This is a genomic window from Novosphingobium fuchskuhlense (genome assembly GCF_001519075.1).
GTDB lineage: Bacteria > Pseudomonadota > Alphaproteobacteria > Sphingomonadales > Sphingomonadaceae > Novosphingobium > Novosphingobium fuchskuhlense.
The window spans coordinates 227,620-277,494 of record NZ_KQ954245.1 but is presented as its reverse complement, the minus strand read 5'-3'; the positions used below and the strand labels follow the sequence as shown (position 1 = coordinate 277,494).

At 62.7% G+C, this 49,875-nt stretch carries 80 protein-coding genes, 1 tRNA gene and 1 pseudogene (1 of these 82 only partly in view); 50 read left to right on the top strand and 32 right to left on the bottom strand.

Annotation, left to right across the window (positions count from 1 at the left end):
- Positions 1 to 26 precede the first annotated feature (26 nt).
- Together AQZ52_RS18550 and AQZ52_RS11165 are read left to right on the top strand one after the other, a co-directional pair.
- Positions 27 to 170: a hypothetical protein gene (locus tag AQZ52_RS18550; protein WP_156424912.1), complete on the top strand. Its 144-nt coding sequence runs from the start codon at positions 27 to 29 to the stop codon at positions 168 to 170.
- Positions 167 to 388, top strand: a complete 222-nt coding sequence (locus AQZ52_RS11165) for a PspC domain-containing protein (protein ID WP_067910536.1) — start codon at positions 167 to 169, stop codon at positions 386 to 388. Before AQZ52_RS18550 ends, AQZ52_RS11165 begins: the two co-directional genes overlap by 4 nt.
- A 61-nt stretch (positions 389 to 449) precedes the next feature.
- Here AQZ52_RS11165 and AQZ52_RS11160 read toward each other — a convergent pair whose 3' ends face one another.
- Positions 450 to 848, bottom strand: a complete 399-nt coding sequence (locus tag AQZ52_RS11160) for a DUF1761 domain-containing protein (protein ID WP_067910533.1) — start codon at positions 846 to 848, stop codon at positions 450 to 452.
- On the bottom strand, positions 848 to 1,636 hold the full coding sequence (locus AQZ52_RS11155) for a queuosine precursor transporter (RefSeq protein ID WP_067910530.1): 789 nt from the start codon (positions 1,634 to 1,636) through the stop codon (positions 848 to 850). The genes AQZ52_RS11160 and AQZ52_RS11155 overlap by 1 nt, the downstream gene beginning before the upstream one ends.
- 63 nt (positions 1,637 to 1,699) lie before the next feature.
- Between AQZ52_RS11155 and AQZ52_RS11150 the strand changes: the two genes are divergently transcribed.
- A tRNA-Arg gene (locus AQZ52_RS11150) sits at positions 1,700 to 1,776 on the top strand.
- Between the two features lie 14 nt (positions 1,777 to 1,790).
- On the opposite strand, the gene AQZ52_RS11145 is transcribed toward AQZ52_RS11150, so the two are convergent.
- From AQZ52_RS11145 to AQZ52_RS11065, 19 genes are all read right to left on the bottom strand, one after another.
- Entirely contained in the window at positions 1,791 to 2,861 is a 1,071-nt protein-coding gene (locus tag AQZ52_RS11145; RefSeq protein WP_169793741.1) for a tyrosine-type recombinase/integrase, read from the bottom strand.
- Positions 2,858 to 3,031, bottom strand: coding sequence for a hypothetical protein (locus tag AQZ52_RS18545; RefSeq protein ID WP_156424911.1), 174 nt, complete (start codon positions 3,029 to 3,031; stop codon positions 2,858 to 2,860). Before AQZ52_RS18545 ends, AQZ52_RS11145 begins: the two co-directional genes overlap by 4 nt.
- Before the next feature lie 73 nt (positions 3,032 to 3,104).
- Positions 3,105 to 3,566, bottom strand: a complete 462-nt coding sequence (locus tag AQZ52_RS11140) for a hypothetical protein (RefSeq protein WP_067910524.1) — start codon at positions 3,564 to 3,566, stop codon at positions 3,105 to 3,107.
- The gene (locus AQZ52_RS11135) at positions 3,563 to 3,790 is read right to left on the bottom strand and encodes a hypothetical protein (RefSeq protein WP_067910521.1); all 228 of its coding nucleotides are present in this window, start codon (positions 3,788 to 3,790) and stop codon (positions 3,563 to 3,565) included. Before AQZ52_RS11135 ends, AQZ52_RS11140 begins: the two co-directional genes overlap by 4 nt.
- Complete coding sequence (locus tag AQZ52_RS11130; protein ID WP_067910518.1) at positions 3,787 to 4,395, bottom strand: DUF1643 domain-containing protein; 609 nt, start codon at positions 4,393 to 4,395, stop codon at positions 3,787 to 3,789. The genes AQZ52_RS11135 and AQZ52_RS11130 overlap by 4 nt, the downstream gene beginning before the upstream one ends.
- Positions 4,392 to 5,093, bottom strand: a complete 702-nt coding sequence (locus AQZ52_RS11125) for a DUF5131 family protein (RefSeq protein WP_067910515.1) — start codon at positions 5,091 to 5,093, stop codon at positions 4,392 to 4,394. The genes AQZ52_RS11130 and AQZ52_RS11125 overlap by 4 nt, the downstream gene beginning before the upstream one ends.
- Positions 5,090 to 6,307, bottom strand: a complete 1,218-nt coding sequence (locus AQZ52_RS11120) for a phosphoadenosine phosphosulfate reductase domain-containing protein (RefSeq protein ID WP_082697801.1) — start codon at positions 6,305 to 6,307, stop codon at positions 5,090 to 5,092. The genes AQZ52_RS11125 and AQZ52_RS11120 overlap by 4 nt, the downstream gene beginning before the upstream one ends.
- Positions 6,304 to 7,659, bottom strand: coding sequence for a DUF4942 domain-containing protein (locus tag AQZ52_RS11115; protein ID WP_067910511.1), 1,356 nt, complete (start codon positions 7,657 to 7,659; stop codon positions 6,304 to 6,306). The genes AQZ52_RS11120 and AQZ52_RS11115 overlap by 4 nt, the downstream gene beginning before the upstream one ends.
- Positions 7,660 to 7,716: 57 nt before the next feature.
- A complete protein-coding gene (locus AQZ52_RS11110) occupies positions 7,717 to 7,899 on the bottom strand; it encodes a hypothetical protein (RefSeq protein WP_067910508.1) in 183 nt (60 codons plus the stop codon).
- A 1-nt stretch (position 7,900) separates the two neighbouring features.
- On the bottom strand, positions 7,901 to 8,095 hold the full coding sequence (locus AQZ52_RS11105; protein WP_067910505.1) for a hypothetical protein: 195 nt from the start codon (positions 8,093 to 8,095) through the stop codon (positions 7,901 to 7,903).
- Positions 8,092 to 8,535 (bottom strand): hypothetical protein, encoded by a 444-nt coding sequence (locus AQZ52_RS11100; RefSeq protein WP_067910501.1) that lies wholly within the window; start codon positions 8,533 to 8,535, stop codon positions 8,092 to 8,094. The genes AQZ52_RS11105 and AQZ52_RS11100 overlap by 4 nt, the downstream gene beginning before the upstream one ends.
- A gap of 11 nt (positions 8,536 to 8,546) precedes the next feature.
- The gene (ssb, locus tag AQZ52_RS11095; RefSeq protein WP_276203280.1) at positions 8,547 to 9,044 is read right to left on the bottom strand and encodes a single-stranded DNA-binding protein; all 498 of its coding nucleotides are present in this window, start codon (positions 9,042 to 9,044) and stop codon (positions 8,547 to 8,549) included.
- On the bottom strand, positions 9,044 to 10,021 hold the full coding sequence (locus AQZ52_RS11090) for a hypothetical protein (protein ID WP_067910495.1): 978 nt from the start codon (positions 10,019 to 10,021) through the stop codon (positions 9,044 to 9,046). Before AQZ52_RS11090 ends, ssb begins: the two co-directional genes overlap by 1 nt.
- An 11-nt stretch (positions 10,022 to 10,032) precedes the next feature.
- Positions 10,033 to 10,794 carry an ERF family protein gene (locus AQZ52_RS11085; RefSeq protein ID WP_067910492.1) on the bottom strand — a complete coding sequence of 254 codons (762 nt, stop codon included), beginning with the start codon at positions 10,792 to 10,794 and terminating at the stop codon, positions 10,033 to 10,035.
- A gap of 1 nt (position 10,795) precedes the next feature.
- Positions 10,796 to 10,951 carry a hypothetical protein gene (locus AQZ52_RS18540; protein ID WP_156424910.1) on the bottom strand — a complete coding sequence of 52 codons (156 nt, stop codon included), beginning with the start codon at positions 10,949 to 10,951 and terminating at the stop codon, positions 10,796 to 10,798.
- 113 nt (positions 10,952 to 11,064) lie between these two features.
- Positions 11,065 to 11,511 (bottom strand): hypothetical protein, encoded by a 447-nt coding sequence (locus tag AQZ52_RS11080; protein ID WP_067910487.1) that lies wholly within the window; start codon positions 11,509 to 11,511, stop codon positions 11,065 to 11,067.
- Positions 11,511 to 11,714 carry a hypothetical protein gene (locus AQZ52_RS11075; RefSeq protein ID WP_067910484.1) on the bottom strand — a complete coding sequence of 68 codons (204 nt, stop codon included), beginning with the start codon at positions 11,712 to 11,714 and terminating at the stop codon, positions 11,511 to 11,513. Before AQZ52_RS11075 ends, AQZ52_RS11080 begins: the two co-directional genes overlap by 1 nt.
- Positions 11,711 to 11,947, bottom strand: coding sequence for a hypothetical protein (locus tag AQZ52_RS11070; RefSeq protein ID WP_067910481.1), 237 nt, complete (start codon positions 11,945 to 11,947; stop codon positions 11,711 to 11,713). The genes AQZ52_RS11075 and AQZ52_RS11070 overlap by 4 nt, the downstream gene beginning before the upstream one ends.
- Positions 11,944 to 12,264: a hypothetical protein gene (locus AQZ52_RS11065; protein ID WP_067910478.1), complete on the bottom strand. Its 321-nt coding sequence runs from the start codon at positions 12,262 to 12,264 to the stop codon at positions 11,944 to 11,946. The genes AQZ52_RS11070 and AQZ52_RS11065 overlap by 4 nt, the downstream gene beginning before the upstream one ends.
- A 173-nt stretch (positions 12,265 to 12,437) precedes the next feature.
- Here AQZ52_RS11065 and AQZ52_RS11060 point away from each other — a divergent pair, with 173 nt between their 5' ends.
- Positions 12,438 to 12,836: a hypothetical protein gene (locus AQZ52_RS11060; RefSeq protein WP_156424909.1), complete on the top strand. Its 399-nt coding sequence runs from the start codon at positions 12,438 to 12,440 to the stop codon at positions 12,834 to 12,836.
- 10 nt (positions 12,837 to 12,846) lie between these two features.
- Here the strand turns inward: AQZ52_RS11060 and AQZ52_RS11055 are convergent, their stop codons facing one another.
- Complete coding sequence (locus tag AQZ52_RS11055) at positions 12,847 to 13,134, bottom strand: hypothetical protein (RefSeq protein ID WP_067910473.1); 288 nt, start codon at positions 13,132 to 13,134, stop codon at positions 12,847 to 12,849.
- A 3-nt stretch (positions 13,135 to 13,137) separates the two neighbouring features.
- Entirely contained in the window at positions 13,138 to 13,830 is a 693-nt protein-coding gene (locus AQZ52_RS11050) for an XRE family transcriptional regulator (RefSeq protein WP_169793740.1), read from the bottom strand.
- On the opposite strand from AQZ52_RS11050, the gene AQZ52_RS18755 reads away from it, so the two are divergent.
- From AQZ52_RS18755 to AQZ52_RS10835, 46 genes are all read left to right on the top strand, one after another.
- Positions 13,829 to 14,032 (top strand): carph-isopro domain-containing protein, encoded by a 204-nt coding sequence (locus AQZ52_RS18755; protein ID WP_067910465.1) that lies wholly within the window; start codon positions 13,829 to 13,831, stop codon positions 14,030 to 14,032. The genes AQZ52_RS11050 and AQZ52_RS18755 overlap by 2 nt on opposite strands.
- Before the next feature lie 34 nt (positions 14,033 to 14,066).
- A complete protein-coding gene (locus tag AQZ52_RS18535) occupies positions 14,067 to 14,234 on the top strand; it encodes a hypothetical protein (RefSeq protein ID WP_156424908.1) in 168 nt (55 codons plus the stop codon).
- A gap of 487 nt (positions 14,235 to 14,721) precedes the next feature.
- Positions 14,722 to 15,159, top strand: coding sequence for a helix-turn-helix domain-containing protein (locus AQZ52_RS11040; protein ID WP_067910462.1), 438 nt, complete (start codon positions 14,722 to 14,724; stop codon positions 15,157 to 15,159).
- Complete coding sequence (locus AQZ52_RS11035; protein ID WP_067910459.1) at positions 15,156 to 15,809, top strand: helix-turn-helix domain-containing protein; 654 nt, start codon at positions 15,156 to 15,158, stop codon at positions 15,807 to 15,809. Before AQZ52_RS11040 ends, AQZ52_RS11035 begins: the two co-directional genes overlap by 4 nt.
- Positions 15,806 to 16,060, top strand: a complete 255-nt coding sequence (locus AQZ52_RS11030; RefSeq protein WP_067910455.1) for a hypothetical protein — start codon at positions 15,806 to 15,808, stop codon at positions 16,058 to 16,060. Before AQZ52_RS11035 ends, AQZ52_RS11030 begins: the two co-directional genes overlap by 4 nt.
- 182 nt (positions 16,061 to 16,242) lie before the next feature.
- Positions 16,243 to 16,698 (top strand): hypothetical protein, encoded by a 456-nt coding sequence (locus AQZ52_RS11025; RefSeq protein WP_205626469.1) that lies wholly within the window; start codon positions 16,243 to 16,245, stop codon positions 16,696 to 16,698.
- Complete coding sequence (locus tag AQZ52_RS18530) at positions 16,695 to 16,856, top strand: hypothetical protein (RefSeq protein ID WP_156424907.1); 162 nt, start codon at positions 16,695 to 16,697, stop codon at positions 16,854 to 16,856. Before AQZ52_RS11025 ends, AQZ52_RS18530 begins: the two co-directional genes overlap by 4 nt.
- A complete protein-coding gene (locus tag AQZ52_RS11020) occupies positions 16,849 to 17,361 on the top strand; it encodes a hypothetical protein (protein ID WP_067910449.1) in 513 nt (170 codons plus the stop codon). The genes AQZ52_RS18530 and AQZ52_RS11020 overlap by 8 nt, the downstream gene beginning before the upstream one ends.
- A gap of 11 nt (positions 17,362 to 17,372) precedes the next feature.
- Positions 17,373 to 18,284, top strand: coding sequence for a DUF2303 family protein (locus AQZ52_RS11015; RefSeq protein ID WP_067910446.1), 912 nt, complete (start codon positions 17,373 to 17,375; stop codon positions 18,282 to 18,284).
- A 153-nt stretch (positions 18,285 to 18,437) separates the two neighbouring features.
- Entirely contained in the window at positions 18,438 to 18,626 is a 189-nt protein-coding gene (locus tag AQZ52_RS19100; protein WP_240481594.1) for a hypothetical protein, read from the top strand.
- On the top strand, positions 18,623 to 19,294 hold the full coding sequence (locus AQZ52_RS18525) for a hypothetical protein (protein ID WP_156424906.1): 672 nt from the start codon (positions 18,623 to 18,625) through the stop codon (positions 19,292 to 19,294). The genes AQZ52_RS19100 and AQZ52_RS18525 overlap by 4 nt, the downstream gene beginning before the upstream one ends.
- Before the next feature lie 49 nt (positions 19,295 to 19,343).
- The gene (locus AQZ52_RS11000) at positions 19,344 to 19,652 is read left to right on the top strand and encodes a hypothetical protein (RefSeq protein ID WP_169793739.1); all 309 of its coding nucleotides are present in this window, start codon (positions 19,344 to 19,346) and stop codon (positions 19,650 to 19,652) included.
- The gene (locus AQZ52_RS18520) at positions 19,649 to 19,789 is read left to right on the top strand and encodes a hypothetical protein (protein WP_156424905.1); all 141 of its coding nucleotides are present in this window, start codon (positions 19,649 to 19,651) and stop codon (positions 19,787 to 19,789) included. Before AQZ52_RS11000 ends, AQZ52_RS18520 begins: the two co-directional genes overlap by 4 nt.
- Complete coding sequence (locus AQZ52_RS10995; RefSeq protein WP_067910436.1) at positions 19,786 to 20,673, top strand: hypothetical protein; 888 nt, start codon at positions 19,786 to 19,788, stop codon at positions 20,671 to 20,673. The genes AQZ52_RS18520 and AQZ52_RS10995 overlap by 4 nt, the downstream gene beginning before the upstream one ends.
- A 10-nt stretch (positions 20,674 to 20,683) precedes the next feature.
- On the top strand, positions 20,684 to 21,085 hold the full coding sequence (locus AQZ52_RS10990; protein WP_082697992.1) for a terminase small subunit: 402 nt from the start codon (positions 20,684 to 20,686) through the stop codon (positions 21,083 to 21,085).
- Positions 21,086 to 21,091: 6 nt separating this feature from the next.
- Positions 21,092 to 22,615 (top strand): PBSX family phage terminase large subunit, encoded by a 1,524-nt coding sequence (locus tag AQZ52_RS10985; protein WP_082697797.1) that lies wholly within the window; start codon positions 21,092 to 21,094, stop codon positions 22,613 to 22,615.
- Between the two features lie 193 nt (positions 22,616 to 22,808).
- Positions 22,809 to 23,054 (top strand): hypothetical protein, encoded by a 246-nt coding sequence (locus AQZ52_RS10980; RefSeq protein WP_067910430.1) that lies wholly within the window; start codon positions 22,809 to 22,811, stop codon positions 23,052 to 23,054.
- A complete protein-coding gene (locus AQZ52_RS10975; protein ID WP_067910426.1) occupies positions 23,054 to 24,571 on the top strand; it encodes a DUF1073 domain-containing protein in 1,518 nt (505 codons plus the stop codon). The genes AQZ52_RS10980 and AQZ52_RS10975 overlap by 1 nt, the downstream gene beginning before the upstream one ends.
- A gap of 3 nt (positions 24,572 to 24,574) precedes the next feature.
- On the top strand, positions 24,575 to 25,354 hold the full coding sequence (locus tag AQZ52_RS10970) for a phage head morphogenesis protein (RefSeq protein WP_067910423.1): 780 nt from the start codon (positions 24,575 to 24,577) through the stop codon (positions 25,352 to 25,354).
- Between the two features lie 42 nt (positions 25,355 to 25,396).
- Positions 25,397 to 28,048, top strand: coding sequence for a hypothetical protein (locus AQZ52_RS10965; protein ID WP_067910420.1), 2,652 nt, complete (start codon positions 25,397 to 25,399; stop codon positions 28,046 to 28,048).
- A gap of 12 nt (positions 28,049 to 28,060) precedes the next feature.
- A complete protein-coding gene (locus AQZ52_RS10960; RefSeq protein WP_067910417.1) occupies positions 28,061 to 28,780 on the top strand; it encodes a hypothetical protein in 720 nt (239 codons plus the stop codon).
- Entirely contained in the window at positions 28,780 to 30,054 is a 1,275-nt protein-coding gene (locus tag AQZ52_RS10955) for a DUF2213 domain-containing protein (RefSeq protein WP_067910414.1), read from the top strand. Before AQZ52_RS10960 ends, AQZ52_RS10955 begins: the two co-directional genes overlap by 1 nt.
- Positions 30,055 to 30,056: 2 nt before the next feature.
- On the top strand, positions 30,057 to 30,749 hold the full coding sequence (locus AQZ52_RS10950; RefSeq protein ID WP_067910411.1) for a structural cement protein Gp24: 693 nt from the start codon (positions 30,057 to 30,059) through the stop codon (positions 30,747 to 30,749).
- Position 30,750: 1 nt separating this feature from the next.
- Positions 30,751 to 31,785, top strand: a complete 1,035-nt coding sequence (locus tag AQZ52_RS10945) for a hypothetical protein (protein ID WP_067910408.1) — start codon at positions 30,751 to 30,753, stop codon at positions 31,783 to 31,785.
- 3 nt (positions 31,786 to 31,788) lie between these two features.
- On the top strand, positions 31,789 to 32,130 hold the full coding sequence (locus AQZ52_RS10940; protein WP_067910405.1) for a hypothetical protein: 342 nt from the start codon (positions 31,789 to 31,791) through the stop codon (positions 32,128 to 32,130).
- A gap of 1 nt (position 32,131) precedes the next feature.
- Positions 32,132 to 32,551, top strand: a complete 420-nt coding sequence (locus AQZ52_RS10935) for a DUF4054 domain-containing protein (protein WP_067910402.1) — start codon at positions 32,132 to 32,134, stop codon at positions 32,549 to 32,551.
- Positions 32,539 to 33,060 carry a hypothetical protein gene (locus AQZ52_RS10930; protein ID WP_067910399.1) on the top strand — a complete coding sequence of 174 codons (522 nt, stop codon included), beginning with the start codon at positions 32,539 to 32,541 and terminating at the stop codon, positions 33,058 to 33,060. Before AQZ52_RS10935 ends, AQZ52_RS10930 begins: the two co-directional genes overlap by 13 nt.
- Positions 33,057 to 33,473, top strand: a complete 417-nt coding sequence (locus tag AQZ52_RS10925; RefSeq protein WP_067910396.1) for a hypothetical protein — start codon at positions 33,057 to 33,059, stop codon at positions 33,471 to 33,473. Before AQZ52_RS10930 ends, AQZ52_RS10925 begins: the two co-directional genes overlap by 4 nt.
- Positions 33,470 to 34,000, top strand: a complete 531-nt coding sequence (locus tag AQZ52_RS10920; RefSeq protein WP_067910394.1) for a phage neck terminator protein — start codon at positions 33,470 to 33,472, stop codon at positions 33,998 to 34,000. The genes AQZ52_RS10925 and AQZ52_RS10920 overlap by 4 nt, the downstream gene beginning before the upstream one ends.
- A complete protein-coding gene (locus tag AQZ52_RS10915) occupies positions 33,990 to 35,480 on the top strand; it encodes a DUF3383 domain-containing protein (protein ID WP_067910391.1) in 1,491 nt (496 codons plus the stop codon). The genes AQZ52_RS10920 and AQZ52_RS10915 overlap by 11 nt, the downstream gene beginning before the upstream one ends.
- Positions 35,481 to 35,492: 12 nt before the next feature.
- Complete coding sequence (locus AQZ52_RS10910) at positions 35,493 to 35,933, top strand: phage tail fiber protein (RefSeq protein WP_067910387.1); 441 nt, start codon at positions 35,493 to 35,495, stop codon at positions 35,931 to 35,933.
- A 29-nt stretch (positions 35,934 to 35,962) separates the two neighbouring features.
- Positions 35,963 to 36,454, top strand: a complete 492-nt coding sequence (locus AQZ52_RS10905) for a hypothetical protein (RefSeq protein ID WP_205626468.1) — start codon at positions 35,963 to 35,965, stop codon at positions 36,452 to 36,454.
- A gap of 429 nt (positions 36,455 to 36,883) precedes the next feature.
- Entirely contained in the window at positions 36,884 to 38,323 is a 1,440-nt protein-coding gene (locus AQZ52_RS10900) for a phage tail tip lysozyme (RefSeq protein WP_067910381.1), read from the top strand.
- Between the two features lie 191 nt (positions 38,324 to 38,514).
- The gene (locus tag AQZ52_RS10895; RefSeq protein ID WP_169793738.1) at positions 38,515 to 39,270 is read left to right on the top strand and encodes a phage baseplate plug family protein; all 756 of its coding nucleotides are present in this window, start codon (positions 38,515 to 38,517) and stop codon (positions 39,268 to 39,270) included.
- Positions 39,267 to 40,121 carry a baseplate hub protein gene (locus AQZ52_RS10890; protein WP_067910375.1) on the top strand — a complete coding sequence of 285 codons (855 nt, stop codon included), beginning with the start codon at positions 39,267 to 39,269 and terminating at the stop codon, positions 40,119 to 40,121. Before AQZ52_RS10895 ends, AQZ52_RS10890 begins: the two co-directional genes overlap by 4 nt.
- On the top strand, positions 40,118 to 40,765 hold the full coding sequence (locus AQZ52_RS10885; protein ID WP_067910372.1) for a hypothetical protein: 648 nt from the start codon (positions 40,118 to 40,120) through the stop codon (positions 40,763 to 40,765). Before AQZ52_RS10890 ends, AQZ52_RS10885 begins: the two co-directional genes overlap by 4 nt.
- Before the next feature lie 66 nt (positions 40,766 to 40,831).
- Positions 40,832 to 41,131, top strand: a complete 300-nt coding sequence (locus AQZ52_RS10880; protein ID WP_205626467.1) for a hypothetical protein — start codon at positions 40,832 to 40,834, stop codon at positions 41,129 to 41,131.
- Positions 41,128 to 42,309, top strand: coding sequence for a baseplate J/gp47 family protein (locus AQZ52_RS10875; protein ID WP_067910366.1), 1,182 nt, complete (start codon positions 41,128 to 41,130; stop codon positions 42,307 to 42,309). Before AQZ52_RS10880 ends, AQZ52_RS10875 begins: the two co-directional genes overlap by 4 nt.
- Complete coding sequence (locus tag AQZ52_RS10870; RefSeq protein WP_205626466.1) at positions 42,306 to 42,935, top strand: baseplate wedge 1 family protein; 630 nt, start codon at positions 42,306 to 42,308, stop codon at positions 42,933 to 42,935. Before AQZ52_RS10875 ends, AQZ52_RS10870 begins: the two co-directional genes overlap by 4 nt.
- A 1-nt stretch (position 42,936) precedes the next feature.
- Entirely contained in the window at positions 42,937 to 43,647 is a 711-nt protein-coding gene (locus AQZ52_RS10865; RefSeq protein ID WP_067910363.1) for a hypothetical protein, read from the top strand.
- On the top strand, positions 43,644 to 43,874 hold the full coding sequence (locus AQZ52_RS10860) for a hypothetical protein (RefSeq protein ID WP_067910361.1): 231 nt from the start codon (positions 43,644 to 43,646) through the stop codon (positions 43,872 to 43,874). Before AQZ52_RS10865 ends, AQZ52_RS10860 begins: the two co-directional genes overlap by 4 nt.
- A complete protein-coding gene (locus AQZ52_RS10855; protein WP_067910358.1) occupies positions 43,871 to 44,134 on the top strand; it encodes a hypothetical protein in 264 nt (87 codons plus the stop codon). Before AQZ52_RS10860 ends, AQZ52_RS10855 begins: the two co-directional genes overlap by 4 nt.
- Complete coding sequence (locus AQZ52_RS10850) at positions 44,124 to 44,768, top strand: lysozyme (protein ID WP_067910355.1); 645 nt, start codon at positions 44,124 to 44,126, stop codon at positions 44,766 to 44,768. Before AQZ52_RS10855 ends, AQZ52_RS10850 begins: the two co-directional genes overlap by 11 nt.
- A gap of 1 nt (position 44,769) precedes the next feature.
- Positions 44,770 to 45,249, top strand: coding sequence for a hypothetical protein (locus AQZ52_RS10845; protein ID WP_067910353.1), 480 nt, complete (start codon positions 44,770 to 44,772; stop codon positions 45,247 to 45,249).
- A complete protein-coding gene (locus tag AQZ52_RS10840) occupies positions 45,246 to 45,719 on the top strand; it encodes a hypothetical protein (RefSeq protein WP_067910350.1) in 474 nt (157 codons plus the stop codon). Before AQZ52_RS10845 ends, AQZ52_RS10840 begins: the two co-directional genes overlap by 4 nt.
- Positions 45,719 to 46,003 carry a hypothetical protein gene (locus AQZ52_RS10835; protein WP_067910346.1) on the top strand — a complete coding sequence of 95 codons (285 nt, stop codon included), beginning with the start codon at positions 45,719 to 45,721 and terminating at the stop codon, positions 46,001 to 46,003. Before AQZ52_RS10840 ends, AQZ52_RS10835 begins: the two co-directional genes overlap by 1 nt.
- Positions 46,004 to 46,105: 102 nt before the next feature.
- Here the strand turns inward: AQZ52_RS10835 and AQZ52_RS10830 are convergent, their stop codons facing one another.
- The 9 genes and pseudogenes from AQZ52_RS10830 to AQZ52_RS10795 form a co-directional block, all read right to left on the bottom strand.
- On the bottom strand, positions 46,106 to 46,591 hold the full coding sequence (locus AQZ52_RS10830) for a hypothetical protein (RefSeq protein WP_067910343.1): 486 nt from the start codon (positions 46,589 to 46,591) through the stop codon (positions 46,106 to 46,108).
- The gene (locus AQZ52_RS10825; RefSeq protein ID WP_067910340.1) at positions 46,588 to 46,869 is read right to left on the bottom strand and encodes a hypothetical protein; all 282 of its coding nucleotides are present in this window, start codon (positions 46,867 to 46,869) and stop codon (positions 46,588 to 46,590) included. Before AQZ52_RS10825 ends, AQZ52_RS10830 begins: the two co-directional genes overlap by 4 nt.
- The gene (locus AQZ52_RS10820; RefSeq protein ID WP_156424904.1) at positions 46,856 to 47,251 is read right to left on the bottom strand and encodes a hypothetical protein; all 396 of its coding nucleotides are present in this window, start codon (positions 47,249 to 47,251) and stop codon (positions 46,856 to 46,858) included. Before AQZ52_RS10820 ends, AQZ52_RS10825 begins: the two co-directional genes overlap by 14 nt.
- 357 nt (positions 47,252 to 47,608) lie before the next feature.
- Positions 47,609 to 47,788 (bottom strand): annotated as a pseudogene (locus AQZ52_RS19095) (hypothetical protein); the annotation flags it as partial.
- A gap of 490 nt (positions 47,789 to 48,278) precedes the next feature.
- Positions 48,279 to 48,524 (bottom strand): hypothetical protein, encoded by a 246-nt coding sequence (locus AQZ52_RS18510; RefSeq protein WP_156424903.1) that lies wholly within the window; start codon positions 48,522 to 48,524, stop codon positions 48,279 to 48,281.
- An 11-nt stretch (positions 48,525 to 48,535) separates the two neighbouring features.
- Entirely contained in the window at positions 48,536 to 48,730 is a 195-nt protein-coding gene (locus AQZ52_RS10810; RefSeq protein ID WP_067910331.1) for a hypothetical protein, read from the bottom strand.
- The gene (locus AQZ52_RS10805; protein ID WP_067910329.1) at positions 48,720 to 49,022 is read right to left on the bottom strand and encodes a hypothetical protein; all 303 of its coding nucleotides are present in this window, start codon (positions 49,020 to 49,022) and stop codon (positions 48,720 to 48,722) included. The genes AQZ52_RS10810 and AQZ52_RS10805 overlap by 11 nt, the downstream gene beginning before the upstream one ends.
- 271 nt (positions 49,023 to 49,293) lie before the next feature.
- Positions 49,294 to 49,797 carry a hypothetical protein gene (locus AQZ52_RS10800; protein ID WP_067910326.1) on the bottom strand — a complete coding sequence of 168 codons (504 nt, stop codon included), beginning with the start codon at positions 49,795 to 49,797 and terminating at the stop codon, positions 49,294 to 49,296.
- Positions 49,794 to 49,875: the 3' portion of a hypothetical protein gene (locus AQZ52_RS10795; protein ID WP_156424901.1), read on the bottom strand. The gene runs 461 nt beyond the window's last position; the window shows 82 of its 543 coding nt (coding positions 462-543); the start codon falls outside the window, past its right edge; the stop codon is at positions 49,794 to 49,796. Before AQZ52_RS10795 ends, AQZ52_RS10800 begins: the two co-directional genes overlap by 4 nt.

Sequence of the window (49,875 nt, the reverse complement as noted above, 5' to 3'; positions counted from 1 at the left end):
TTCGAACTCAGGAAAGGACTTCAGACATGACCACCATCCGCTCCTTCACCGCTCCCATCTTCAGCGCGGCCGCTGCCTTCGCTCTCACCCTCGCCCTGGTCGGCGGTACCGTGAACGCCCCGGCGCAAAGCCCGCTCCACACCGCCACCGTCACGGAGTACGCCGCATGAGCGACCTGCGCTTCGAGGACCACGGGGTCCACTCGCCCGCCACGCGCGGTTTCCGTCTCAACAAGCAGCGCGGCAAGATCATGGGCGTCAGCGCCGGGATCGCCGACTATTTCGGCCTCGATGTGACGCTGGTGCGCGTCGCCTGGGTCATCGGCACACTGGTCGGCTTCGGCTCGCTGATCCTGATCTACCTCGCCATCGGCCTGATCGCCGATTGAGCGGCACTCGCCTCTCCCGCACCGGGCCCTTCCCGCTCAATCGGGGAGGGCCATGGTCGCCTCACACCGGCGGCGGCACCAGCCCGATAAGACGCAGCACCACCGCCTGCGTTAGCATCACCAGCAGCCAATAGCCGCAATCGACCGTTACCGCCCGCCACGCCAGCGCGCGCATGCGGTACGAGGCGGCAAGGCTCGGCAGTACGAAGCCGAGCCAGATCACCACGGCGCTGCCGATTGTCATCGTCCACACGCTGCCCTTGGGTGGCGCAAGGATCAAAGCCCCGGCAAGAATGGCACAGAGCCAAGCCTCGGCGAGGAACGCGAAGGCAAGGCTGCCGATCCAGCCCCGCCCGCTGATTTGCCGGCGGTCTGCCGCGATCTGCCAGATCGTCCCCAGCACCAGCCCCGCCAGCGTCGCCGCCAGAATGGCCCCGCCATTGAGGACAATGTAGATCATCAGGCGTCCTCAGTGCTCGCGAAGGGCGAGAAGTCGATGTCAGTGTCGAACACGTCGACGCCTTCCTGCCGCTTCAGGAAGCCCACCACGGCGTAAGTCACCGGCGTCAGCACGATCTCCCAGATCACCTTGAGCGCCCAGTTGGTCCACATCACGTGGATAACATCCGTGGTTGCCCAGGTGCCGAGGAAGGCGATCGGATAGAACAGCGCGCTGTCCACCGCCTGCCCGAAGATGGTCGAGCCCCAGGTGCGGGTGAACAGGTATTTGCCGCCAGTCCACACCTTCATCCGCGCCAGCACGAAGGAATTGACGAACTCCCCGGCCCAGAATGCCGTGACCGAGGCGATCACGATGCGCCAGGTGCTGCCGAACACCGAATCATAGGTCGTCTGGCACACCGCCCCGGCCGAAGTTTTCGCCACGATCTCGGCAAAGCGCGGGTCCCCGCTCGAGGCGCAGCCCCAGCCCGCCGAGGGCGGCATCGCCACCACCACGAAGCTCATGAACGCCATGAACAGCAGCGCAAAGAAGCCCACCCACACGCAGCGCCGCGCATGGGCATAACCGTAGACTTCGGTCAGCACATCGCCCAGCACATAGGAAACCGGGAAAAACAGGATGCCTGCGCCGAACGTGTAGCCCCCGACCGTCGTGAGCTTGGCTGCCCCGATCAGGTTCGACAGCAGCAGGATGGCGACGAACGCCGCCATCAGATAGTCGAAATAGCGGAAGTGCCGGCGCGCGCCGGCGCTGCCTTCGATGCGGGGGATATGGTGCGCGTTCATGGTGCGTGTTGCTAACGTGATTTGCACGAGGCGCAAAGCGGCCTTATGAGGCACGCCAGCTGCGCGCCCTTAGCTCAGCTGGATAGAGCACCAGCCTTCTAAGCCGGTGGCCGCAGGTTCGAATCCTGCAGGGCGCGCCACAACCTCAAAATTATCAAGCATTTTCGGTACCTTGCGGAAGGTGCGCCAAATCAGAATTTGACAGGTTAGCCAAACTCATGACTTTCATCGCGCGCTTGGCGATCAGAACTTGCTCGGCCTCGCGCGTGTAGCGCGCAACTTCGCTGTCGGTGACGTGGCCGGTTATTGCCTTGATCTCCTGATTTGTGAGGCCCGCTTCTGCCATTCGCCGAGAAGCTGCTTTTCGCAGACCGTGCATGGAATAGCCGACCAGCCCGGCTGCCCTGCACTGCTTGGCGAACCACATGCCGAACGACTTTGTGCTGAACGGCGCGCCCTTCGCACTCGTGACGAATGCGAGGTGACCGGTCTTGGTCGCCAGTATGCTTTCGATCAGGCGCGGGTGCATCGGGATCACCAGTTCCTTATCCGTCTTGAGCTGCCGCACGCGGATCGATCCGCCCGCGACATGCTGCGGCCCCATCACGCGCACATCACTGCGGCGCTGGGCAGTGTAGAGCGCAAGGTCGAAAGCGAGCCTCTGGACCGTCCCTACGGCCCAATGCTCCTCGAATTGGGCAATCTGCTCCTCCTGCCATGTAGCGAAGCCCTTTGACCGGATGCGCAGCCCTGCAACGCTCTTGGCCGGGTTATCGGTGCGCCAGCCCATCTCAATGGCGAATCGGAACAACTGGCCTAGCCGCTTGCGCAGATTGTTCGCCGCGCTCGGGGTTGCTGCCATCTTGTTGATGAGGTTCGCCACATGACGCGCAGTCATAGTGTTGGCGCTGCGCTCACCGTACTTGGCGCGAAACCGCTCGAGTTCGCCGCGATAGGTGTAGCGAGTCGTTTCCTTGATCTGCGCCCATTCCTTCGAGCGGTAGAACCGGGCGATCAGATCATCAAAGCTCCCCGGCACGATCTTGCTGGCGCCGACCTCAATGCGGCCATGATCAAGCCACTGGTGGTAGGTTTCGGTGAACTCGGCTGTTCCTGGTGCATGTTGGACCTGCAACGTGGGCCAGCCTGTCCGGCGCAAGCGAATGCGTTGCTTGCCGTGGCGATCACGATAGGCGCTCGCATAACGGGGTAGCGTGACGTTCACTCTAGGTCTGCCCATTCGCCCGATTCCATAGCCGCGATTGGCTGGCCGGGGATGATCACGATTTTACCGGTGTGGTCTATCTCAATCCGCGCGATCGGGATGCCAGCGCGGACCACGCCCGAAGCCGCGCGCTTGATGTCAGCTTCACGAAAGCGGACGCGCGCAGTCATAGTGAAGCGACCAGCTTCTTGAGCTTGGTGGGCGGCGGGTAGCTGGGGCGCGTCTGGCGCTGGCGGGCAGTGCTCATTCCGGCCCCGCCAGCAGTCCAGCGACGGTCGGCCTGCCCGTCTGGTATTCGAGAGCAATCGGCTCAGCGATGCGGTCATAGACCGTCTGCCCGCCGTGCAGCACGACGTTGGCAAGGAACGCCTGTTCCATCGTCTCGATGCCACTTTCGACGCTTTCCAGCTTGGCCTTGATCACCAGCAACAGCGCGCGCGCCTTCGACCGCTTGACCTGATCGAGCTTGTCCAGGCGTTGCGTCAGGGTGAGCGCCTGATGCCTGCCATTGTGCGTCGGAATCGTGTCCAGCTTCGGCCACGGCAGCCGGAACCGGATCATCCTGTCGGCGAGCGTGAACTGGATCGCGTAGAAAGCCTCGTCGTCCATCTGGCCGATCTGGCTGGCGCCGGCGCGCTTCACCAGCGTGACTATCTCGGAGATCGACCGCTCGACTGAGACGGCGGTGTTCTCGGCGTAGCTCATCCCCACAACTCCTCGCGCACCAGCGCAAATTCAGCCTCGTCAACGTTCTGGCAGATCAGGACGCCGCTGTTGAACAGCAGTGCGGCCGCAACCGCTGCGCCGGGCGACCGCATGTCCGCGAAGTGCTCGCCGTCGCGCAGGACTTCCTTGCCGGAGGCCACGTATTCGGGGGCGCGCTTGATCGCCGTGCCGCCGCCGGGGGGAGTGACGCGCTCGCAGGTCATGCCGGCAATCCCTCAAACGCAATCGGCTGACTGTCTGCGGCCAGGTATAGCGGGTGCCGGGGGTGACCATTCTTGGTCAGGCCGAGCGCCATCACGGGCGCGCCGCGTTGATTGCTGGTGTCGATCCAGCCCAGAATGGTCTGATCCTGCCCCAGATGCCCGCCGTGGGCTCCCCAAGCGCAAATGATCATGCCCGCACTATCGAGCGCCTTTGCCACCGCCCGCTGGTTCCGAACGCCTACAGGATCGTCCTGGTGCCCAAGGGCGAGTAGCTCGTGCGGGTCTGTTGCGCGGTAGGCGAACAAGTTGACCACCTCGAGCCGATCAAACCCAAGGCGCTGGGCGAAACCGACGCAGCGCCGGACCGTTGGATCATCGGTGTGGCCGTCGGCCGTCGACGGATTGAGCATGACGAACACGCAAGCGAGCGGCTCACCAAGCTGCTCACCGGCGCCATCAACGACCGGCAGGCCAAGATCGTCGGTCCACATGTCCCACATTGCAGGTGCGGGATGGTTGCGCCATTCTCGCCAGAGCCTATAGCGATAGCGTTCGCACGAGCTGATGTCCGCACCTGCGGCGAGATAGGTTGGTGCGGCGCTCATGCAGGCATACCATTGTGTTCGACGCCATCGAGCAGGCGGCCGGCTGCTTTCTTGCCGACACGGCACATGGCCTGATCGCCGATCCAACCGCCATCATGTGAATGCCGCCAAACACTGGCCGAGGCGTCGAAGATGATCGTCTCGGCCTTGCAATTGATCGAGCATAATTCGCTGGGCTGCCACTCGCCGTTCTGCTTGTGGAAGTATTCGACACCGAATGCCGCGCACCAGTCACGGGTGTTCCGGAACCAGTCCGGATGAGCAGGCCGCGCCTTCGGGCCACTCTCGCCGCCGCCGATGATCTGGTCGACGAACCCCCAGCCCGACCAATCGACCGGGCCAAGCGCAGGCTCGTAGCTGACGAAATGCACCGCCGCCGGGGTGTTGCGGAAGTCGGCCACGCGCTCGTCCGCACGCTGCTGATCCTCGACAGAGACGCCAACCCAAATTCCGGGTGGCGGGTTCTCAGGGCCGTAGTCGTCCAGTGTGGCGCGGGCATCGTCGCTGTGCCGGTCAAGCGGATCGACCTGCCAGATATTGCTTTGCAGATGGTGCGTGCCGGGATGGTTGGCTGCATGCATCCGCAGCGCCTGCTCATCGTGATTGATCGCGATATCGACCATGCGGCCGAGCGCCTGCTCGATCCCGGTACTGGCGCCACCGCCGCCGGCAAAGTTGTCGATGATGAGGCCGGTCATGAACCTACGAGCTCCCTGAAAAGGATCGGCTGGCTGGTGCCGTCGCCGTAAACAGCATCAAGCCAGAGATCGGCGCGTGGCTCGTCTCCATCCCACTTGTCAGGGAACGTGCGCGCGGCGATCAGTTCGCGGATGCGTGCCTCCTCCTCGGCGTTGATGAGATCGACGCGGGCGCGGCGCTGGATATCGAGAATGCGCTCCAGCGCCTCGCTACGGGCCTCCAAGGTGAGCGGCCCCATGCGCTGCGGGTTCTTGGCAATTGAGCCGTCCTTCAGCCGTTCCACTCCGCTCTTGCGGAGGCGTTGGCGCGGCTTGCGCATCCAGCGATAGAGCGGCTTCAGTTCGGTGAGCGGTGCCAGATGCGCCCAGTGCGGCATGGCGACCACGGTTTCGAGCGCGGTATCCTTCGACGCGAGCGGACAGCCAATGCAGCCGGTGCGGGCGTTGATCTCCTCGGCATCGTCGCCACCGTAGGCATCGGCAAGGATCTGTGTCGGCCAGCCCCCGAATTCGGGCATAGGCGCGAAGACCTTCAGCCAATCCCAGATCCAGCACACGCGCCAGTGCAGCAGCGGGGCGAGCGTGGCGATGCGGCCCTTGATCCCCTTCGCCTCGGGCAGCACCTGCTGATACCAGCCCTGACCGCACTCGGCCCCGTCCTTCGAGCACGACATGGCAATTCGGCCATCGCGGATCGCGCTTTCGCCCTGGCGCACCCCAGTGAGCATGAGGGCGGTGCCGGGCAGTTCGGCCATGGCCTCGGCCAGTGCGGCCGCCATCGGCTCGACCTTGATCTGCCGGGTGCACCAGCGCAGCGTGTTGTTGTTCGGCGGTGGCACGCCGCGCCCGAGAATGTAGACCATGAAGCGCTTGTCGAGCGGGGCGCGCACAACATGGAACTTGATCCAGTTGCGGGTGCTGAGGCGCGCCATGATCTGCTCGGCGGCGAGCTGGATCGGCGGAAGTTCCTGCCGGGTGTCCGCGTAGAACACATGCAGGCATTCGGGCTGCGGCAGATAGTCGGCATCGATCAGGTGGATGATCAGGGTGAGTAGCGCGGTGCTGTCCTTCCCGCCAGACCATGCCACGGCGAAGTGCTGGTGGTTGCCCCAATAAGCCCGCAACGACTGCAGCGTCAGATCGACGCCCTCATGCGTAACGGCATGCACGGTGAGCGGCGGGGCGGCCCGCGCGGCTTCCCTGAAGCTGGTCATGCGGGTTTCCTGATCTTGAGCATGGTGGTGGGGACGTTGGTGCCGGCATCGGCGAAGCTGGCGACGGGCAGGTCTTCCCATTCCCCGGTCAATTCGCCGTGGTCGTAGCGCGCGGTGGCGGGAAGGATGGCCACCAGCACTCCGCCCGGCTGGACGAAGCGCAGGGCATGGCGGACGTGCTGAACGTAGTGCCTGCCATAGAACGGCGGGTTCATCACCACCGTCTCGAACGGCATCGGCTCGCAATCGAGGAAGTTGGCGCACAAGACCGAATGCCCCTTGGCCTTCGCCTCGGCCGCGCGGCCCGGGTGGTACTCGATCCCGTAACCAACATGGCCATAGGCGCGCAGCACATTGAGAATGCGGCCATCGCCGCAACTCGGCTCAAGCACCTTCATCGGCGCGGGCCGATTGTGCCGCCATCCGCGCAAGTCGGGCACGCCGGCGAATGCCAGCGCGCGCTCGATCACGTTGGGCGGCGACCAGTAAAACTGCAAATCCTTCGATACCGCTGTGCTCGCGCTGGGCTTTACGCCTTCGGGTTCAGCATCGGGCAGAACTTCGCCGTAGAACTCGGCGAGCGCGCGGTTGACGGCGTGCAGGGCGTCGTGATCGAAATAGACGTGGGCGTTGCCATTGCCGAACTTGCGGATGGTGAGGCCGCGGTCCGGCGCGTGGTACTCTTCCTCTTGCCCTGCCGACTTGTAGCGCTTGATGGTGCGGCCGTTCATCACGGCATCGCTGCCAAGCTTATGCTGCTCATCGATGTCGAGCATCTCGCACCACTCGACGCGCGGCTGGCGGCGGAACGCGGCGAGCGCGTTGGCCATGTCCTGGAACCGGTCGCGCCCGTAAGTGCTGGAGAAGCCGCCCCAGTTGTTCAGCACGACGCGCTTGGGCAGACCCTTCACCCCGATGCGCACCCGGCTGTGCGACTTGTAGGCCGGATCGAGCGCGCAGAACGCCTCGGCCAGACCGCGCAAGATGTGGAAGCGCGGGCGGATCAGGTAATCGCCGAAGGTGGCCTTGGCCGTTTCGACAGACAGCGGCGGCGGATTGGCCAGCGCCTGATCGAACAGCTTCCGATCCTTGGCGCTGGCAATGCTGTCGATCTGCAGGCGTTCATAGACCGCGCGCCAGCCCGACTTGAGCAGGTTCTTCCGCAGCGTGTCGATATGCAGGTAAGGCTTCTGCGCGACCCGCTCGACATAGGTGCCCTGCACTGTCGTCGCGAGATCGAGGCGCGTGAAGGCATCGTGGAGCGCCTTGATCTCGGCGGCCAAAGCGCGATCCTTCGCTTCATACTCGGCGACGATGTCCGCGACTGTCAGGGGAAGCGCGATCGCGTTCATTTGAAAATCACCGGGCGACCTGTCTTGCGTCGGCCGCCCGGCCCCTCGTGGAAAGTGTCAATCGGCCAGCTTCCAAGCGAGGATGTCGCTCGGGTGTGGCGGGGTGCTGATGGTCCAGCGCAGCGTGTCGGCCGGCCAGTGCGGCGGGTCGTAGTTCGCGCTGTCGTAGCCATTCCTGAGGCGCACGCGGACGCGCTTGCCCTTCGTGGCACCGGGCTGCATGCCTTCGTTGCGGGGCATGTCACGACGCCCGCTCCGCCAGGAGCTTGGCAACCTCGTGGCGGATCGCCCAGCCTGCGTCCTGTGTGCAGCGCATGAATGCGTCGGCAAGCTCTGGCTTACCGCGCGAAGTCGCCCGGGCGGCGCAATTCGTGCGGGCCTCTAGCATGATGTCGGCGGGTGCAGTGATCGGCGGCAAGGGGGCGGCGTGTGTCATGCTGCGGCTTTCGCTTCGCTGGTGAGTTCACTGGGATGACAGCCAAGGCGCGCCGCAAGCTTGGCGCTGGCAAAGTCGACGAATTTCGCGCGCTCGCCTTCCGGCATGTTGTGGAAGGCGATGCTGTCGTAGTCGTAGTCGAGGATTTCTCCGGTCCTGCGCGACACGATGGGCCGCGCGAGGCCAGCCTCCCGCTTCAGCCACTTGTGCAGCATCGCGGTCGTGACCGGGCCGTCGAAAGCATCGGCAAGGTTGTCGATCGCGATCTTCAGCATGACCCAATACCAAGCCATCCGGCGCACATTGCCCTGCGTCCGTTTGATCTCGATGCGGACCATCGAGCCATCGGCCACGGCTTTGAGTGCTTCCGCCGCCGCGCCGTTGATCGGGCGCAGGGTGCCAAGGGAAACGCGAAACAGAAGGGGTTCGGTATCAGCCATGGTGACGCTCCTCAGAACGGAATCTCGTCGTCGAGGTCGTCGTCGGCGAAACCGCCGCGCTGCTGGCTCCCAAAGCCACCGGACCGCCCTGCCCCGCCGCCCGTGCCGCCGCGCGCCTGTCCGCCGCGCTGGCTCTCGCCCTGCCCGCTGTCATTGTTGGCGCCGTCGAGCATGACCAGCGAGCCCCCGATCCCCCCAAGCACAACCTCGGTGCTGTAGCGGTCGCTGCCATCCTGTGCCTGCCACTTGCGGGTGCGCAGTTGGCCTTCGATGTAGACCTTGCTGCCCTTGCGCAGATAGCGCTCGGCGACACCGACAAGACCGTCGGACTGGATCGAGACGGTGTGCCACTCAACCCGTTCCTTCCGCTCACCAGTGGCCTTGTCCTTCCACGTCTCGCTGGTGGCGATGCGCAGGACCGCAAGACGGCCGCCGTTTTGAAAGCTCTTGACCTCGGGATCCTGCCCCAAGTTGCCGATCAGCATGACCTTGTTGACGCTCGCCATAATCAGACTTCCTTCACTTCGCGGATGATGAAACCGGGGATGCCGCGCGCACGCTTGCCGGGATCGCGCGCATCGGCGCTCGCAAGCCGCTGGATCAGGGCTTTGATCTCCTCGGGCTCGTGGTTCATGTAGTGGCGCAGCGCAGCGGTCCACGCGTCCTTCTCGCCACTCGGCTCGGCCACGTAAGAGGTGCGCAGCGCTTGAGCGCGCAGGCCATCACCACCGCCTGCCCTGACCTTCTCCCGCGCGACGCCCTTGGCTTGACGGATAAGTTCCTCTGCGGCGGCGAGTGTTTCATCCGCGCGTTCCATCACGGCCAAGTCGGTCGTTTCCTTGGCCTCGGCCCGCTCTGCCAGCGCCTTTGCTGCAGCTTCGGCGGCGGCGGCTGCAGCAGCGGCTTCACGCTCGCGACGATCAGCTTCCTGCTTGTTCAGCCAGACCGTCAAAAGGTTGCCGAGCGCGGCGATCGCCTTGCTGGCCTTGCCCGGCTGCCGGTTCTTCATCGGCGCGATGTAGGCGTTGTAGCGGTCTTGAATTTCCGCGATCTGATCATCGAGCGGCTTCTTCTCCGCCACTCGCGCGTCATCAGCGGCGTTCACGGCCTGCTGCAGGAGACCCCGCAAACGGCCAACGCTGTCGGCCTGATCCTGGTTGGTGATATCGATGCCATCAGCCCAGTTGCCAGCCTCGGTGAGCAGATCATCAAGGTTGGTCTTCACTGCGTCCCACGTCGTGAGTTTTGGCCCCGACTCTTCGATCGGCGGCCCGCCATTGTCTCCGATCGGAGGCGGAGCAACCGCGACGGCAGTCGCGTCTTCGGCGGCAGCCTCAAGCTTCGTCACGTGAGCATGCAGCGCTTCGATCTCCCCGGAACGCTCGGGTTCATCGCGGCGGAGCTTGGCGAGGGCGTTGCTAGCGTAACGCAAAGGCATACCATTGATCGCGATAGCGCCCTTGCTGGACTGATAGTGGGTCAGCATGCCGGGGTTCCTTAGAAGGGGCAGTTCTCGAGCGACGCAGGATCGAAATCCCCGCCCTGCTGCTGAGTTTGCTGGTTGGTCTGCTCGTGAGCAGCCTTGGCGAGACGGTCTTCGAGGCGAGACACGGCTTCATCGAACTGCGCCTTGCTAAGTTCGCGCAGGTTCTTGACCTTGTAATATTCGATGATGACACCGGGCGCGGTGTTGGTTGCCTGCAAGAGGCCTGTGATTTTCGCGAACGAAGCATCCGACATGCCTGCCGACTGCCGCTGGCGCGGCTCGGCCTTCGGAGCTTGGGTATTGCCCCGGCTCTGAACCTCGTGCGTGGTGGCATCGGCGTCGTTGTCACCCTCGGTCGGGATCGCAAAAGCCATGAGCGCGGCATATTTGTAGGCAGCCGACATTGCCTTGTTCGTGGCCTTGTCGGCGCTATCCATGGCCTCGCCGAATGTGCGGACGACATGCACCGATCCATCTTCGGCAGCGATGAAATCGAACTCGGCCTCGACGGTGACATAGAACAGCGCGCCACCCTTCGCCGATGTGCGCTCGACAACCTCGCGGCTGACCATGCGCGGCAGGATGCAGAGGCCATTGGCCGCAAGCAGCGGCGACAAGGCATCGTAGATCTCGTCGATGCCGCGGAACTGGTAGCCCTGCTGCTGATTGCGACGCGACTTGGAAATGCCGGTGCGCGCCAGCTCGGCCTGGATGGCAGCGATCTTGGCATAGACAGCCGGAACGCCAGCGGTGATTCTCGTAGGTGCGTTCATATCAGTTGCTTCCTTTGGCGGCGGCCGCGCGCTTTTCGCGAAGCCAATCGGTGATGACGCCCCGCTTGCGAGGCTGGGCGACCACGTAGGCCGGAACACGGATTTCCGTGCCGTAGAGGCCGGGCATGATGCGCGTGGCGATGGGACTGCGGTTCATGGCGTGACAATCCAGACGAGAGTGAACAGCGCGGCGAAGGCAGGCATGGCCCAGAGGACCGGCCAGAACTCGCGCGGGTGGCTGCGGATGAGGGCGATGGCGGGGTGCATGGCCTAGTGCGCCTCCTCGCTGTGCTTGCTGGCGAAGCTGGCGGCTATGTCCACGCACCCGGCAGCGCCGCGGCCAACCGGATCGGCGAACACGTCGAACGACCACGGCGCGAAGGCCGACATGCGGACCTGGGTGATCTCGGCGGGATAGCTTTCGGAAACCTGCTTGGTGATCAGGCTGTCCGGGCACTTGCGCCAGACCTTGCGGGCCTTGATCGCGCTGACCGAAAGCACCTGCGCGCCGGTCAGCTCGTCGCGCTGCAGAACGAACAGGGTCGCCTTGTGCGGGCAGAGCCGCGCGGCGTTGGCGACTGCTTCGACCAGCGCCTCGGCCTTTCCGGTATCGACCGGGTGCGCCTGCCCGCCGGTCAGGGTCTGCCATGCGGTGAAGGTGTGGCGCTGGAACGCGGCGGCGGCGCAGGCAGCGGCGGTTCTGGTGAGGCTGCCCATCACGCGACACTCCGCAAAACGGCAAGCGCAGTCTGCACTTCAATGTTGCGGTCGAACGAACCTTGGCGGATCATGTCGCTGTAGGCAGCGACGTGCGGTGCCCATTCTTCCAAGGTACGGAGGGGCGTTGGGCGCTTTACTTCCAAACGGATGTACTGGTCCGCCGCGATGTCGCGAGCGCGCTGGATGAGTGTGTCGCTCATGCGTCGACTCCATCGACAATGGCGTCCTCGATGGCCTGCAACAGGTCTTCGTAGGTCGCGGCGTGAAGGGTCTGGCCGGCGCAGCGATGGAACCCGTCCTGATCGCAATCAGCGTCGTAATCGGGCGATGTGGCGGACCAATCGAAGGCGCGCGTCGGGATCGGCGGGTAGTCCGCGCTGATGGACCAGCCTTTGTAGGTCCACATGTCGACGGCGAGTGCTGGCGCGCTCACGCGGCCACCTTCACAGCACCGACGTGCTGGAATACGCGCGTCGAAACCCGTTCGCCATCGGCATCAAGGCCAGCAACGCGGACCTCGCGGATGCGGTCCCACGGTGTGACCTCACGGGCGTTGTAGAAGAACACCCCGACGCCATCCGCATCGACGCCGCGCAGATCGCAATCGATCATGTGCTCGGCACGGGCGTAGATATCGACCGCGACGTTCTGGCGGGGATAGCCCTCGGGGCTGCGCGGCGGGTTGAGCTTGTAGCCAGCGAACGGCGCGAGGATCGCGATCAGTTCAGCAGTGGTGACAGGTGTAGCCATCGGAAGTCTCCAAACTGGCCGGGTCTGCGCTTTCGGCTCACCGGCTGTTGGAGATTTATTACGATATTCGTATCCATACGTCAATACGGTTTTCGTAATTTTCTTGTTTCAATGTGCGAAAATCGATAGCTCACGCTCATGCCGATCATGCCGAGCGGTGGGGCTGTAGGAAAATGGAAATGGAAAACAGGTGCGCATGCAACGTGATACACGAGCAAGCCCTTGCACTTCGGGCCGAAGTCATCCGGGAGCTTAGGGCCAAGGGTGAGAATGTGGGTCCGCCGTTCGATATTCCGGGCGGGAAGACCTACTTGTGGTCGCGCACGCTGACCAGCCTGGAACTAGATGCGTGTCTGAACTGGCAAGAAGTTATAGGCGCCGCAAACACACTGGAGCACGCAGCGGTTGACGGTGTTAAGGTGATGCCGAAGCCCTTCTTCGCCCATCCGTTCGAAGAGAACCGTGTCGCAGTTACCGCAGGCTATTTCGTGTTCCGGCTCATTGCCCCGGTAGAGCGGTGTTTTCGACGGGGTTATCTTGCCATCGCCCGGCGCTGGCGTGCCAAGCGGTAGCCTCAGCCGCTTAGTCACGCCCTTGAAGCTCCTCGCGCAGATAGGCGATTTCGGTGCGCGCGTACTCGGCCTCTGTGGTGAGCGCGCGAAGCTGGTCGTAGATCGCGATGCCGATGACGTTCAGGCCGGACGCGGCAAAGGTGAAAGCAACGCCGGCAAACCCGAACAGCGCCCACGGGCCGTACTCGACATGATAGCCAGGCATGAAAAACGCAGCGACCGGCACCAGCAAGAACAGAAACGACACCCAGAAAGCAAACAGCGTGACCCAGCGATAGGCTTCAAGGATTAGCCGCATCAGCTACAACCCTTCGTCACTCGTAAACGACACCACGCGGCCGATTACCGTGATCTCGTGCTCTCCAATGTGAATGACATTGTGCATCGGATTCGATGATACCGGCTCAAACCGCGCGGGCTCCGTGCAGAAGCGCTTGATGGTCGTTTCCCCGCCTCCGTTTTGAATCAGGTAGACGCGGTTGTTGCGCAGTTCTCTCTGATCGGGATCCACCACGGCGTAAGACCGCTCGGGCAGGATCTGATTCATGCTATCGCCATCAACCTGAACCGCGAAAGCCTGGTTGCACCCGGCTCGCTTGATCTGTGGAACAAGAAACGCGGGCACTTCAATCGCCTCTCGCCAACTGCCGGCTGCGGCAATGCCGATCACCGGTACCCAAACGACATTCGTATCAACGCTCGGACTGTCAATTTCACCCAACCCGAAAAACTCAGCAAGGATGGGCATTTCATTCTGTTGAATGCGCCGCGTGCCCTTTTTGATTTCCGCCACACGAGGGGCTGGAATACCCAAAAGCTTGGCGATGCCAGCGCCGGTCACGCGCTTTTCCGCCAGCCTTTTCAGCAGTTCATCGCGGATGTCGTCATGAGTGACCATCGGGACACCATGCGAAAATCGTAAGCCCCCGTCGATAACGGACATCGTAACTTTTCCCCTTGCAGGCAGCTTACGAATATCGTAATTCTCCTGCATGGATACACCTTCGGACATCATTGAGGCTCTTGGCGGCACTGTTGCTGTTGCTGTGGCGCTCGATCTCGCCCCGACCACCGTGTCGAGTTGGAAGTCATCCGGGTCAATCCCGAAGTGGCGCATCCCCGGCATTGAAGCCCTCGCGAGAGAGAAGGGTATCATGCTCAACATCGCTCAGCGCCCCAGCCAGTCGGCGGCGTGACGATGGCCGGCCCCATTCCCCAAGGAGAAACGACATGCGTACGATCGAAGAACAGCGCGTTGCGCTCGATTGCGTTGCCCTTGCACTCAGCAATGGCCGCGACCTTACCGACGCGGAAGCGTTCTACGCTTTCGTCACCGGCGAGCGCCAGGACGACGCCAAGCTCAAGCTCGACGCCGTCGACGCTGCCTTCAGGACGTAGTATCGGATTTTCCAAATACGACCCTAAGGCATCGGGTGAACAAGGCGACATCGTCGTCAAGATTTGTTGCCGCTTCGTAGTGTGTCGCGCGCAAAATCTTTCACATCTCAAGCGCAACTGCCTGATGCGAGCCGCCAGCTGGCCAATTGGTGACGCGTACATCTTCAGACATTTTGATTCTCCTGTCTCGGGTCGCTCCGACAGGATGGCCGAAGGCGGCGCGGAGTCAATCTGCGCCGCCGGAGGGCACTGACCGATGACGGACGCCCTGATCGTGATCGCCTTGTGGTGGATCGCCCTCGCCTGTCTCGCGGCTTGGGCTTTCGGCCCGTTTACCGGCTTCAACGACCGCGAGCCGCGCCAATGAACTCTCCCCCCGGCGACATGCAACCGCCGCTGGGCACCTGCGGGACCGCAGCCCCCCAATACCCTGCGGTCCCGTCTTTCTTCGATGTTCCCTGTTCCAGCCATAATGGAGCAATACCCGATGCTTGACCGCAATGTCTTGCTGCCCTTCGCTTTGCCGGACACAAAATCACTGCGCCGCGCTGCGGCCAACATCATCCGCGATATCCAGCGCGAGCATGAGTTGACGGACCAGATGCTTGCCGATCGCGTAGGCATCTCCGCCGGCACCGTTGCCAACATCCGCAACGAGAAGAACGATATCGGGTCTGTCACGCTGGCCCGGATCGCCGCGGCATTTGGCGAGGAGTTCCTTGCCCCGTTTCAGGCGCTCTACGCCCCGCCCCCGAGCGAGGATGGCGAACCGGTGGCGCTGCTTTCCGACGCACTGGCGGCGATGGTACGGGCCAAAGGCATCAAGGGCGAGCTCGATAGCCTGCCTGCGCTCAAGGCCTGCGTCGAGGGGCTTTCGGCGCATATCCTTTCGGTGGAACGCAAGCGTCTGCGGGTGGCAGCATGAGCGCCCGCCCAGCCTACGCGCCTGCCGACAACGCCGCGCTGCGCTATGCCGACTTCTGCGATTTCCGCGACATGGCGCGCGGATCGGCGAAGCTGCGCGACAGCATCCTGATCTCGCGCGGTCTGCCGCCCCTCGGGATGCCGCACATCAACGACAACGTGAAGCGCGTTGCATCCAATCCGCGCGTGTCGAAGCACCAGTGCGCCGACTGCGGCGGTGCTTTGAACGTGCGCCGGAACAAGACCGGGCGCTGCATCCATTGCGTGCGGGCGTTCCTGCACCCGAACACGAAGCGCTGTTCGGTGTGCCAGGTCGGACTGGACCGGAAGAACGCGTCTGGCCTGTGCGCCGAGCATCGGATCCGGCTTCGGGAAACCAAGCTCGACAATCCCACGCGCGCCTTGGTCAAGAAGGTTTCGCAGCTGATGAACATCAGCGCCGAGGACGTGCTGAGCCGGTCGCACGAGACTGCGGCGGTCGAGGCGCGCTGCGTTGTCGCTTCTGTGCTGCGCCGCCGGGGACAGTCCCTGCAGAAGATTGGGCGCCGTTTGGGCCGCGATCACAGTTCGATCAAGCACCTGATCGACAACCTCCCCAAGTATGCCGCGCGCAATCCGCTGGTGACTGAAACGCTGGAGAAACTGGCATGACGCGCCAGATGGGCGGCAACGACCCTGCACACCGTGAGGCGATGCAAGAGGGGAGCGCCACGCTGCGCGATCGCATCCTCGCCATGCTGGCCGAGCGCGATGGCAAGTTCAGCGCGCAGGTTGCGGGCCATGATCAGGCACGCCGGGCCATCGCCAAGGGCGTTTCGCGCGAAGAGGTGATGAGCCTCTTCGACCTGTCCGATACCGCATATGAGCAGCTTGCCGGGCAAGTGCGGGCGGGTGCGGCATGAGCCAGAACCGATCCTCGGCCGTGATGCAGCAACGTCATGAGGCGCACGACAGCTTGGACGATTTTCCCACCCCCCCGTGGGCCACCCGCGCGCTCTGCGAATGGCTGGTGCGCAACTGGTGCCCGGAACGGGATGACTGTTGCGAACTGACCTGCCGCGAACCCGCTGCCAATCGCGGACACATGGCGCGCCCGCTGGCCGAGTATTTCGGCACCGTCGAAGCCGCGGACGTCCATGATTATGGCGCAGGTTTTCCGGTGGCTGACTATCTGTGGGGCCCGGTGCCGCCGATGGTCGACTGGACCATCACAAACCCGCCGTTCCGCCTTGCCGAGCAGTTTATCGCGCGCGCGGCCGCCAGCAGCGAGCATGGTTTTGCCATGATCGTGCGCACTGCCTTTCTTGAAGGGCAGGGCCGGTACGAGAGCCTGTTCAAAGTCAATCCGCCCAGCTTTGTTCTCCAATTTGCCGAGCGCGTAGTGATGCATCGGGGCCGTCTGGCTCCTGAGGGATCGACCGCAACTGCCTATTGCTGGCTCGTGTGGATCGACGGCGAGGACGACACCCGCTTTGACTGGATCGCGCCATGCCGGAAGCGCCTGGAGCGGGCTGAGGATTATCGGGAGCCCGCCGCATGATGCGCCTGTTCCGCCGCCGTCCCACCGCGTCAGACGCGGGCCGCACGCTGTCCGAACTGCGCTGTCTTGGCGACCGCGAACGGTATCGCGCCAAGGCCCGCCTGATGCGCTCCGATATGGGCCTGCCGCCGCTGCCCGAACTGGAGCCGCGTGGGTAAGCGCCGCGCCGCCATTTCCACGACGAGCGACGGCGCGACGCTCGATCCCTTTGTACCCCGCGCCGAGGAGAATGAAATGCCCAAGGAAAACTACGACTCGGACACCGGGGAAATCATCGAAGATCGAGCTGCAGATGGCGGCAGGCGCTATCCTTCTGTCACCACGCTCACCGACCTGATCGCCATGCTGAACGATGGCGCGTTCAATCAGGACTGCGCCGACAAGCTGCAGGAATTCTCGGCGGACATGGAAGAGCTCGGCGTCGACACCGGCAAGAAGGTCAAGGGCAAGATCACGCTGACCATCGATGTCGAGCGCGAGCATGACGGCGTCTATTTTTTCACGCCGCAGGTCACTCTGAAGCTGCCGCCGGAGAAGGTGAGCCGCACGATCGGCTGGGTCACGGACGACAACCGCTTCACGCCGAACAAGCCAGGCCAAGGCAACCTGTTCGGCACCATCCGCGAGATCACCGCTGAACCGCGCACTGTGCGCAGCGCCTGAAAGGACCAGACATGACCGACACCACAGAGGCGGGCGCTATCGTTCGCGACAGCATTGCCGCCGCCAGCGACCACCTGCGCGGCCTGATCGTCACCATCAAGGATCCGCGCGATGGGACTGAAGCGCCGGCACTTCTCGGCGACAAGGTCGAGATCATCAGCCCGTCGCAGCTCGATCCCTACCGCGACATTCCGCTGCGCCGCACCGGCACGGCAACCCACACGCGGCTGGACAGCTTCATCGACCATGTGAACCGCTTCAAGGGCGGCAACAGCGCGGTCTTCGCGGTCGACAATATGGAAGCGCCGAAGCTGACTGCGATCTTCGATTACCACTTTGCTGGCTACGAGAGCGACCCCTGCAACCTCAAGCACAAGGCGGTCTACAGCTTTCCGTTGTCCGACGAGTGGAAGGCGTGGAGCAAGGCTGACGGCAAGCCCATGTCGATGGCTGACTTCGCGGCGTTTCTCGAAGATCATATCGTCGACGTGACTTCCGACAAGCCGCAGTCCGATGCGGCCAAGGACTTCCTTTCGAAGTCCGGCGGCAATCTCGCCAGCCCTTCCAAGCTGATCGAGATCGCGCGAGGCCTGCAGGTCAATGAAGCGTCGACGCTGCGCGAGGCCCGCAATCTTTCGAGCGGCGAGGCTGAAGTCGTGTTCCAGTCGGAACACCTCGACGCGAGCGGCAACAAGCTGGTGCTCCCCAACGCATTCATGATCTGCATCCCGATCTTCGCGCGCGCCCGGGTGCTTGACCAGATCCTCGCACGGTTCCGCTACCGCAGGCAGGGCGGCGGCATCGTGTTCTGGTTCGACCTCTGGCGGCCGGATATGGTGTTCGAGCACGCGTTCACCGAGGCCTGTGAGCAGGTCAAGGCTGATACCGGCCTGCCGCTGTTTGTCGGTAGCGCCGAAGCCTGACCTATGATCCGGTTGCCGTTCCCTCCTGCCGCTCTCTCAGGGCACGCCAAAGGCCACTGGCGAGGCAAGTCCTCCGTCACGGCCAAGTGGCGCGCATGGGCGAAGGCTGCCGCTCTCGCAGCCAAGGTAACGGCACCGGATCAAGGTGACATCGTGGTGCGCATTCGCTTCGTGCCACCGAACCGGCGCGGGGATCGGGTCAATTTCGGCAACCGCTGCAAACCCATCTTCGATGGCATCGCGGACGCGCTCAAGGTGAACGATAGCCGGTTCGTGCCGCTGTACGAATATGCCGAGCCGGAAGCACCTGGGCGGCTTGAGATCGAGGTGCACGCGCTGTGACCACCTCGGAACTCATGAAGGCCATGGCTGATGCAGGAGCGCCGTTTGATGCCATCCTGATCGCCGTGCGTGCAATTGAAGAACGAGATGCGGCAATCGAGGCGACGCGCGCTGCCGCTCGTGAACGCAAGCGCCGTCAACGCGCCAATACGCGTGACATGGACGGGACAGTCACGGGACAGTCACGGGACATGGATGGGACAGTCACGGCCACCCCCGCCCTTTCCCGCCCCCCCAATGAGAATAACTCTAACCCCCCCACCCATACCCACCCGGAAACATCCCCCTGCGCGAGCGCACTTGCGCGTAAGGCCCCGGCTGGTGGCGAATTCCCCAAGCCGGATTGGGCTGATGGCTCGGTCTGGGCAGACTTCCTGAAGAACCGCCGCGCCAAGCGCTTGCCGAACACGGCCACGGCGTACCGCGGCTTTCTCGCCGACATTGCCAAGCTGGCCACCGGTGAATGGCCACCGGGCCGATTACTCGAACACGCGGTGATGAAGGGTTGGGGCGCGATCTATGCTCCGGATGAACTGAAGGGGACTGCAAATGGCAAAGACATTCGGACAGGTGGTGGCACGGCTGCCAAGCCCGCGCTCGTCGACATCGGACGGCAGGTTGCTGCAGAACTCGAAGCCCGTGGAACTGGCACCTTCGGGCGCCACTGAGGCCGTCGCGCTCGTCACAAGCTGCCTTACGCTGGTCAAGCCGGTCGGCATGTCTGGCGAGGACGCGCATGCCTGGCTGACCGTTGCCACCGGCGAGGTTGCGCACCTTCCCCGCGACATCCTCGAAGCAGCTTGCGCCGCCGCGCGCCGGACCTGCACTCACCACGGACAGATCGTGCCGACGATCCTGAAGGAAGGCGAGGAACTGCTTTCTCTGCGCCGCACGCGGCTGGGCGTCGACGTCATTCCGCGTGATCGCCACCTGCCTGCTCCGGATCGGTGGAAACCAAGCGCTGAAGAAATCGAGTTGATCAAGGCTGATGCGGCAGCCGGTTTGCATGGTCGAGGCGCCGCATGACCTACCGCCCGCGCAACACCAACATACCGACATTGGAAGCGCCCAAAGCGAACAAGCGCTGGTTCGACAGCCGCAAGCCGGAGCGCAGCAAGACAGAGCCGTTCGGATTTCACGCAGAGCGGAACGACGGCGCATGACCTTGTCCGCCACCATTGACCTGCCGCTATTCGCCTGGAGCTTTGCCATGACCAACGTCGGAGCGCGCCTGCGCAAGCACCGCCGCGAGATCAAGCGCTGCCGGGATTGCGGGGTCGTGATCAATCGCTCTTCACGCGGCCGCTGCAAGCGTTGCGCTGTCGTCGGACTTCGCCGTGACTGCCCAGCTGACTTTCTTGCGATCCTCCGCTCTCTCGGCTCACAGGGCGCGGCACGGCATTACCACGCCAGCCTCGCCACCGTGACTCGCTGGCGCCGTGAACTTGAAATCCGTCCGCAGACCCGCATGAAGCGCGGCATCGGCCAGTCGCGCACCGATCGCGGTTTCACTGCCCGCCCATTGATCGCGCACCGCGACATGAGCCGAGCCGGCTGCGCTGCGGAATTTCTGCGCCGATGGGGATCGGTCTACCGTTGCACCGCCGATGGCGCGCCCAACGCGAAGGGTCAGTTCTGGAAACGCAATCATACGGTGTTGACCGATGATCAGATTATCGCCCGCGCTACAAAGCTTGGGTGGATTTCTGAAATACCGCAAGACCGGCTGCCGGATGACAGGAACTACATCCCACTGGCGGAAGTTTGCCGAGTAGGTGGTGAAGTTTCGCGTGAGGCAATTTGCGCGCTGATCGAACAGGGCCGCTTGGAAGTCAAACTAGCCGGACCGGGTTGGTTTGCAAATCTTGGGCGCGGAGATGAACGCATCGTCGCAAAGCACCTGGGCGAATTGCTCATGCTGCGATCCGATTTCGACGCCACGGTCGAACTGATCGCCAAAGGATGGGAAGCGCCTCGTCCGTTCCTTGAAGCTTTACGCCGGGGGTTTTGGGGCAACGTCGATATTCGCGGCGTGGCGAAATGGTAAGGTGAAGATTATGGCCACGCTCACCCCGAAACGACTGCGATTTGTTGAAGAATACCTCGTCGATCTGAACGCGACGCAGGCGGCGATCCGGGCGGGCTACAGCGCGCGGACGGCACAAGAGCAGTCAAGCCGCCTGTTATCGAATGCTATGGTTGCCGCCGCTATTACCAAAGCCAAGGAGGAGCGTGCCGAAGCGACCAAGATCACGGCGCAATGGGTGCTCGAAAAGGCTGCTCAGGTTTTCGAAGAAGCCCATGCCGAAAACGATCGCAAGAACGCTCTGCGCGCGCTCGAAATGTGCGGCAAGCACATTGACGTGGCAGCGTTCAAGGAAGCTGCGGGCACAGAGGTCAACGTCAACATCGCGTCCGGTCTCGGTCACTTCTACGGCGAGGACGGTGAGGCCGGTTGATCGCCCATGGTTGTCGCCAAGCCTCGCGCGAAACGGCCAAGGAAGCTGATCAGCGGAACGCCTGACCCACAGGCGGCTCCAGTCGCGCAGGCCGAGATCGGCCACAATCGCGGACCGACGCTCAATCCAGTGCTGAAGCCGTTCTGGCTGGCTAAGCGCAACGGCAACGGCGAGCCGATCCGCAACCGGATCCTCTACGGCGGCCGGGCATCGTCGAAATCATGGGACGCGGCGGGGTTCATCATCTACCTCGCCTGCAACTACCGCATCCGCGTCCTCTGCGCCCGCCAGTTTCAAAACAAGATCGAGGAATCGGTCTACTCGCTGCTCAAGATCCAGATCGAGCGTTTCGGGCTGCAGCGTCAATTCCGCGTCCTCGACAACAAGATCGTGCACCGCCGGACCGGCTCGGAGTTTCTGTTCTACGGCCTGTGGCGGCACATTTCCGAGATCAAGTCGCTCGAGAGCATTGATATCTGCTGGCTTGAAGAGGCTCATGCCCTCACCGCGGAGCAATGGGAAATCCTGAACCCTACGCTGCGCAAGGACAGCTCGCAGTTCTGGATCATATTCAATCCCAAGCTCAGCACCGATTTTGCCTGGCGCCGCTTTGTGGTGAACCCGCCGCCGGGAACGCTGGTGCGGCAGATCAATTTCGACGAAAACCCGTTTCTCTCGCAGACCATGCTGGATCTGATCGCTGCGGCTCGCGCAGAAGACGAGGCTGATTTCGAGCACATCTACCTTGGCGTCCCGCGCGACGACGACGACGATGCAGTGATCAAGCGCTCGTGGGTCATGGCCGCGATCGATGCGCACAAGAAGCTCGGTATCGCGCCCGTTGGGCAAAAACGCATCGGCTTCGACGTTGCCGATGGCGGCGCGGACAAGAATGCAGCAATCGCAGCGCATGGCGCGCTCGCCTACCACGCCGACCTCTGGAAGGCCGGGGAGCATGAGCTGCTCAAGTCGGCGACGCGCGTCTGGAACCTTGCGTTGGAGCACGACGCGGAAATCATGTTCGACAGCATCGGCGTCGGTGCGATGACAGGTGCCAAGATCAACGAACTGAACGCCGGGGATACGCAGCACCGAACTGTTCGCCATACCGGGTTCAATGCTGGTGCAGCCGTGTTCCGGCCCGATTCGATCTACGCGCGCTCGCACCCGCCACGCACCAACAAAGACTTCTTCGCGAACCTCAAGGCGCAGGCTTGGTGGCTTCTCGCGGATCGGTTCCGGGCGACCTTCAACGCGGTCAACGGTGGCCAGGTGCCGAGCCAGGACGAGCTTGTCTTTATCGACAGCACGATGCCGCACCTCAACCAGCTGATCGACGAACTCTGCACGCCCAAGCGTGACTTCGACAACGCCGGCCGCGTCAAGGTTGAAAGCAAGAAGGACTTGGCGAAGTCGAACCGCGTCGGCGGGGCCCAGCCCTCCCCCAACCTTGCCGATGCTTTCGTGATGGCTTTCGCGCCGGGGCGCCGCGGTATGATGATCAGTCCCGATGCTCTGGCGGCTGCGTAGCTTTCGCCAAGGCGGCGACAATTGCCTCCTGCTCTTCCTCGCTCAGCATGGCCTCGCGCGGCTCCCGGGCTTCAAGCTCGAGATGCGCAAGCGCTGCCTCAAGCAGCTCGCGTAAGGTGAGAACCATGCGTCTGCCTACCACGAGGCAGTGCGGCGTACCATGGGATTACACGTTCGCAGCGAGGGCCTCGACATGATCCATCCCCCGAAAGCAGTCAGCGAGTTTAAGCCGCTCCTGAAGTCTGACATGAATCAGATGACCGAAGATGATCTCTGGCTGGAAGCGGGACGCCTGATGATCGCGCGACACGCTCAATCGCATGGATACCCTGCTCCTGAGGTCAACGAGAACACCACGGATGAAGGCAAGCGCCGTCTATGGTGGATTGATGGCAGCGGCGCGAAAATGCAGTGGACCGGGGAAAAGGTCGCGGCCTGATGTTTGGCCGCATTCGTGCCGCGTGGCGCGCCTTCTGGAATTCGACCACCGCAACGCAGCCTCAAGCCCTGACGGTCATTGAAACCGCGCGCGAGATGCGTGTCAGCCAAGCCGCGCTGTACGAGGCCGAGCGCGGCAATTCGCCTATCTTCTTGCCCGAAATGACCTTTCAACGCGCGGCACCCATGACCGGAACGCTACCGGAGGGTATGGCGATGGACGCGGTGCCAACCACCGACGCGCTCATCTCCTATGCCACGAACCAAGGCGCTCATGAGGGGCTGGGCTTTCTCGGCTATCCCTATCTCGCCGAACTGAGCCAGCGCGCGGAATATCGGCACGTCGCCTCGATCTGGGCGGAGCACTGCACCCGCAAGTGGATCAAGGTCACTGGCGACAAGGCCAAGGTCGACAAGATCATCGCTGAACTGGACCGGCTCGACGTGCGCCATTTGGTCCGCGAAGCTGTCGAAAAGGAATGCTTTTTCGGGCGCATCCATTTGTTCATGGATTTCGGCGACTTCGACAAACCGCAGGAGTTGCCGGTCCCGCTGGTGCTGGACAGCAAGAAGATCGGCCCGGAACGGCCCCTGCAGCGCCTCGGCGTGGTCGAACCGATGTGGTGTTACCCCGGCGCATACTCGGCGCAGAACCCGCTCGCGCCAGATTTCTACAATCCTTCGACCTGGTACGTCTCTGGCAACATCGTGCATGCCTCCCGCCTTCTGACCATGGTCGGTCGGCCGATGCCGAACATGTTGAAGCCAGCCTATGCGTTCGGCGGTGTGGCCCTGAGCCAGATGATCAAGCCCTACGTCGACAACTGGCTGCGCACTCGCCAGTCGGTGTCGGACCTGATCGATGCATTCTCGGTCATGGTGCTCGCAACGGACATGGAACAAATCTTGACCGGCGTGGCTGGCGCGGAACGACAATTCTTCAACCGGGTCGACCTGTTCAACAAAACCCGCAGCAATCGCGGAACATTCGCGATCGACAAGGATACCGAAGAGTTCAGCAACGTCTCGGCGCCGATCGCGGGCCTCGACAAGCTGCAGTCGCAGGCCATTGAGCAGATCGCGTCGGTATCAGGCATTCCGCTGGTGATCCTGCTTGGTGTCACACCTTCAGGCCTGAATGCCTCATCGGATGGAGAGATCAGGGCATTCTACGACAAGATTGCTGGCTATCAGGAAAAGATCATCGGGCCCGGGCTCAAGACCTTGCTCGAGGTCGTGCAGCTGAGCCTGTTCGGCGCGATCGACGACAAGATCGGTTTCGAGTTTGAAAGCCTGTGGGAGATGTCGGACGCGGACAAGGCGGCAATCCGCAAGTCCGACGCCGAAGCTGATTCGGCTTACATCACTGCTGGCATCGTATCGCCGGAGGAAGCCCGCGAGCGGCTGAACGATGAGGAAGGCGGGCTCTATGCTGGCCGCCTGACCGGGCCTGCGCCGGAACCCGAACCGCTCGAGGTGGGCGAAGAGGATACGCTTCCGCTGCTGGGCAAGGAATGACCCATGCTCAAGCCCATTCGCCCCGCCGCGCCGATCCGCATCAAATACGAACAGCGGGTACTGGCCGCGCTGGCTGAAATGCACCGGACGCTGCTGCGCGAGATCGAGCGGACTTGGAACAAGCGCGAGCCTGAAACCGTCATCGCCGCCGACGAAATCCCGGCCAAGGAACTGCAGCTCGTCATGTCGCGCATCGCCCGGCGCTGGCTCAGACGCTTCGATGACCTTGCCGACAGCCTCGCCGAGTACTTCGCGACCCAAACCCGCGCCCGGTGTGATCGAGCACTCGCGGAGATGCTGCGCAAGGGCGGCATGTCGGTTCGCTTCAAGATGACGCCCGCCATGCGCGATGCTTTCGCCGCGGTGCGCGCCGAAAACGTCGGACTGATCAAGTCCATCGCGAGCCAGCACCTCACCAAGGTCGAGATGCTGGTCAACCAATCGGTATCACAAGGCCGCGATCTCGGCGCGCTCACCAAGGCGCTGGAGAAAAGCTACGGCATTACGAGGCGCCGGGCATCGCTGATCGCGCGGGATCAGAACAACAAGGCGACGGCCGTCATGGCCCGCACCCGGCATCTTGAGCTCGGCATCACGAAAGCAAAGTGGATGCACAGCGCTGGCGGCAAGCACCCGCGCGAACCGCATGTCCGGTTCTCGGGGCGGGCCTACGATATTCGCGAAGGTCACGATTTCGGCGACGGCGAAGGGAAAGTGTGGCCCGGCACGCTGATCAATTGCCGATGTGTCGCGGTGCCCATCGTTCCCGGCTTCGATACCTGATCCAGCGCTCCGCCCTACCATGAGATTACAAGGGAGCATCTCATGGCGTCTTCGCTGGTTGACCTGGTCAAGATCAACATCACTTCGACGGGTACTGGGCCGCTCAAGCTGGGCTCGGCTGTCACGGGATTTCGCGGCACCGACGCGCTGATCAACGGGCGTGACTACTCCTATTCGATCCAACAGGGGAGCGCGTGGGAAGTTGGGCGCGGCACGTGGCTGTCGGCATCGAGCCAGCTCGTGCGGCAGGTGCTGTATTCGTCCAATGGCGGTGTTGCGATCGCGCTCAAGAACGGCGCTCAGGTGTCGTTTGTTCCTGTTTCGGTAGATCTGGACTCGGTGCAGCTGACAGCGGACGCGCGTGCTGCCGCGCTTGATGCGCAAGCCTATTCCGAACTGTCTCAAGCTGATGCGCTACAGGTCTCCTCTGATCGCGCCTTCGTCGGCAGTGCCGTGCAAACGGTCGTTTCGGGCATGTCGATCTACGATAATGCCTATGCCTCGACGCTACCGAAGGGCGTGACGTCGGTATCCATCGGCGGAACGGCCATAACTGGCGCGACCGTTGGCACCTATCCGCTGACCTTTTCCGGCGGGTCGATTACCGGAATGGTTGCCAATCTCGTCGTTACGTCGGCCACGACAGCGCGAGTGGATATCATCAACACGGGCTTGGGATCCGGAACGACCCCGCCGACTGTGACGATCCCGACCGGTGCGACGTTGCCCGCCGGGACCACGCTTACTGCGGTGGTCGGCGCGATCATTGCAAACCAGCAAAAATATTGGGCCGTGTCCTCGGACGGCTCGCAATTTCTGCTTTGCGGCAACAATGCCGGATCGTTCGGTTCTGCTCCCTTTGGCGGAACACAAGTTACGTCGCCCTCTGGCGCATGGCTGGCATCGACGTTCGCGCGCTCGCAGAACGCCATTCCATTCGCGACATGGAGCGCACTGGCTTCGGCAACCGGCATGCTGGCCGGAGACCGCGCTCGCGTCCGAGCTAGCGATACCGGGACGCACACCGATCCAGTCGTTGGTGGCACGGTCAGCAATGCTGGCGACTACACCTATTCGGCCAGTCCTGCAGGTTGGCAACGTACTGGCGACCTCGACAGCCAGACGGCATCAGCACTGGTGGCGCAAGTTTCTGGAATTCTGGCTCAAAATTCTGGGACAGTGCTGACCATCAGCGATGCAAGCAAGCGAGTGGTGGTCCGGGTCAATGCAGACGGCAGCACCGAGCTCGTGCGCCTGATCACTCCCAAGGTGACCGCTCCGACCATCGAGATTGGCAGTGGAGGAACTGCATTTCAGTCGAGCACTGGCAATCCGCTGGCGATCAAGGATGCGAACAATCACGTCGTCTTCGACGTAGACGCCAACGGCCTCACGCGCATGGTTAGCGGACAGGCGGTGAAATTCAGCGCTGATAGCGTGTTCCGCAAGAACTCATTCCTCGCCACGACGGATCGCAAGCCCGGCGCTTTCCCGGCCGAGATCAACCATATCATCTACTACGGCCAGAGCTGGGCTGGCGGCTTCGATGCGATCCCGGTGATCAATACGACGCAGCCCTACGACACGCTCATGTTCAACCTTAATGCTCAGGGCGAAGGCATCCGTCAGCAGTATTCGGTGGCCCAGGATGCGACCGCCTTGCAATCTTTCGTTCCGGCCGTGGAGAACCAGCGTGTCGGCACGCCGGAGTTCACAACGGCCAATGTGGGCGAAACTGGTGCTGTCGCCATGGCCAACGAAATCAAGCGCCTGATCCTTGCCGAGAACAATACGGCCATGACCGATCAGGCGTTTCAGCTGCTCGTTTCGTATCCCGGCGAGGGCAGCAAATACATCGAGGATCTGGCCGATCCCGCAGGCATCTACATGAAGCGGGTGATCGAGCAGATCACGCGCGGCTATGCCATCGCGCAGGCAATGGGCAAGACCTATGCCGTACTCTGCGTGACATGGTTGCAGGGCAACTCGGCAATCGCAACGCCCTACGCCACGCAGCTTGAGGCCATGCGTGCCTACATCAGCACGCAGGCGCAGTCGATCGTGCAAGGCCAGGGCGAAGTGCCGCTGATCACTTGGGAGCAATATCCCAGCATCAACACCGACGGGACTACGAATGCGTCTGCGCGGGGCGTCTACACGCGGTATGTCGGTGCGGCGGACACCTACCCCTATATCTACTGCTCCGGCCCGTCTTACCAATACGGGCAGGTCAGCAGCAGCAACATTCATTACCTTCCGCCCGGCATGGCGGACATCGGTCGGGACTTCGCCTTTGCGATCAAGCGCGCGGTGATCGACCAGACGGCTTACGAGCCGCTGCGTCCTGTCTCGCTCAAGCGCCAGGGCAAGATTGCGCTGGTCAAGTTCAACGTCGCCGCCGGGCAGCTGCTGGTCGATACGACGCAGGTGGTCGCGCAGACCAACTACGGCTTCAATCTCTATGACAGCGGCGGCACGCTGCTCACGATTGCTTCGGTGACCATCATCGGTCCGGATACGATCAAGATCGTGGCAAGCACCGCGATCCCGAGCGGCGCCACGCTTCGATATGCAGACACCGGCACCGACGCGACCAACGCAAACAAGTGGCGCGGCAATATCCGCGACAACCTCGGCGATCTTGGTCAACGCAACCGCTGGCTCGTCGCCTTCTCCTACCCCTTCTCGAATTAAAGGATCGCCGCCATGGGCTTGGACATCATCGTTCCCGGTGTGACTTTCAGCAACTACGTCGACATCTCGGCATACCCCGTCACCACCAACCTCTCATCGCTCTACTATCTGGGTGTCGACGCAAACACGTCAAAGACCAACCAGATCCCGGGCGGCGGCGCGGACGCCACGGTGGGCGCCAACGTCACCTTCGCGGCCGGCTATGCAACCTTCTCCGGAGACCCGACAGCAGCGGCTAACTTCATCCAGACCAACGACCTGGACTCAGCTTCGACGGACTTTACTCGGATCGCCATCTTTCAGAAGATGGACACCACAGATCGCCCGGTCTGGGGGCAGTGGAACTCCGGGGTCAGCGGTTCTGGTTTCCTGCAGACACTTTCGCATGTTGTCGCCTCGGGCCCAACGCTTGTCAGCCGAACGCTTTATGGCTCGGCGGCGCAGACGGCCTTCGTCTTTGTTGCTCAGAAATACACCGGCGGTGTCCTGAGCACCTATACCGCCAATGGTGGAGTGCTGGCAGCAGCCGTCACCAACTCTGCGGCTAGCCGCGTTACCAACTCTGCGGTGGCCGAAAGAATTGGCGGCAGCGCTGGGTCAGCTGTCTTTTCAGGAACAAGCCGGATCGCGATGGTCTCGAAGCACCGCTCCGCCCTCACCGACGCGCAGATCGCGGACATCTTCAACTTCTGCAAGCTGGTCATGACCAAGCGCGGCTTGGTGCTGTCATAATGACCCAGACCCTTCTTCTCGCCATGGACCGCGCGCCATCGGCCCGTAGCCGGGATGCCAATGGTTTCCTGCACGTCGAGGTGTCGAACATCTCGAAGGCCAATGTCTGCCCCTATTACGGGCGCGAAATTCCCGGCGCTGCGGAGCTGGGCCTTGATCCAGATCGGATATTTCAACTCTACCGCGATCCCGCCGAACTGGCGAGCGCGGCGGACACGTTCAATAACCTGCCAATCTTGTCCGAACATGTGCCGGTGCTGCCCGAACGCTTGCCTGAAGACCTGATCATCGGGTCCACCGGCACCGATGCCGAGTTCGATGGGACATTTCTCAAGAACAGCCTCGTGATCTGGCAGCAAGCCGCGCAGGACGCCATCGAAGCCGACAGAAAGCGCGAGCTTTCAAGCGCTTACCGATACCGCGCGGACATGACGCCGGGCACAACGCCAGAAGGTTTGCGTTACGACGGTGTAATGCGGGAGATCATGGGCAACCACGTCGCACTCGTCATTGAAGGGCGTGCGGGGCCGGACGTAGTAGTCGGAGATGAAGTGATGAAGCTCAAGTCGCGCACCGCGCTGATGATTTCCGGGGCCATTCAGGCCCACGTCCGCCCGCTCCTCGCGGCGGATGCCAAGATCGACCTCGCGCCGGTTCTTTCCGGCGTCACTGCTGCCTCGATCGGCAAGAAGGGCGCGGCGGGCAAGCTCGCTGGCAAGGTTGCCGAACTGGTGGCCCCTCACCTCGCCGCCGACGCCGCGCTTGACGCGGATGCACTCGGCAAGGCGCTCGCTGCGATCCAGCCCCTCGCCGCTGACGAGGACATGATCGACAAGGAAGACGGGGCCAAGGACGAGGGCAACGAAAGCGAACCCAAGGCTAAGACAGCCGAGGACGAAGAAGAAAAGAAAGAGGACGAAGAAGAGGACAAGGACGGCAAAAAGCCGGCCATGGACGCCGCGACGGTCAAGAAGATGATCGCGGCAGCCGAAGCGCGCGGCGCAGCCCGGGTCGCTGCCATCGAACTTGCCAAACGCGACGTCGCGCCGCTGGTCGGCGAAGTCATCGGTATGGACAGCGCGGCGGCGGTTTACGCCTTCGCGCTTGAGAGCGTCGGCATTGAGCGGGCTGCCATTGATGGCGCGCCCGTCACGACCCTCAAGGCGATGGTGCAGCGTGAAGCTGATCGCACCCGCTCCAAGTCCATGACCTTCGACGCAGCGGCCGTGAAGCGTGCCAACGACAGCTTCGCCGAACTCTACGGGAGCAATTGAACATGACTGGCTTTCAGACTTCCGTCGCCCAGAATCTCGCCATTGGCGTTCCCGGCGATTTCGCAACCACCGGACCGTGGTCCACTGTCCCCGCGCTTGACGGTGAACTGACCGCTGGCGCCGCCGGTGTCGTCATCGCTGCCTTCGCCTGGGCGGACGATACCACGGGCGTTGTCACCAACGGCAAGCCCAACCTCGCATCGACCCGCTTCGGCTTCGTCGGCCGCGACCAGCGCGCAGTCATCACCACGTATCTCGCAGAATCGGCATTCGCCGTGAATGCCGGTATGGAGGTGACGCTGTTCGATGGCGGTGCATTCTACATCACGGCGCCTTCGACCCCGACCATTGGTCAGAAGGTCTTCGCCAAGTATGCGGACGGCACCATCGTGCTCGGAACGGCCGGGTCGCCGCCGACGTCGACGCTTTCCGTCACCACGACCAATGCTTCGACTGCAATCTCGTTCACGGGCGGAACGCTCAGCCCTGGCATGCCGATTTCCGGCACGGGCATTCCGGCGGGCGCCACCATTGCGACCGTCAATGCGGGCGCCGGGACTGCGACGCTGAGCGCTAACGCTTCGGCGTCGGGCACTGTGACCGCCACCATCACCACCGCCTATGAAACGCGCTTCTTCGTGAAGACCAAGGCCGCTTCGGGTGAGATCATTGTCATCTCGGACAAGGGATTCTGATATGCTGACCGCACGCCTCTCCGAACATCGCGCCCGCCTGTCGGCTGGCGGCATCGAACTGCCCGCTGGCATGGAATACCTGCCCGAGGGCTGGCGCCGGTCCGCCTCGCTTGCGATGGACGCCCAGCCTTCGCTGTTTTCGGCGCCGAATGCTGGCATCCCCTCGCTGTTCTCGACCTATATCGATCCGAGCCAGATCAAGGTCGTCTTCCAGCCCACCGTCGCCGCGGAGTTCTACGGCGAAGAAAAGATGGGTGACTGGACGACCGACACGGCGACGTTCCCGATCACCGAGATGACCGGCAACACGTCGGCCTACGGCGATTTCAATCAGAACGGCAAGTCGAACGGCAATGCCAACTGGGTGTCGCGCCAGTCGTTCCATTTCCAGACCTTCACGCGGTGGGGCGAGCGCGAGCTCGCGCGCTACGGCGAGGCTCGGATCGACTGGGCTTCACTGCTTTCCGAGGCCAGCAACCAGACCCTCGCTCGCGCACTGAACACGTCCTACTTCTTCGGCGTGTCCGGCCTGAAGCTCTATGGCGGCATGAACGATCCGGCGCTGTCGAACGCAATCTCGCCGACGACCAAGACGGCTGGTGGCTTGACCTGGGCGGTCGGCACCACCATCGAAATCTACAACGACTTCCTCAAGCTCTACACGCAGCTGCAGACCCAGCTCCCGGCGCTTGTGAACATGTCGTCTCCGATGGAATGCGGCATCCCGAACACGCTGGAGCCGTACCTGGCCAAGACCAACGACTTCGGCAAGACGGTCAAGGAAATCATCCAGCAGTCGTTCCCGAACGTGAAGTTCACGGTGATCCCGCAGTTCGCAACGGGCTCGGGCAACCTGATCCAGCTCAAGCTGACCAGCGTCGACGGGCTGCCGGTCACCAAGTCGGCGTTCACCGAGAAGATGCGCGTGCATCCCGTGATCCCGCTCGCTTCGGGCTGGGAACAGAAGAAGTCCGCCGGTACGTGGGGCACCGTCCTGCGCTACCCGATCGCCATTGTGCAGATGCTGGGGGCCTGATCCATGGCAACGGTAACCGTTTGTTCGAAGCTTCCGTTCGGCTTTGTCGCCGAGTTCGCCGGCAAGTCCGTCACCTTCAACGGCGCGCGCATGCTCGACCCCGTCACCAAGGATCCGATCCTGATCGACGGCTATGGCATGACCCATGGTGTCGATGCCGACTGGTTCACCGGCTGGAAGGAATCCGTGGGCAACTTCCCGCCTGTCCTGAACGGTGCGATCTTCGCGGCCGCTGCCAACAAGGCCGATGCTGAAGCTGCAGAGCGTGCGCCTGAAGTTTCGACCGGACTGGAACAGAAGTCGTCCGACGAGCTTGGCGTCGAGGTCGTCGCCAAGGAGAATTGATGTGGCGCAGGCGGTGTTCAACTACGCCGCTTGGGCTGCGCGCTATCCAGAGTTCGCGGGCGTCGATGAGGCGCTCGCGTCTCTGTATTTCGCCGAGGCTTGCATCTACCTCGACAACAGCGACGACTCCCCTGTCTCCGACATCGCGGTGCGCGGTCTCCTGCTCAACATGCTCACCGCGCACATCGCCGCGCTGGCTGGCGCTTCCGGGCGCTCAGCCGATCAGGTCGGGCGAGTGGCTTCCGCGTCGGAAGGCTCGGTTTCGGTTTCAATGGACACCGGCACCCTTCCCGGTTCGGCGGCATGGTACCAGCAGACGCAGTACGGCCTGACCTATTGGAAGGCCTCGCAACCCTATCGCAGCGCGACCTATGTCGCTGCGCCGGCCTACGTGTTCGAGCGGCCGGTATGGCGGAGGTAAGCGGCGGCGAACGCTCGATTGCTGCGATCCGCGCGCTTGTGGACAAGCTCGGCAAGGCATCTGAGGTGCGGGTCGGCTTTCTCGAAGGCGCGACCTATCCCGACGGCACCTCAGTCGCCACGGTCGCCGCGCTGAACAACTTCGGCGCGCCCGGCGCGGGCATTCCCCCACGCCCGTTCTTTTCCAACATGATCGCCGACAAGTCACCACAATGGGGCGAGCAATTCGCCGCGGTGCTGGCAGCCACCGATAACGAGGCCGACAAGGCGCTGGAGCTCATGGGCGAAGGCATGGCGGGCCAGCTGCGCGAGGCAATCGTCCAGACGACCGGCCCTGCTAACAGCCCGGTCACCGATCTGCTCAAGCAGCGTTTTCCCATGGGCGGCCAGACGTTCGGTGATGTGCAGGAAGCGCGGCGTGATGTGGCGGCCGGAGAGACGGCGCCCGCTGGAAAGCCGCTCGTTTGGACCGGCAACCTGCTCGCCTCCGTCGACAAGGAAGTGCGATGAACCTGCGTGGGATCGCTAACAGCCTCACATCAAGCATAAACCCGAACATCGTCGCCACGCTGCGGCGCTCAACCGGCTACACGCTCAGCGATTCCGGTCGACAAGTGCCCAACTACGCTGCCGATGAGCCGATCACGGTGCAGGTGCAGGCCCTGACCCAGAAGGAACTGCAGCACCTCGACAAGCTCAATATCTCAAACGGCCAAGCCAGCGTCTACGCGAACATCCAGCTTTCAAGCGTCGATCGGCCATCCAATTCGGGCGGCGACATCATCGTGTTCGGTACCGATGCCAAGACACCGGCCGGTCTGCGCGGCCAGACCTGGCTTGTCGTTGCGCTGCTGGAGGGCTGGCCGGGTGCTGGCTGGTCGAAAGCAGCGATCACGTCGCAGATGCAGGACCCCGAGGCATGACGCCTTCAATCACGCAAGAGCAGGCCATGACGGCCCTGCGCGCGGTGCTCCTGCTTGTCGTGCCGAGCGGCACTGAAGTGGTGCAGGGGCAGGTCAGCCGCGTGCCGATGCCGCAGGGCAAGAACTGGTGCGCGATCACACCTACGCGCCGCGTTGCGATGGCGACGAACGAGCGCGCCGCTGTTCCTTCAACCGATCCGGCGCCCGCAGCGGGCCGAACCGACATTGGTCTCTCCACTCGCCTTGATGTGCAGGTCGACGTCTATGGACCGGCCAGCCCGGAGACAACGCAGGCCATCGTCACTGTGTTCCGCGATACCTGGGCGGCTGATCAGCTTGCCGCTTCGGGCCTTGCGCCTCTCTACTGCACAGAGCCCGCGCAGTTGCCGCTAGTGGCCGGTGAGCAGCAATATCTTCAGCGCTGGACTTTCGAGGCTGCGATGCATGGCAACATCGTGACGCCCGTCTCGACCCAGTTTGCCGATACCATCATTACAGGTTTGTCGGAGGTCACACATGCCGAATAATTCGATCCCCGCTTCGGCGATCGTCAACGTCATTCCCGGCGTGATCAGCGCTGGCGGCACTGGCCTCGATCTCGTCGGGCTTGTGCTGACGTCGAACACCATCGTGCCCACCAGCACCGTGCTTACGTTCTCGTCGCAGGCTGATGTCGCTGCCTACTTCGGCGCCTTGTCCGATGAAGCGACGATGGCGACCGTCTACTTCGCGGGGTACGACAATTCGTTCCTGAAGCCCGCGCAGATCAAGTTCTACCGCTACGTCGACACTGCGGCCCCGGCTTTCCTGCGCGGCGGGCGCATGGGCCTGACCCTGACCCAACTTCAGGCGCTGTCCGGCGTACTGACGATTTCCGTGGGCGGCGTGGCCAAGACGTCTTCCTCGATCAACCTGTCGGCAGCCACCGATTTCAACAATGCGGCGTCGATCATCCAGGCGGCCTTTACCTCGCCCGGCTTCACGGTCAGCTACAGCAGCAACTTCGATGCGTTCGTCTTCACGAACAGCTCCACCGGTGCGACCTCGACCATCACCGCTGCGTCTGGCTCGCTCTCGGCCGGCCTGCGGCTTACCGCTGCCGCTGGAGCGACGGTTTCGCAGGGCGCTGCCGTCGATACGCCTGCATCGTGCATGTCGGCCATTACCGCGCTTACGCAGGATTTCGTGTCGTTCAGCACGGTGTTCGAACCGACCGACACGGACAAGCTCAATTTCGCTATCTGGGCTGACGGGCAGGCAAACCGCTATCTTTACGTCGGGTGGGACAACAACTCGCAGGCCACCGTATCAGGCGACACGACTTCGGTTGGCGCGCAGGTCGTGGCGAACGACTATGGCTCCAGTGCTTTGGTCTACGATTCCAGCAATGGCATCAAGGTCGCTGCGTTCGTCATGGGCGCGCTCGCCAGCACCGATTTCAGCCGGGATAATGGCCGGTTCACCATGGCCTTCAGGTCCGGCAATGTCGCGGCGGGCGTCACCAATCAGACCATCGCCGCGAACCTTGCGGCGAACGGCTACAACTTCGTGGGCGCCTACGGCACCGCCAACGACCAATGGACGGTGTTCTATCCCGGCCAAGTTTCGGGCGTGTTCCGCTGGATCGATTCGTGGATTTGTCAGGTCTGGATGAACAACGCGGCCCAGCTCGCGCTGCTGAACCTGCTGACCAACGTCGGGCAGGTGCCTTACAATTCCGATGGCTATGCGCTGATCGAGGCATCGCTGCGCGGTGTGATCGACGATGCTCTGAACTTCGGCGCGATCCGGGCGGGCGTGACACTCAGCGCCGAGCAGGCGATCATCGTGAACAACCTCGCCGGTAAGGACATCGCGGGCACACTGTCTCGCCGGGGTTGGTACGTTTCGGTCAAGGATCCTGGCGCCCCGGTGCGCGCTAACCGCGGTTCGCCCGTCACCACGATTTTCTACACCGATGGTCAGTCGGTGCAGCAGATCGTCCTGTCCTCGCTCAACGTCCAGTAAGGGGCCCGACCGATGAACACCCGGACGCTCACCAGCGCAAACGCGAAGCTCCTTCTCGCGGTCGACACGATCTTCCCGATCCCGATCCAGATCGCAGGCTTCTCGACCGACGATATGACCGATATGGACGCCATCACGCCCAAGGAAACGATGATGGGCATCGATGGCCGTCTCAGTGCCGGCTTCGTGCCCGTTCCCGTCACGCAGAACATCACACTGCAGGCCGACAGCTCGAGCATCGACTTCTTCGAAAACTGGTTCACGTTTGAGCAGCAGGCGCGCGAAACCTATTTTGCGTCTGGCTCACTGCTGATCCCGGGCACGCAGAAGGGCTATGCCATGACGCGCGGTGTTCTTACCGGCTATGTCCCGATCCCGGCGTTGCGCAAGACTGCGCAGCCGCGCCGCTTCTCGATCATCTGGCAGTCCGTCACGCCCGCACCCGCATTCTGAGGTGATCAATGCGCAAGCATAAGACCGTCGTGATCGAGGTTGAGGGCCGCGATCATGGCAAGACGTTCCTGATCGTCGAGAAATCTGCCTATGATGCCGAACGCTGGGCCACGCGCGCGCTCATGGCGCTGAGCCGAGCGGGCGTCGAGGTTGGCGACGAAACTATCCGATCTGGTGCCGTCGGCATCCTGATCGCGGGCCTGGAGGCGTTCAAGGCGCTTCCCTTCGAAGAGGCTGAACCGCTTCTGGACGAGATGCTGGGCTGCATCACATTCGTGCCTGATCCGAACAAGATCGACCCGAACTCGGGCCGCCCGCTCAGCCGTCCGGTTATGCGCGGTGACGACCTCAATGACGGCGACATCGCAGACGTCGCGACCCTGCTCAAGTTGCGCTCGGAGGTGCTGGAACTGCATCTGGGTTTTTCGATCGCCGCCGCGCTCTCGAATTTGGCGGCGCTGGCGGGAATCGGTTCGAACCAGCGGACTTCGTCAACATCCCCGGCACCTGCGGCGCAGTAATCAACGCTGGCCGGGCGAGTTTGCTTGAGCTGCAGCGCGACTATAGCCTTGAAGACCTCTATCTGCTGCTGGAGACTATCATAGTCGAAGCCGAGAATGAACGGCGCGGGCAAGAAGCTGCGGAACGCGGTTAAGGTCTCCGTTGGCGGCAGTCGTGCCAGCGGTACTGATACGGGAACACGCTTGGGTCACGATACGCCCAGCACCGCCCGCGCCGCGCCAGTGCATTTTCCACCGCATCGCGCTTCCGGCAGACAGCATCTTCGGGTTCATGATTGCCGCCCCTGCATTCCCGATCCAGCGCAAACCATTGACGCTCAAGGCTTGCTGCAGTGATGGGCCTGGCTGTCGCTGGCGCGGCAAGTGCAAGACCGATTAGCGTGAGGGTGATGCGCTTCATATCCTGACCTTACACCATCGGAGCGCGCAATGTCAGAGCACATCATCGACGCCTTCGTCGCCACCTTCCGCCTTGACACCAAGGGCTACAAGGATGGCGAGCGCGAAGTTGATGAGGGCAACAAGCGCCTGCGCGACCAGTCGAAGAAGACCTTCGACGGCATGGAGCAGGCTGGCCGCAAGACCGGCGAAGCGATTAAGAGCGTCTCGCGCGAAGTGATCGGGCTCGGCCTGGCATTCCTCGGCGCGCGTTCGATCACCGGCTTTCTCGCCAACATGGCTACCGGCGCCGCTTCGGCTGACCGCTTCGGCAATGCGATCGGCATGTCGGTCAAGCAGATCTGGGCATGGCGGCAGGCGGTCAAGAGTGTTGGTGGGCAGGCTGGCGATGCCGACACCGCGCTTCAGACGATTCAGAACGCACGTATCGGGTTTCGGACCGGCGCACTTGATCCGGCGCAGCAAGCCGCATTCGGGCGGCTCGGGATCACCGGCAACGATCTGCGCGACAAGGACGCTGGCGGCATCTTGTCGAAGCTCGCTGGCTCAAAGCTGGCTGGCAAGGATCCGCAGCTCTATTCCGCATTGCTCCAGCAGATCGGCCTGCCGCAATCGACGATCTACTTCCTCATGCAGGGCAAGGACAGCGTCGACAAGCTGCTCAAGCAGTATGAGGCAAGCGCGAAGGATGCGGAGAAGACCGCCAAGGAAGCCGAAAACCTGCAAAAGGAGATGGCTGACCTCAACGCCCAGCTTCAGAAGGCACTGGTGCCGATCCTCAACCAGATCGTGCCGCTGCTGACCGAATTGGTGAAGGTGCTGGGTGGTAGCGTTCCAGGCGGTGGCAGCGGTGCCGGAACACAAGGCGGCGGGTCAAGCTGGGGTATCCCCGGCTTGTTCGAATTTCGCACCTCTGGCAGCGGCATGCCTATGGGGCAGCATGGCCACGAATCCGAAGTCTACAGCTTTTTCAGAAGCAAAGGCCTTGCCAGCAACAAAGCGCTCGGGATCACCGCGGCGCTCTATGCAGAGAGCGGCCTTGATCCTGATGCGCTGAACCAGAAGTCGGGTGCGTACGGGCTTTCGCAATGGCTGGGCAATCGGAAGAAAGAACTTTTCCGGCGCTACGGAAATCACCCCAACCTACAGCAGCAACTAGATTTTCTGTGGTCGGAACTGAACGGCGGCGATCCGGGCGGTGCTGCCGTGCTGGCTCAGCGCGGGCTTGGTACAGCACCGGCCATGATCGGTCGTTTCTTGCGTCCGGCCAAAGGCCACGAAACGACGCGTGACCTCAGGGAAGCTAGCCGCTTCATCGGCGCACACAGCCGGAACGGCGTGATCACCATCCACGGCGGCATTCACATCAAGACTGCCGCCACTGACGCAAACGGCATCGCGCGCGACATGAACAGCGCGGTCCGCCGCCGCATGGCCGTCGCTCAAGCTGATCCGATTGTGAACCCCTGATGGCAGGTCCCCTTACCCCCGATGTGCCAATCGCGCCCGGCGTTCCTTCGGTCCTGCGCGATGCCAGCAACAGCACAGGCGCGGCAACAGGTCGACTGACAGGGGATGCGATTGCGGTCACCGCGACCAAAAAGGACCAGTGGGGCATCTATCGCGCCAGCGACAACAGCCTTGCTGTCACAGCAGACACGGTGAATTCCATCGGCTACGACGCCGAATACCGCATCGCGGACTATCCGCTTCAGGACGGTCAGTTCGAAAGCTACGACAAGGTCGCGTTGCCCTTCGCGGTACGGGTGCAGCTCTGCAAAGGCGGGAGGTTCGATGAACGCCGGGAGTTCCTGCGCACGATCGAAGAACTGCGCGGCGACACCGAGCTCTACAACGTCGTCACGCCAGAATGGTCGCATCTGAACGTCAACATTGAGCGGGTATCGATTGACCGCAGCCGCGAGCAGGGTGCGAACCTCATCACTGCCGAGCTGATCCTGCGCGAGATCCGCGTCGATGCAACTGCCACCACGAGCAACAGCAAAGAACCGAGCGCGGCAAGCCCCGTGAGCGCCGGCACGGTGCAGCCTGAGGCGCCCAGCGCGGAACTCAAGGCAATCACGGACGTGAAGCCGATCAAGCCGTTCGAAGGCGAAATACAGACCATCCAGAACATCCCGCTTATTCCGAACACGCCATCGCAGAGCTTGTTCGTGCCGATCGGCGGGATTGGCGCGCTGGTCACGCTGGCGCAGAAGTCCACCGGGCTTTTCGCTGACGTGTCGGTTGGCGGCGTGCCTTTGGTTTCGAGCGTCCTCTGCCGCGACGGCGTGCCGATCATCAATGCGCCCTATCTCGGCTTTCCCGGCGATTTCGCGTTCATCGACAAGCAGGGTAATTCCGACCCGAATTGGCTCGGATTGGCAACTCGCTATGCCTTGGTGCTGGCGCGATGAGCTTCGAAAAGCGCAAGGTGTCTCTCACATTTCAGCTTGGCGCGGGCGACTTCGGCGCAGCTGGGCAAGATACAATCACGCTCGACGGCCTGCGCTGCTCCGTCAACGTGGTTCACGACGGCATTCAGTTTGCCCGCGCTGATGTGCAGGTCTGGGGCATGTCGCTCGACCTCATGAACAAGCTCACCGTGACCCAGAAGTTCTTCTTCGAACAGCGTCCCTACAACAGCTTGCGGATTTCGGCCGGCGGCGCGGTGTGCTTTTCGGGCGGGATCATGGAAGCTTGGGCGGATGGACGTCAGCAGCCTGACGTGATGTTCCATGTGTCGGCTGCGTCGGGTTTGGTCGATCTATCGCAGACGATCCCGCCCACCAGCTACAATGGCGCCGTCGACGCCGGGACCGTGGTTTTGCAGATCGCATCTCAGATCGGCTATGGCTTCGAGAATGGCGGCGTGAACGCCACGCTCAACACGCCCTACAAGCCTGGCTCTCCGAAATCGCAGATCGAAGCAATTTGTCGCGACGTGGATTGCAACTGGACAGTCGATGACGTTGCCAAAGTCGTCGCGATCTGGCCGAAGAATGGAGCGCGAGCCGGAGAGGCTATCCCGATCAATGTGGAAACCGGCCTTGTCGGCTATCCCGCGTTCACCCAAGGCGGCTTGCAATTTTCGACGCTCTATCGGCCAGATATTGACTACGGCCGCCTCGTGCGCGTGACGACACCGTTCTCCGCGGCGAATGGGCAGTGGACCGTGCGCGCCCTTGCTCACCGCCTTGAGAGCAACGTGCCGAATGGCCAGTGGTTCACTGACATCGAAACCAGCTACCTGGACAGTCAGGCATGACGATCACCGGGCAAAGCAGCGTCCGCGACACGCAGAACGATGCCTCGCTTATCGAGTTCATCGCGCGCAAGGTCATGAACGGGATGGCGACAACCGCGCTGGTTCGCATCGTGGCTGTCAACGGCGATACCGTCGACGTCGAGCCGCTTGTTCATCAGATCGACGGCGCTGGCGTGGCGGTACCGCATGGCACAATTCACAATCTGCCCTTCTTCACCTTGCGCGCGGGCCCCGCCGCGATCCGGGCAGTTCCGGTTGTCGGCGACATAGGCATGGCCTCGTTCTGCCACTCCGACACATCTTCGGTGCGTGCAACCAAGGACGCCGCGCCGCCGCCTTCGCGCCGCCGGTTCGACTGGGCCGATGGGCTCTATCTCGGCGGCTTCCTCGGCCCGACCGCGACCACATGGATCGACGTTCAAGACGGTCAGGTCGAGGTCAAAGCTACCACGATCAAGCTTACAGGCGCGGTCGAGATCGCCGGCGACACGCAAATCACCGGCAGCCTGACGGTGAGCGAGGATATCACCTCATCCGGTGCCATCACCGCCACCGGCGAAGTTACAGGCAACGGCAAGGCGCTTTCGACGCATACCCATGGCGGCGTCACGGCGGGAACCGCTACGACTGGGCCGCCCTCCTGAGGCAGTGGTTGGCCTACCCTAGTTTACATGGCCGCAACCCTTCTTCTCGACCGGACGCAGTGGGATTTGTGTCTGACCTCAACCGGCGACATCGCCGTTGCGGTTGAGCCCTACGCGCAGGAACAAGACGTCGCGTCCGAGTGCCGGCTGATCCTCGGCGAGGCATGGTACGACACGACCATCGGCATTCCGTACATCACCGACATCCTCGGCCGGGCCGTGCCGGTGCAGCTGATCAAGGAATACCTCGTCGCCGCCGCCAAGCGCGTGCCCGGGGTAGCCAATGTCACGGTCTATCTCTCGTCGATTACCGCGCGCGGCCTCTCCGGCCAGGTCCAGTTCAATGGTGGAGCGACCACGCTATGACGATCCCTGTCCCCACCTTCACGACCGGGGGTATCGTCCTTCCGACCGAGGACGCGATCAAATCCGCGCTGTGGGCTGATTTTCAGGCCGCATTTGGCGGCAGGCTTAACCAATCCGATGCGACACCGCAGGGCCAACTTGTGACGTCGCTCACCGCCGCATTGGGCGCCAGCAATGACCTGCTCGCCCAATACGTCAACCTCGTCGACCCCGCGCGCTCATCGGGCCGGATGCAGGATGCGATCGGGCGGCTCTATTTCCTTGAGCGCATCGCCGCCACACCGACGACCGTAATCTGCACCTGCGCAGGGGCCTCGGGCACAGTTCTTCCGCAGGGATCCCTCGCACAGGCCAGCGACGGCACGATCTATTACAGCACCGGGGCAGCCACAATCCCCTCAAGCGGTTCGGTACCCGTCACTTTCGCTGCGCTGAACACAGGCCCGATCACGTGCCCGGCAGGATCATTGAACCGGATTTATCGCACGGTCACGGGCTGGGATTCGATCACGAACGCTGCAGATGGAACGCTGGGACGCCTTGAGGAAACGGCGCCTGAGTTCGAGGCGCGCCGGCAAGCCAGCGTTGCACTGAACGCGGCCGGCATCTTGCCTGCGATCAAGGCAGCGGTGCTGAACGTGCTGAACGTCACCGACGTCTACGTGACCGAGAATTCGACCGGTTCCGCTCTCACCATCGGCGGCGTCTCGGTCGCAGCGCGTTCGATCTATGTCGCGGTGCAAGGCGGCCTCGACAGCGACATTGCCGCGGCGATCTGGAGCCGCAAACCGCCAGGCTGCGGGATGGTCGGAAGCACGTCCGTCACAGTCACCGACAAGACCGGGTACGTCGCGCCTTATCCTTCCTACACCGTGAAGTTTCAGCGCCCGGCGGCTGTTCCTGTCTATGTCGCGGTCACGTTGGCAGACAATGGCACGGTACCTGCCGATGCGGTGACGCAGGTGCAGGATGCCATTATCGCCGCATTTGATCCGACCATCGGCGGCACCGTCTACGCGCTGCAGTTCGCTCAGGCCATTGCAGCGCTGGGCGCTTGGGTGCAGCTGACCTCGATAGCAATTGGCACAACCAGCTCGCCCACGGCTTCGAGCGCGGCATTCAACATCAACCAGATCGCCAGCATCGCGCGGGCCAATATCTCAGTTGCGCTGGCATGATCGTTCCAGACGCCCTCGGTTCCTTCCCGCTCGGCTATGGCAGCCCCGGCGACGGTGCAGAGCCGTTTTTTTCGATCCGCGATACCGTACTCAGCCAGTACGCAAACAGCCCGATCTTGCTCGCGATCCTCGATACCATGGGCACGGCGATTGACCGTCAGGCTCAGCTCTCAGGCTTTCGGGACTGGGTGTGGAATGTCGACACCGCGCAGGGCTTTGGCCTTGATCTGTTGGGGCGCATCGTCGGTGTGGCGCGGTCGCTGTATATCAGCACAGCCGACTATCTGGGCTTCTCCGATCAACCGAGCGCGGTGCCTTTCGGCGAAGGCGTGTTCTATTCTGCCCAGCGCCTGACGCCGAACTACAGCGTCTCCGACGATGCCTATCGCCAGATGATCCTGGCCAAGGCAGCGCTCAATATCACGAACTGCTCGATCCCGTCGGTCAATGCGATCTTGCGCGCGCTCTTCCCCAGCTACGGCAACGTCTACGTTCGCGACAACGCAGACATGACCATGACCTATGTCTTCAGCGCGGCTCCGTCGAAAGTAGATTACGCGATCGTCACTCAATCCGGCGCTTTGCCTAAGCCGGCTGGGGTTGCGGTCACGGTGGAGACCCCGTGAAATGAACCAGAGCGATCTTCCTGATCGGTTTCCGATCCCCTTCGCAAATGGGGCCACGTCAACCACCATTCGCACGCTGCCGACTGCGCATCAGACGGCAAGCTCGACGGATGCACCGGCCAGCCTCGAGGACGGTTTTCCGATTGAATGCTTCACACCTGAAGGCTCGGGCGGCGTTCCGCCGAATGGAAAAGACTTAAACGCGATTCTGAAATGGCTCAGCGAGCAGGCGCAATGGAACCAAGCGGGCGGCCCCGCCCTGTTCGACGCGACGTTCGCGTCCGCGATCGGCGGTTATGCCAAGGGCGCCAAGCTGGCATCCTCGGCGACAAACGGCGTCGAATGGTTGAACCTCGTTGATGGCAACACGACAGACCCGGATGGGGTGAGCGCGGCCAACTGGGCGCGAGTTGGCATCCCTGCAGCTCAGCTTGGCACCAACGGTTACGAAAAGCGCGCCAGCGGTGTGCTTGAGATGTGGGGCCAGATCTCAATTGGCCAAGATAGTTCAGCCACCGTATCGTTCGCCAGCCTTTTCCCCGAATTGACGATCTCGGCGATCTACAACGTTCAGATCTCATGGGTCGACAGTTCGATCAGCAGCGGATCGGTACAGGGCTCGTCGGGTATCTCTACTCCCAGCGCCGGCGGCTTCACGATCTATAATGACGGCACCGGCCGCGTTCATCACTGGCGAGCGCTGGGGGCATGATGGTCGAGCACGACGCAAAGCACCTGCTCGACAACGCAGCAGGAATGACCGGCCTTGTGACCGTCATATCCTATTGGGCGGGCATCCTGACACCGATCCTGTCGTTCCTCGTGCTTGCCGCCACGCTGGGCTGGTGGCTGATCCGCTATCGCGAATGGTGGCTGACCGGACGCGTAGCCGACCGCCCAAGTCGGCAGAGCGCGGAACCTGACGGAGACAATCCATGACCCTCATCGATCGCATCAACGCGGCCAGCGCCTCTGCGCGCTATTGGCTGCAGTACACCTCGGTGCAGCTGGCTTTGCTTGTTGGCCCGCTCGCCAGCTATGCCGTGGCCTACCCCAACGAGACGCAGCAAGCGTTGGCGCTGGTGCCGGAGCACTACCGCCCGCTGGTGACGTTCGCCGTCTTCACCGTGATCCCGATCTGGGCCCGCACCCGCCAGCAGCCGGGGATCAAGCCGAAGGGGGCGCCCGATGGCCAGTAACCCGCCGCCGCAGCCCTCGCGCGCCAGGAAGGGCACCCTCGTCGCGCTGGTAGGCATTGCCACCGCCACGATGCTGTTCAAGGCGGTGCCGGCCGAGGAATCGGGCCGCAAGGTCGAAGTCAGTTTTCAGGTCGATGGCACGGCCTCGCTCAAGCACATCGCGGGGCCGCAGTACCTCAGGGCCTATCTCGATAGCGTCGGCGTCGCTACGGCGTGCGACGGCCTGACCCGGTACAAGGGTCGCCCGATCACGGTGAAGGATCAGTTCACCGAGCCGCAGTGCAGCGTGATGCTCGAGGAAGAACTGGTCGCCACTGCCAGCGACGTGATGCGCTGCACGCCCGGGCTCGCGCTCACCATCCCGAGACGTGACAACGTGCGCTTCGCCGCCGTCTCAATGGCCTACAACATCGGTTCGCCAAGCTGGTGCGGGTCGACCGCGCGCAAGCTGGTCGACAGCGGCAAGATCGGTCCTGCCTGTGATGCGTTCCTGCCGTGGGACAAGGCCACATTTTCAGCACCACGCCCCGGCAAGGCCTGCACCCGGAAAAAGGACGGGAAGTGGCTGTGCCCCATCGATGGACTTACCTCGCGCCGCCAGCGTGAGCGCGCCGCTTGCCTGAAGGACGCCTGACATGATCATGGTTGCAACCGATCCCGTTGCCGCGCACGACCAGCGCGAGACCATCAGCATCGACGTCGAGTATCCTGCGCATGCCCAGCGCACGGAGAGCCCGGAGTTCACGGCGAACAAGCGGACGCTGGTCACCAAGCTCGACACGCCGTGCTTTTGCTGCGGGGGCAAGGATCACCGGGAGGTCCATCACTTCCTGATCGAGTGGGCCGAATGGGATTTTGCCGATCCGGGCAAGGTGCTTCAAATGGCGCACCGGCTGGACGTCTACGGCTACGCCGCGCAGCTGGGCGACAAGCCGATCGCCAGCCCCGACGATATCCGCAACCTCGTGGTGATCTGTGCCAGCTGCCACCGCGGCGCCGGCACGGGCATTCACCTCGTCCCCTTTCCCAACTGGATGGCGCAGGTCGTCGCCAAGGAAGGCATCACCGTGCTCAAGCCGACCGGCTCGGCCGCTTCTCCGGAGGCGCAACCATGATCGCCTCTATTATCATGGCGCTCTTCGGGCGCTGGCTCGCCGACGCAGAAGGCGTGATCAAGGATCAATGGCGCTGGATCACCGCCACGCCGGTGCACTTGCTGGGCGCGGTCCTGGCCGTGTCGGTCGCGCTCAATCTCTGGCAGTGGCACATTTGCGCGATGCGCGCGCGCGAAGTCGACGCCCTGACGCTCGAGCGCAACGGCTGGCGCAAGGCCGAAGAAGTCACCATCCAATCGAACGACAAGCTGACCAAAGCGCTGCATGAGCAGAACGCTGCCGTCGAGGGACTGAAGGCGGACGCCGACAAGCGCGTTCTGGCCGGACAGGCGGCGCTGGGCGCAGCGAAGGACCGCTCGGCGGTGCGTGAGGACCTTGCCGCCCGGATCGATGCTCAGCGGGCTTCTGCGGGCACCGGTGACAACTGCCGGACGAGCCCGGCCGTCATGGCTGCGAAAGGACAACTGTGATGCGTCGCTTGATCCTCGCCCCGCTCAGTATGACCGCCTTCACTCTCGCCGGGTGCGCGCATTCCACGCCGCCGGCAATCGAAGTCCGCACCGAGCGCGTGGAAGTCCCCGTTCCCGTTCCCTGCATCAAGGCCAGCGACGTGCCCGGCGTGCCGCCGCGCGTGGGCGACAAGCTGACGGGCAATGCCGTGAGCGATGCGGATCTGCTCGCCGCCGACGCGCTGCGGCTGAGCTCAGCGCTTGATCAGGCGATGGCGCTGATCTCGGGGTGCGTGGAGAAGTAGGCCTTTCGCGCCACAAGCGGCCCTGACTTGCTAAGGTAGCGGCGAACCGCTTGGCGCTTCGTCTCGGCCTCACGCGCCCTTCAACGCGCGCGGCCTGCGATCTTATGCCCCATCATCCCCATCGCTGTCGGCAAGGGTATCCGGCAAGTCCAGCAGCACAGCATCGGCGGCGGCGAGTTCGGACAGGGCGCGGGCACGGATCAAGACAGATCGGCCTGTCGGGGTGTTCAAATTCCGCAATGCCGCTTCCACATCATCAGACGATAGCCGGTCTAGCGCCGCCTCGATCCCCATCCGCACGCCGCGTTCTTCGGCCTTTGCCAGCTCGGCCCGTAGTGCGGCGATGGTGGCGGCGGCTTGGTCCATGATAGCCGCTCCTGCCGCCTCATTGGGCGAACCTGTGGGCCATATGGACCGCAACCGCTTCTCCACCTCCCCCGCGCGTTCGGCCCGGTGCTTGTCGAGCGCGGTGATGGCGGAGAGGGCGATGCTCAACGCTTCGTCATCATGGAGGAAGTCGCCAACAATTCCGTTGCGCGTCGGAGCACTAAGGATCGCTGCTTTCACAGATTCGATCTCGTCGGTCATGTCAGGTGGCCCCCTTGTTCAATGGCGGTAGCAAAACTGGAAATGGCTCGGGCCTGCGCAGTGAAACCCATATCCTCACCGGCTTTGCACTGTGCTCTGACCCAAGCCACCACAGCCGCCCTTTCGCTCGCCCGCGCTTCGGCGAGTTGGGCGGTGAGGGTGGCGATGGTGTCGGCGGCTTCTTGGCAAAGAGGGTCCGGCACCCACTCCACGCAGTCAAGTTCCTGAACGATTGTCATGCGTATCCGCAGCCGCTCCACCAGTTCATCCGTGCTCATGATCACCTCCGAGGGCTTGGCGGGCGTCTCTGCATCGGTCGATATTGACGCCAACGGAAGCCCCTTTTGGAAGCCGGTTGTTGTGATCTGCAATGCGAGCGAAGGGAAGCAAAGCCTCCTCCAGCGCCTTCACGCGGGCCTCGGCTGCCCACAACGCCTTGTGTACGTCGTCCGCTACAGCCTCGGCTGCTTCGGCGCGGGTGGTGGCATTGGCACGCAAAAGGCTCTGGACTACAAGCTGCGCTGCATGCCGCTCCACCGGCACAAACGCGGCCTCGATGCGGGTGCGGAGGTGGTTGGCAATGTCTGCCGCACCACGCTCATCTGCCCACATTTGATGCGCTTCGTTCCACAGCCCAGCCCAATCAAACGGCGCGGTCATGGCTTTTGCTCCCAGCATGAACCTTCTGTTATTTTGTAGGATACGCGCATGTTTTCGTGGACAGCCATCAAGTGCTTGCTGCATCCAGTGTAGCCAGCGCTTCGGAATACATGGCAGCATTCACCGCACGGATGATCTTCGACAGCCATCGTTTTGAGGCCACAGTTGATGCAGTAACAGCCACGCTCCTCGCCCACCTGATTAAAACGTTGCGTCGTGTGCTGGCAGTCGGTCATGGCTTCCACATTCCGCACTTGGTGCATAGGCAACCAAGGTTCTCCCCGGTTGCGAGGTTGACGTATCGGCTGCGCTGCCACGAATGGCGGCAAAACCATTCCTTGATTGCTTGTGAGAGCATCACTTCCCCTCCCCCAGGATCGCGGCGATGGCGGCTTCCGGGTAAATTTGCACACTGCCCGGTTCGTTCTCGCTTTCGATGGCATAGCCAACCGGCGTCAGGTTTGTGCTGTAGAAGCCGACAACGCGCCCGGTCCACTTGCTGCCCTTGATCTTGGTAACGCGCTGACCGAGAGTGAACTTCCTCTCCCGCATCCCCTCGCGGTCGATCAGCACGAGGTCGCCGGAGCGGCGCTTCCACGCAGCGATGGCTTGAGCGTCTTGGTCGGGCCCGTAAAATGCGGAGGTCATTGCGCAACAGACTGTCGCAGGAGACGTGCAGACTATTCTCGAACCGTTGGGTCCGTACCCCTCTTCGCGGCTCACCCATTCGCCCATGGGGTGGATGAGTTTTCCCGCCGCCCCGCAAAAAGGGCAGGGCGTCGCCGCCTCACTCAGCGCGGCCAGATCGGGGTTAGTCGGCATGGGGGTGGTCCTTTCGCGAATAACTATCTCGTGTGTTTTCTCGCAGACATTGCAGAGCGCGTAGAGGCGATAACCGGGGAACGCTGGTGCGCCTTCCACACCGCTCTTGCTGTAATTATAGCGCCAAACCCCATCGACCCATTCAGGGTCCATGTCGGCATCGTAAAAGGTCTTGCGCTCGCCGCAGTTGTCGCAAGCATGATAGTCATTGAATGCCATCGCCGGTCCTTTCGATGTGGGCTTTGAGGCGCTGGCCGAGGGGGGTGAGGCAGAAACTTGTTTGCGAAACCAACCTGCGCCGTTCCAGCCCCTTCAGGGTTGATAATCGGCATTCGCCTTCTACTGAGGGTAAAAAGCCCAAGGCAGTCGCCCACGCGCTCAACAGCGCCTTTCGCTGCGCCGCAGTCAGCCCCCGCGCCAGCTTGTCGAGGTCGTCAGTCATGGGGGTCATGCTCTGGTTCCTTACATGTGGCGCGCACACCATTCGGTGAACGGTGAGCAATCCGAAAGAAGGTGCGATTTAAACGAAACGGAATGTCCGCGCGCATTTGCAAACGCGATGTTCTCGCGGCGGCGCTCCATGATCTCTTCGCGCTCGGTTGGTGACTTGTAGCCCATGCGATAAGGCAGCCGCGCGGCGATGCTTTCAACGCCCATCGCCACGGTCCTTTCTTGCGCGGAGGGCGGCGGCGCACCATTCGCAAGGGCGCTCGCACAAGCAGGTGCCTTCGCCTTCGTCATAGGTTTCGCACTGCCAATCCCATGAGCAGCCGTAGGTGACGCCTTCGCCACCGCAGTTGGCGCATTCGCCGCGATCATCGTAGGCCTGGTCGTCATCAAAGCATCGCTGGCAGAGCATCACATGACCGGCTATGGTTCGGTCGCAGTTCAAGCACTTGCGCTGCTCCGCCCCTTCTGCCGCCTCGATGCGCTGGGGTAGGTCGGTCATGGGCGGGGTTCCTTCGGGTGCGAGGCGACTGGTGAGCGTGGCGGTTGTTTCCAATCAAGCGCCGGAAAGCCGAACATCACGCGCTTAATCGCATGGTAGCAATCCAACACGCCTTGGTCGTAAGCCTCGCCTACGTCTCCGCTGCGATAACCGGGTGAGAGGTCACCAGCGCTCCGGCGGCGAACTTGCAGGATCGCGTCTAAAAGCGGGTGATCGTTGTTGAACGAATGACCCATTCGCCACTCGGGCTTGGTCTGCCATGCGTCCCCCATCACCCTTCTCCCGCCGCTGCGGTGCGGTGCTTGGCGAGGGCGGCGCTGGCGATGCGAGCGCACTGCACTTCAGCATCTGGACCGCCAATGTCAGTACCTGAAGCGATGCGCTCCAAAGCCTCCACCAGATCGGCAACGTCTCCGCTGGGGTGGGCGAGGGCGGCGAGGCCAACGCGCGCGAGCCAGTCGCGTACGGCCTGTTCGGCAGCGGACTTGGCTTCGGCCTCAGTCGCAGCAGTGCCCGTCCCAACGGGCGGTCCATACTGTGCCCAATACCATCTGTTAAAACCACCGCGAAAAACCATCACAACAGCTTCTTGCCCTAGCATGAGGTCATCCCCCTCCCACCGCAGCACCACCTCACCAGCGGGCGCGCTGGCGGTGCGGTGGCAGGCACCTGCATCACAAGTGCAAGCGCGCTCGGTCTGCACTGTGATGCCGGTGTTCCAGCAATCAGTGCATGGGCCATCGTCAGCCTGCGTCACGTTCGGTTCCTGGGTCATGCTGCTGTCTCCGGTGTGGGGGTAGATCCGACACGGATCGCTTCGACTTGCGATCGCCACGCGTTGCCTGTCCTGATT

Excerpts from the sequence above, each read along its gene's own strand:
- AQZ52_RS18550 (WP_156424912.1), top strand. The coding sequence starts at position 27 with ATGACCACCATCCGCTCCTTCACCGCTCCCATCTTCAGCGCGGCCGCT.
- AQZ52_RS11165 (WP_067910536.1), top strand. The coding sequence starts at position 167 with ATGAGCGACCTGCGCTTCGAGGACCACGGGGTCCACTCGCCCGCCACG.
- AQZ52_RS11160 (WP_067910533.1), bottom strand. The coding sequence starts at position 848 with ATGATCTACATTGTCCTCAATGGCGGGGCCATTCTGGCGGCGACGCTG.
- AQZ52_RS11155 (WP_067910530.1), bottom strand. The coding sequence starts at position 1,636 with ATGAACGCGCACCATATCCCCCGCATCGAAGGCAGCGCCGGCGCGCGC.
- AQZ52_RS18545 (WP_156424911.1), bottom strand. The coding sequence starts at position 3,031 with ATGACTGCGCGCGTCCGCTTTCGTGAAGCTGACATCAAGCGCGCGGCT.
- AQZ52_RS11140 (WP_067910524.1), bottom strand. The coding sequence starts at position 3,566 with ATGAGCTACGCCGAGAACACCGCCGTCTCAGTCGAGCGGTCGATCTCC.
- AQZ52_RS11135 (WP_067910521.1), bottom strand. The coding sequence starts at position 3,790 with ATGACCTGCGAGCGCGTCACTCCCCCCGGCGGCGGCACGGCGATCAAG.
- AQZ52_RS11130 (WP_067910518.1), bottom strand. The coding sequence starts at position 4,395 with ATGAGCGCCGCACCAACCTATCTCGCCGCAGGTGCGGACATCAGCTCG.
- AQZ52_RS11125 (WP_067910515.1), bottom strand. The coding sequence starts at position 5,093 with ATGACCGGCCTCATCATCGACAACTTTGCCGGCGGCGGTGGCGCCAGT.
- AQZ52_RS11120 (WP_082697801.1), bottom strand. The coding sequence starts at position 6,307 with ATGACCAGCTTCAGGGAAGCCGCGCGGGCCGCCCCGCCGCTCACCGTG.
- AQZ52_RS11115 (WP_067910511.1), bottom strand. The coding sequence starts at position 7,659 with ATGAACGCGATCGCGCTTCCCCTGACAGTCGCGGACATCGTCGCCGAG.
- AQZ52_RS11110 (WP_067910508.1), bottom strand. The coding sequence starts at position 7,899 with ATGCCCCGCAACGAAGGCATGCAGCCCGGTGCCACGAAGGGCAAGCGC.
- AQZ52_RS11105 (WP_067910505.1), bottom strand. The coding sequence starts at position 8,095 with ATGACACACGCCGCCCCCTTGCCGCCGATCACTGCACCCGCCGACATC.
- AQZ52_RS11100 (WP_067910501.1), bottom strand. The coding sequence starts at position 8,535 with ATGGCTGATACCGAACCCCTTCTGTTTCGCGTTTCCCTTGGCACCCTG.
- AQZ52_RS11090 (WP_067910495.1), bottom strand. The coding sequence starts at position 10,021 with ATGCTGACCCACTATCAGTCCAGCAAGGGCGCTATCGCGATCAATGGT.
- AQZ52_RS11085 (WP_067910492.1), bottom strand. The coding sequence starts at position 10,794 with ATGAACGCACCTACGAGAATCACCGCTGGCGTTCCGGCTGTCTATGCC.
- AQZ52_RS18540 (WP_156424910.1), bottom strand. The coding sequence starts at position 10,951 with ATGAACCGCAGTCCCATCGCCACGCGCATCATGCCCGGCCTCTACGGC.
- AQZ52_RS11080 (WP_067910487.1), bottom strand. The coding sequence starts at position 11,511 with ATGGGCAGCCTCACCAGAACCGCCGCTGCCTGCGCCGCCGCCGCGTTC.
- AQZ52_RS11075 (WP_067910484.1), bottom strand. The coding sequence starts at position 11,714 with ATGAGCGACACACTCATCCAGCGCGCTCGCGACATCGCGGCGGACCAG.
- AQZ52_RS11065 (WP_067910478.1), bottom strand. The coding sequence starts at position 12,264 with ATGGCTACACCTGTCACCACTGCTGAACTGATCGCGATCCTCGCGCCG.
- AQZ52_RS11060 (WP_156424909.1), top strand. The coding sequence starts at position 12,438 with ATGGAAATGGAAAACAGGTGCGCATGCAACGTGATACACGAGCAAGCC.
- AQZ52_RS11055 (WP_067910473.1), bottom strand. The coding sequence starts at position 13,134 with ATGCGGCTAATCCTTGAAGCCTATCGCTGGGTCACGCTGTTTGCTTTC.
- AQZ52_RS18755 (WP_067910465.1), top strand. The coding sequence starts at position 13,829 with ATGGATACACCTTCGGACATCATTGAGGCTCTTGGCGGCACTGTTGCT.
- AQZ52_RS11050 (WP_169793740.1), bottom strand. The coding sequence starts at position 13,830 with ATGCAGGAGAATTACGATATTCGTAAGCTGCCTGCAAGGGGAAAAGTT.
- AQZ52_RS18535 (WP_156424908.1), top strand. The coding sequence starts at position 14,067 with ATGCGTACGATCGAAGAACAGCGCGTTGCGCTCGATTGCGTTGCCCTT.
- AQZ52_RS11040 (WP_067910462.1), top strand. The coding sequence starts at position 14,722 with ATGCTTGACCGCAATGTCTTGCTGCCCTTCGCTTTGCCGGACACAAAA.
- AQZ52_RS11035 (WP_067910459.1), top strand. The coding sequence starts at position 15,156 with ATGAGCGCCCGCCCAGCCTACGCGCCTGCCGACAACGCCGCGCTGCGC.
- AQZ52_RS11030 (WP_067910455.1), top strand. The coding sequence starts at position 15,806 with ATGACGCGCCAGATGGGCGGCAACGACCCTGCACACCGTGAGGCGATG.
- AQZ52_RS11025 (WP_205626469.1), top strand. The coding sequence starts at position 16,243 with ATGGCGCGCCCGCTGGCCGAGTATTTCGGCACCGTCGAAGCCGCGGAC.
- AQZ52_RS18530 (WP_156424907.1), top strand. The coding sequence starts at position 16,695 with ATGATGCGCCTGTTCCGCCGCCGTCCCACCGCGTCAGACGCGGGCCGC.
- AQZ52_RS11015 (WP_067910446.1), top strand. The coding sequence starts at position 17,373 with ATGACCGACACCACAGAGGCGGGCGCTATCGTTCGCGACAGCATTGCC.
- AQZ52_RS11000 (WP_169793739.1), top strand. The coding sequence starts at position 19,344 with ATGTCTGGCGAGGACGCGCATGCCTGGCTGACCGTTGCCACCGGCGAG.
- AQZ52_RS18520 (WP_156424905.1), top strand. The coding sequence starts at position 19,649 with ATGACCTACCGCCCGCGCAACACCAACATACCGACATTGGAAGCGCCC.
- AQZ52_RS10995 (WP_067910436.1), top strand. The coding sequence starts at position 19,786 with ATGACCTTGTCCGCCACCATTGACCTGCCGCTATTCGCCTGGAGCTTT.
- AQZ52_RS10990 (WP_082697992.1), top strand. The coding sequence starts at position 20,684 with ATGGCCACGCTCACCCCGAAACGACTGCGATTTGTTGAAGAATACCTC.
- AQZ52_RS10985 (WP_082697797.1), top strand. The coding sequence starts at position 21,092 with ATGGTTGTCGCCAAGCCTCGCGCGAAACGGCCAAGGAAGCTGATCAGC.
- AQZ52_RS10980 (WP_067910430.1), top strand. The coding sequence starts at position 22,809 with ATGATCCATCCCCCGAAAGCAGTCAGCGAGTTTAAGCCGCTCCTGAAG.
- AQZ52_RS10975 (WP_067910426.1), top strand. The coding sequence starts at position 23,054 with ATGTTTGGCCGCATTCGTGCCGCGTGGCGCGCCTTCTGGAATTCGACC.
- AQZ52_RS10970 (WP_067910423.1), top strand. The coding sequence starts at position 24,575 with ATGCTCAAGCCCATTCGCCCCGCCGCGCCGATCCGCATCAAATACGAA.
- AQZ52_RS10965 (WP_067910420.1), top strand. The coding sequence starts at position 25,397 with ATGGCGTCTTCGCTGGTTGACCTGGTCAAGATCAACATCACTTCGACG.
- AQZ52_RS10960 (WP_067910417.1), top strand. The coding sequence starts at position 28,061 with ATGGGCTTGGACATCATCGTTCCCGGTGTGACTTTCAGCAACTACGTC.
- AQZ52_RS10955 (WP_067910414.1), top strand. The coding sequence starts at position 28,780 with ATGACCCAGACCCTTCTTCTCGCCATGGACCGCGCGCCATCGGCCCGT.
- AQZ52_RS10950 (WP_067910411.1), top strand. The coding sequence starts at position 30,057 with ATGACTGGCTTTCAGACTTCCGTCGCCCAGAATCTCGCCATTGGCGTT.
- AQZ52_RS10945 (WP_067910408.1), top strand. The coding sequence starts at position 30,751 with ATGCTGACCGCACGCCTCTCCGAACATCGCGCCCGCCTGTCGGCTGGC.
- AQZ52_RS10940 (WP_067910405.1), top strand. The coding sequence starts at position 31,789 with ATGGCAACGGTAACCGTTTGTTCGAAGCTTCCGTTCGGCTTTGTCGCC.
- AQZ52_RS10930 (WP_067910399.1), top strand. The coding sequence starts at position 32,539 with ATGGCGGAGGTAAGCGGCGGCGAACGCTCGATTGCTGCGATCCGCGCG.
- AQZ52_RS10925 (WP_067910396.1), top strand. The coding sequence starts at position 33,057 with ATGAACCTGCGTGGGATCGCTAACAGCCTCACATCAAGCATAAACCCG.
- AQZ52_RS10920 (WP_067910394.1), top strand. The coding sequence starts at position 33,470 with ATGACGCCTTCAATCACGCAAGAGCAGGCCATGACGGCCCTGCGCGCG.
- AQZ52_RS10915 (WP_067910391.1), top strand. The coding sequence starts at position 33,990 with ATGCCGAATAATTCGATCCCCGCTTCGGCGATCGTCAACGTCATTCCC.
- AQZ52_RS10910 (WP_067910387.1), top strand. The coding sequence starts at position 35,493 with ATGAACACCCGGACGCTCACCAGCGCAAACGCGAAGCTCCTTCTCGCG.
- AQZ52_RS10900 (WP_067910381.1), top strand. The coding sequence starts at position 36,884 with ATGTCAGAGCACATCATCGACGCCTTCGTCGCCACCTTCCGCCTTGAC.
- AQZ52_RS10890 (WP_067910375.1), top strand. The coding sequence starts at position 39,267 with ATGAGCTTCGAAAAGCGCAAGGTGTCTCTCACATTTCAGCTTGGCGCG.
- AQZ52_RS10885 (WP_067910372.1), top strand. The coding sequence starts at position 40,118 with ATGACGATCACCGGGCAAAGCAGCGTCCGCGACACGCAGAACGATGCC.
- AQZ52_RS10875 (WP_067910366.1), top strand. The coding sequence starts at position 41,128 with ATGACGATCCCTGTCCCCACCTTCACGACCGGGGGTATCGTCCTTCCG.
- AQZ52_RS10870 (WP_205626466.1), top strand. The coding sequence starts at position 42,306 with ATGATCGTTCCAGACGCCCTCGGTTCCTTCCCGCTCGGCTATGGCAGC.
- AQZ52_RS10865 (WP_067910363.1), top strand. The coding sequence starts at position 42,937 with ATGAACCAGAGCGATCTTCCTGATCGGTTTCCGATCCCCTTCGCAAAT.
- AQZ52_RS10860 (WP_067910361.1), top strand. The coding sequence starts at position 43,644 with ATGATGGTCGAGCACGACGCAAAGCACCTGCTCGACAACGCAGCAGGA.
- AQZ52_RS10855 (WP_067910358.1), top strand. The coding sequence starts at position 43,871 with ATGACCCTCATCGATCGCATCAACGCGGCCAGCGCCTCTGCGCGCTAT.
- AQZ52_RS10850 (WP_067910355.1), top strand. The coding sequence starts at position 44,124 with ATGGCCAGTAACCCGCCGCCGCAGCCCTCGCGCGCCAGGAAGGGCACC.
- AQZ52_RS10845 (WP_067910353.1), top strand. The coding sequence starts at position 44,770 with ATGATCATGGTTGCAACCGATCCCGTTGCCGCGCACGACCAGCGCGAG.
- AQZ52_RS10840 (WP_067910350.1), top strand. The coding sequence starts at position 45,246 with ATGATCGCCTCTATTATCATGGCGCTCTTCGGGCGCTGGCTCGCCGAC.
- AQZ52_RS10835 (WP_067910346.1), top strand. The coding sequence starts at position 45,719 with ATGCGTCGCTTGATCCTCGCCCCGCTCAGTATGACCGCCTTCACTCTC.
- AQZ52_RS10830 (WP_067910343.1), bottom strand. The coding sequence starts at position 46,591 with ATGACCGACGAGATCGAATCTGTGAAAGCAGCGATCCTTAGTGCTCCG.
- AQZ52_RS10825 (WP_067910340.1), bottom strand. The coding sequence starts at position 46,869 with ATGAGCACGGATGAACTGGTGGAGCGGCTGCGGATACGCATGACAATC.
- AQZ52_RS10820 (WP_156424904.1), bottom strand. The coding sequence starts at position 47,251 with ATGACCGCGCCGTTTGATTGGGCTGGGCTGTGGAACGAAGCGCATCAA.
- AQZ52_RS18510 (WP_156424903.1), bottom strand. The coding sequence starts at position 48,524 with ATGACCCCCATGACTGACGACCTCGACAAGCTGGCGCGGGGGCTGACT.
- AQZ52_RS10810 (WP_067910331.1), bottom strand. The coding sequence starts at position 48,730 with ATGGGCGTTGAAAGCATCGCCGCGCGGCTGCCTTATCGCATGGGCTAC.
- AQZ52_RS10805 (WP_067910329.1), bottom strand. The coding sequence starts at position 49,022 with ATGACCGACCTACCCCAGCGCATCGAGGCGGCAGAAGGGGCGGAGCAG.
- AQZ52_RS10800 (WP_067910326.1), bottom strand. The coding sequence starts at position 49,797 with ATGACCCAGGAACCGAACGTGACGCAGGCTGACGATGGCCCATGCACT.